The organism is Streptococcus constellatus (genome assembly GCF_902167705.1).
Classification (GTDB): Bacteria; Bacillota; Bacilli; order Lactobacillales; family Streptococcaceae; genus Streptococcus; species Streptococcus constellatus_A.
In genome coordinates, this window is sequence record NZ_CABHMZ010000022.1 from 1 (window position 1) to 53,940 (window position 53,940).

The 53,940-nt window shown below is 39.6% G+C and carries 72 protein-coding genes (1 of these 72 only partly in view); 18 read left to right on the forward strand and 54 right to left on the reverse strand.

Annotated features, from left to right (window positions below):
- The 34 genes from FQ204_RS06545 to FQ204_RS06695 form a co-directional block, all read right to left on the reverse strand.
- Positions 1–514, reverse strand: a 514-nt coding sequence (locus tag FQ204_RS06545; RefSeq protein ID WP_260843560.1) for a distal tail protein Dit, incomplete at its 3' end; no start/stop codon positions are given.
- Positions 489–3,467 (reverse strand): PblA, encoded by a 2,979-nt coding sequence (locus FQ204_RS06550; protein WP_144210054.1) that lies wholly within the window; start codon positions 3,465–3,467, stop codon positions 489–491. The genes FQ204_RS06550 and FQ204_RS06545, both read right to left, overlap by 26 nt.
- Entirely contained in the window at positions 3,467–3,841 is a 375-nt protein-coding gene (locus FQ204_RS06555) for a DUF5361 domain-containing protein (RefSeq protein WP_144210056.1), read from the reverse strand. The genes FQ204_RS06550 and FQ204_RS06555 overlap by 1 nt, the downstream gene beginning before the upstream one ends.
- Positions 3,838–4,122 (reverse strand): hypothetical protein, encoded by a 285-nt coding sequence (locus FQ204_RS06560; RefSeq protein ID WP_070811637.1) that lies wholly within the window; start codon positions 4,120–4,122, stop codon positions 3,838–3,840. Before FQ204_RS06560 ends, FQ204_RS06555 begins: the two co-directional genes overlap by 4 nt.
- A gap of 3 nt (positions 4,123–4,125) precedes the next feature.
- A complete protein-coding gene (locus FQ204_RS06565; protein WP_144210058.1) occupies positions 4,126–4,677 on the reverse strand; it encodes a phage tail protein in 552 nt (183 codons plus the stop codon).
- Positions 4,678–4,696: 19 nt separating this feature from the next.
- Positions 4,697–5,032 (reverse strand): hypothetical protein, encoded by a 336-nt coding sequence (locus FQ204_RS06570; RefSeq protein ID WP_144210060.1) that lies wholly within the window; start codon positions 5,030–5,032, stop codon positions 4,697–4,699.
- Positions 5,033–5,269 (reverse strand): hypothetical protein, encoded by a 237-nt coding sequence (locus tag FQ204_RS06575; RefSeq protein WP_144210062.1) that lies wholly within the window; start codon positions 5,267–5,269, stop codon positions 5,033–5,035.
- Positions 5,262–5,600: a hypothetical protein gene (locus FQ204_RS06580; RefSeq protein ID WP_144210064.1), complete on the reverse strand. Its 339-nt coding sequence runs from the start codon at positions 5,598–5,600 to the stop codon at positions 5,262–5,264. The genes FQ204_RS06575 and FQ204_RS06580 overlap by 8 nt, the downstream gene beginning before the upstream one ends.
- Positions 5,587–5,982, reverse strand: coding sequence for a phage Gp19/Gp15/Gp42 family protein (locus tag FQ204_RS06585; RefSeq protein WP_144210066.1), 396 nt, complete (start codon positions 5,980–5,982; stop codon positions 5,587–5,589). Before FQ204_RS06585 ends, FQ204_RS06580 begins: the two co-directional genes overlap by 14 nt.
- 3 nt (positions 5,983–5,985) lie before the next feature.
- The gene (locus tag FQ204_RS10705; RefSeq protein ID WP_260843561.1) at positions 5,986–6,108 is read right to left on the reverse strand and encodes a hypothetical protein; all 123 of its coding nucleotides are present in this window, start codon (positions 6,106–6,108) and stop codon (positions 5,986–5,988) included.
- Positions 6,109–6,111: 3 nt separating this feature from the next.
- Positions 6,112–7,002: a phage major capsid protein gene (locus FQ204_RS06590; RefSeq protein ID WP_144210068.1), complete on the reverse strand. Its 891-nt coding sequence runs from the start codon at positions 7,000–7,002 to the stop codon at positions 6,112–6,114.
- Positions 7,003–7,005: 3 nt separating this feature from the next.
- The gene (locus FQ204_RS06595; protein WP_144210070.1) at positions 7,006–7,470 is read right to left on the reverse strand and encodes a DUF4355 domain-containing protein; all 465 of its coding nucleotides are present in this window, start codon (positions 7,468–7,470) and stop codon (positions 7,006–7,008) included.
- Positions 7,471–7,544: 74 nt separating this feature from the next.
- Positions 7,545–8,960 (reverse strand): DEAD/DEAH box helicase family protein, encoded by a 1,416-nt coding sequence (locus FQ204_RS06600; RefSeq protein ID WP_144210072.1) that lies wholly within the window; start codon positions 8,958–8,960, stop codon positions 7,545–7,547.
- 202 nt (positions 8,961–9,162) lie between these two features.
- On the reverse strand, positions 9,163–10,407 hold the full coding sequence (locus tag FQ204_RS06605; protein WP_186286720.1) for a hypothetical protein: 1,245 nt from the start codon (positions 10,405–10,407) through the stop codon (positions 9,163–9,165).
- Positions 10,400–11,665 carry a phage portal protein gene (locus tag FQ204_RS06610; protein ID WP_144210076.1) on the reverse strand — a complete coding sequence of 422 codons (1,266 nt, stop codon included), beginning with the start codon at positions 11,663–11,665 and terminating at the stop codon, positions 10,400–10,402. The genes FQ204_RS06605 and FQ204_RS06610 overlap by 8 nt, the downstream gene beginning before the upstream one ends.
- Entirely contained in the window at positions 11,662–12,024 is a 363-nt protein-coding gene (locus FQ204_RS06615) for a hypothetical protein (protein ID WP_144210078.1), read from the reverse strand. The genes FQ204_RS06610 and FQ204_RS06615 overlap by 4 nt, the downstream gene beginning before the upstream one ends.
- Positions 12,025–12,102: 78 nt before the next feature.
- Positions 12,103–12,450, reverse strand: a complete 348-nt coding sequence (locus FQ204_RS06620; RefSeq protein ID WP_144210080.1) for an HNH endonuclease — start codon at positions 12,448–12,450, stop codon at positions 12,103–12,105.
- A gap of 129 nt (positions 12,451–12,579) precedes the next feature.
- Positions 12,580–12,996: a DUF1492 domain-containing protein gene (locus FQ204_RS06625; protein ID WP_144210082.1), complete on the reverse strand. Its 417-nt coding sequence runs from the start codon at positions 12,994–12,996 to the stop codon at positions 12,580–12,582.
- Between the two features lie 67 nt (positions 12,997–13,063).
- Complete coding sequence (locus FQ204_RS06630) at positions 13,064–13,312, reverse strand: hypothetical protein (protein ID WP_144210084.1); 249 nt, start codon at positions 13,310–13,312, stop codon at positions 13,064–13,066.
- Positions 13,309–13,623, reverse strand: coding sequence for a hypothetical protein (locus FQ204_RS10710; RefSeq protein ID WP_260843562.1), 315 nt, complete (start codon positions 13,621–13,623; stop codon positions 13,309–13,311). Before FQ204_RS10710 ends, FQ204_RS06630 begins: the two co-directional genes overlap by 4 nt.
- 363 nt (positions 13,624–13,986) lie before the next feature.
- The gene (locus tag FQ204_RS06640; protein ID WP_260843563.1) at positions 13,987–15,381 is read right to left on the reverse strand and encodes a virulence-associated E family protein; all 1,395 of its coding nucleotides are present in this window, start codon (positions 15,379–15,381) and stop codon (positions 13,987–13,989) included.
- A complete protein-coding gene (locus FQ204_RS06645; protein WP_144210086.1) occupies positions 15,378–16,187 on the reverse strand; it encodes a bifunctional DNA primase/polymerase in 810 nt (269 codons plus the stop codon). Before FQ204_RS06645 ends, FQ204_RS06640 begins: the two co-directional genes overlap by 4 nt.
- A gap of 13 nt (positions 16,188–16,200) precedes the next feature.
- Positions 16,201–16,578, reverse strand: coding sequence for a single-stranded DNA-binding protein (gene ssb, locus FQ204_RS06650; protein WP_144210088.1), 378 nt, complete (start codon positions 16,576–16,578; stop codon positions 16,201–16,203).
- Positions 16,579–17,262 carry an ERF family protein gene (locus tag FQ204_RS06655; RefSeq protein WP_144210090.1) on the reverse strand — a complete coding sequence of 228 codons (684 nt, stop codon included), beginning with the start codon at positions 17,260–17,262 and terminating at the stop codon, positions 16,579–16,581.
- Between the two features lie 11 nt (positions 17,263–17,273).
- On the reverse strand, positions 17,274–17,588 hold the full coding sequence (locus FQ204_RS10715; RefSeq protein WP_260843564.1) for a hypothetical protein: 315 nt from the start codon (positions 17,586–17,588) through the stop codon (positions 17,274–17,276).
- 11 nt (positions 17,589–17,599) lie between these two features.
- Positions 17,600–17,815, reverse strand: a complete 216-nt coding sequence (locus tag FQ204_RS06665; protein ID WP_144210092.1) for a hypothetical protein — start codon at positions 17,813–17,815, stop codon at positions 17,600–17,602.
- Between the two features lie 10 nt (positions 17,816–17,825).
- Positions 17,826–19,001, reverse strand: a complete 1,176-nt coding sequence (locus FQ204_RS06670; protein WP_144210094.1) for a DEAD/DEAH box helicase family protein — start codon at positions 18,999–19,001, stop codon at positions 17,826–17,828.
- A complete protein-coding gene (locus FQ204_RS06675) occupies positions 18,970–19,434 on the reverse strand; it encodes a hypothetical protein (protein ID WP_117644264.1) in 465 nt (154 codons plus the stop codon). The genes FQ204_RS06670 and FQ204_RS06675 overlap by 32 nt, the downstream gene beginning before the upstream one ends.
- A complete protein-coding gene (locus FQ204_RS06680) occupies positions 19,431–19,913 on the reverse strand; it encodes a siphovirus Gp157 family protein (protein WP_117644263.1) in 483 nt (160 codons plus the stop codon). The genes FQ204_RS06675 and FQ204_RS06680 overlap by 4 nt, the downstream gene beginning before the upstream one ends.
- Entirely contained in the window at positions 19,906–20,670 is a 765-nt protein-coding gene (locus FQ204_RS06685; protein ID WP_260843565.1) for an HNH endonuclease signature motif containing protein, read from the reverse strand. Before FQ204_RS06685 ends, FQ204_RS06680 begins: the two co-directional genes overlap by 8 nt.
- On the reverse strand, positions 20,642–20,872 hold the full coding sequence (locus FQ204_RS06690) for a hypothetical protein (RefSeq protein ID WP_125373863.1): 231 nt from the start codon (positions 20,870–20,872) through the stop codon (positions 20,642–20,644). The genes FQ204_RS06685 and FQ204_RS06690 overlap by 29 nt, the downstream gene beginning before the upstream one ends.
- Before the next feature lie 16 nt (positions 20,873–20,888).
- Positions 20,889–21,032, reverse strand: coding sequence for a hypothetical protein (locus tag FQ204_RS10500; protein WP_186286723.1), 144 nt, complete (start codon positions 21,030–21,032; stop codon positions 20,889–20,891).
- Positions 21,032–21,172, reverse strand: coding sequence for a hypothetical protein (locus FQ204_RS10505; RefSeq protein WP_186286725.1), 141 nt, complete (start codon positions 21,170–21,172; stop codon positions 21,032–21,034). Before FQ204_RS10505 ends, FQ204_RS10500 begins: the two co-directional genes overlap by 1 nt.
- A gap of 2 nt (positions 21,173–21,174) precedes the next feature.
- Positions 21,175–21,486 carry an excisionase gene (locus FQ204_RS06695; protein ID WP_117644260.1) on the reverse strand — a complete coding sequence of 104 codons (312 nt, stop codon included), beginning with the start codon at positions 21,484–21,486 and terminating at the stop codon, positions 21,175–21,177.
- Between the two features lie 113 nt (positions 21,487–21,599).
- Here FQ204_RS06695 and FQ204_RS06700 point away from each other — a divergent pair, with 113 nt between their 5' ends.
- Positions 21,600–21,764, forward strand: coding sequence for a YjzC family protein (locus tag FQ204_RS06700; protein ID WP_144210097.1), 165 nt, complete (start codon positions 21,600–21,602; stop codon positions 21,762–21,764).
- Positions 21,765–21,971: 207 nt separating this feature from the next.
- On the opposite strand, the gene FQ204_RS06705 is transcribed toward FQ204_RS06700, so the two are convergent.
- Entirely contained in the window at positions 21,972–22,160 is a 189-nt protein-coding gene (locus FQ204_RS06705; protein ID WP_081026672.1) for a helix-turn-helix domain-containing protein, read from the reverse strand.
- 64 nt (positions 22,161–22,224) lie between these two features.
- On the opposite strand from FQ204_RS06705, the gene FQ204_RS06710 reads away from it, so the two are divergent.
- Positions 22,225–22,599 carry a DUF2513 domain-containing protein gene (locus FQ204_RS06710; protein ID WP_144210099.1) on the forward strand — a complete coding sequence of 125 codons (375 nt, stop codon included), beginning with the start codon at positions 22,225–22,227 and terminating at the stop codon, positions 22,597–22,599.
- On the opposite strand, the gene FQ204_RS10510 is transcribed toward FQ204_RS06710, so the two are convergent.
- Entirely contained in the window at positions 22,579–22,719 is a 141-nt protein-coding gene (locus tag FQ204_RS10510) for a hypothetical protein (protein WP_164503725.1), read from the reverse strand. The genes FQ204_RS06710 and FQ204_RS10510 overlap by 21 nt on opposite strands.
- Positions 22,720–22,775: 56 nt before the next feature.
- Between FQ204_RS10510 and FQ204_RS06715 the strand changes: the two genes are divergently transcribed.
- Positions 22,776–23,453: a DUF4145 domain-containing protein gene (locus FQ204_RS06715; protein ID WP_144210101.1), complete on the forward strand. Its 678-nt coding sequence runs from the start codon at positions 22,776–22,778 to the stop codon at positions 23,451–23,453.
- A 92-nt stretch (positions 23,454–23,545) separates the two neighbouring features.
- Here the strand turns inward: FQ204_RS06715 and FQ204_RS06720 are convergent, their stop codons facing one another.
- The gene (locus tag FQ204_RS06720; RefSeq protein ID WP_144210103.1) at positions 23,546–23,734 is read right to left on the reverse strand and encodes a helix-turn-helix domain-containing protein; all 189 of its coding nucleotides are present in this window, start codon (positions 23,732–23,734) and stop codon (positions 23,546–23,548) included.
- Positions 23,735–23,932: 198 nt separating this feature from the next.
- On the opposite strand from FQ204_RS06720, the gene FQ204_RS06725 reads away from it, so the two are divergent.
- From FQ204_RS06725 to FQ204_RS06745, 5 genes are all read left to right on the forward strand, one after another.
- The gene (locus tag FQ204_RS06725; RefSeq protein WP_057489779.1) at positions 23,933–24,277 is read left to right on the forward strand and encodes a hypothetical protein; all 345 of its coding nucleotides are present in this window, start codon (positions 23,933–23,935) and stop codon (positions 24,275–24,277) included.
- Between the two features lie 512 nt (positions 24,278–24,789).
- A complete protein-coding gene (locus tag FQ204_RS06730) occupies positions 24,790–25,551 on the forward strand; it encodes an XRE family transcriptional regulator (RefSeq protein ID WP_144210105.1) in 762 nt (253 codons plus the stop codon).
- Positions 25,552–25,562: 11 nt separating this feature from the next.
- Positions 25,563–25,982, forward strand: a complete 420-nt coding sequence (locus FQ204_RS10720) for a zinc metallopeptidase (protein ID WP_144210107.1) — start codon at positions 25,563–25,565, stop codon at positions 25,980–25,982.
- The gene (locus tag FQ204_RS06740) at positions 25,983–26,252 is read left to right on the forward strand and encodes a DUF4177 domain-containing protein (protein WP_070811611.1); all 270 of its coding nucleotides are present in this window, start codon (positions 25,983–25,985) and stop codon (positions 26,250–26,252) included.
- 127 nt (positions 26,253–26,379) lie between these two features.
- Positions 26,380–27,522: a tyrosine-type recombinase/integrase gene (locus FQ204_RS06745; RefSeq protein WP_144210109.1), complete on the forward strand. Its 1,143-nt coding sequence runs from the start codon at positions 26,380–26,382 to the stop codon at positions 27,520–27,522.
- Between the two features lie 87 nt (positions 27,523–27,609).
- On the opposite strand, the gene FQ204_RS06750 is transcribed toward FQ204_RS06745, so the two are convergent.
- Positions 27,610–27,885: an HU family DNA-binding protein gene (locus FQ204_RS06750; protein ID WP_003036014.1), complete on the reverse strand. Its 276-nt coding sequence runs from the start codon at positions 27,883–27,885 to the stop codon at positions 27,610–27,612.
- A gap of 128 nt (positions 27,886–28,013) precedes the next feature.
- Positions 28,014–28,847, reverse strand: coding sequence for a DegV family protein (locus tag FQ204_RS06755; protein ID WP_144210111.1), 834 nt, complete (start codon positions 28,845–28,847; stop codon positions 28,014–28,016).
- Between the two features lie 230 nt (positions 28,848–29,077).
- Here FQ204_RS06755 and FQ204_RS06760 point away from each other — a divergent pair, with 230 nt between their 5' ends.
- Genes FQ204_RS06760 through FQ204_RS06775 form a run of 4 tightly spaced genes read left to right on the forward strand, consistent with a single transcriptional unit; the run spans position 29,078 to position 32,734 of the window.
- Positions 29,078–30,031: an ABC transporter permease gene (locus tag FQ204_RS06760; RefSeq protein WP_144210113.1), complete on the forward strand. Its 954-nt coding sequence runs from the start codon at positions 29,078–29,080 to the stop codon at positions 30,029–30,031.
- Positions 30,024–30,986: an iron chelate uptake ABC transporter family permease subunit gene (locus tag FQ204_RS06765; RefSeq protein ID WP_144210115.1), complete on the forward strand. Its 963-nt coding sequence runs from the start codon at positions 30,024–30,026 to the stop codon at positions 30,984–30,986. The genes FQ204_RS06760 and FQ204_RS06765 overlap by 8 nt, the downstream gene beginning before the upstream one ends.
- Before the next feature lies 1 nt (position 30,987).
- Positions 30,988–31,740: an ABC transporter ATP-binding protein gene (locus FQ204_RS06770; protein WP_144210117.1), complete on the forward strand. Its 753-nt coding sequence runs from the start codon at positions 30,988–30,990 to the stop codon at positions 31,738–31,740.
- A gap of 22 nt (positions 31,741–31,762) precedes the next feature.
- A complete protein-coding gene (locus tag FQ204_RS06775; RefSeq protein WP_144210119.1) occupies positions 31,763–32,734 on the forward strand; it encodes a siderophore ABC transporter substrate-binding protein in 972 nt (323 codons plus the stop codon).
- A gap of 76 nt (positions 32,735–32,810) precedes the next feature.
- On the opposite strand, the gene FQ204_RS06780 is transcribed toward FQ204_RS06775, so the two are convergent.
- The 10 genes from FQ204_RS06780 to FQ204_RS06830 form a co-directional block, all read right to left on the reverse strand.
- A complete protein-coding gene (locus FQ204_RS06780; protein ID WP_144210121.1) occupies positions 32,811–33,542 on the reverse strand; it encodes a metallophosphoesterase in 732 nt (243 codons plus the stop codon).
- A gap of 251 nt (positions 33,543–33,793) precedes the next feature.
- Entirely contained in the window at positions 33,794–35,452 is a 1,659-nt protein-coding gene (recN, locus tag FQ204_RS06790; RefSeq protein WP_144210123.1) for a DNA repair protein RecN, read from the reverse strand.
- Positions 35,453–35,459: 7 nt separating this feature from the next.
- Entirely contained in the window at positions 35,460–35,891 is a 432-nt protein-coding gene (locus FQ204_RS06795) for an arginine repressor (RefSeq protein ID WP_144210125.1), read from the reverse strand.
- On the reverse strand, positions 35,884–36,699 hold the full coding sequence (locus tag FQ204_RS06800; RefSeq protein WP_144210127.1) for a TlyA family RNA methyltransferase: 816 nt from the start codon (positions 36,697–36,699) through the stop codon (positions 35,884–35,886). Before FQ204_RS06800 ends, FQ204_RS06795 begins: the two co-directional genes overlap by 8 nt.
- Positions 36,665–37,567 carry a polyprenyl synthetase family protein gene (locus tag FQ204_RS06805; protein WP_144210129.1) on the reverse strand — a complete coding sequence of 301 codons (903 nt, stop codon included), beginning with the start codon at positions 37,565–37,567 and terminating at the stop codon, positions 36,665–36,667. The genes FQ204_RS06800 and FQ204_RS06805 overlap by 35 nt, the downstream gene beginning before the upstream one ends.
- Positions 37,564–37,776 carry an exodeoxyribonuclease VII small subunit gene (locus tag FQ204_RS06810; RefSeq protein ID WP_144210131.1) on the reverse strand — a complete coding sequence of 71 codons (213 nt, stop codon included), beginning with the start codon at positions 37,774–37,776 and terminating at the stop codon, positions 37,564–37,566. The genes FQ204_RS06805 and FQ204_RS06810 overlap by 4 nt, the downstream gene beginning before the upstream one ends.
- Positions 37,754–39,094, reverse strand: coding sequence for an exodeoxyribonuclease VII large subunit (gene xseA / locus FQ204_RS06815; protein ID WP_144210133.1), 1,341 nt, complete (start codon positions 39,092–39,094; stop codon positions 37,754–37,756). Before xseA ends, FQ204_RS06810 begins: the two co-directional genes overlap by 23 nt.
- A 127-nt stretch (positions 39,095–39,221) precedes the next feature.
- Positions 39,222–40,028 carry a TraX family protein gene (locus FQ204_RS06820; protein ID WP_144210135.1) on the reverse strand — a complete coding sequence of 269 codons (807 nt, stop codon included), beginning with the start codon at positions 40,026–40,028 and terminating at the stop codon, positions 39,222–39,224.
- A 302-nt stretch (positions 40,029–40,330) separates the two neighbouring features.
- Positions 40,331–41,188: an NAD(P)H-hydrate dehydratase gene (locus FQ204_RS06825; protein ID WP_144210137.1), complete on the reverse strand. Its 858-nt coding sequence runs from the start codon at positions 41,186–41,188 to the stop codon at positions 40,331–40,333.
- A gap of 92 nt (positions 41,189–41,280) precedes the next feature.
- The gene (locus FQ204_RS06830) at positions 41,281–42,135 is read right to left on the reverse strand and encodes a bifunctional methylenetetrahydrofolate dehydrogenase/methenyltetrahydrofolate cyclohydrolase (protein WP_144210139.1); all 855 of its coding nucleotides are present in this window, start codon (positions 42,133–42,135) and stop codon (positions 41,281–41,283) included.
- A 273-nt stretch (positions 42,136–42,408) separates the two neighbouring features.
- Here FQ204_RS06830 and FQ204_RS06835 point away from each other — a divergent pair, with 273 nt between their 5' ends.
- Genes FQ204_RS06835 through FQ204_RS06845 form a run of 3 tightly spaced genes read left to right on the forward strand, consistent with a single transcriptional unit; the run spans position 42,409 to position 45,775 of the window.
- On the forward strand, positions 42,409–43,701 hold the full coding sequence (locus tag FQ204_RS06835) for an ABC transporter permease (RefSeq protein WP_144210141.1): 1,293 nt from the start codon (positions 42,409–42,411) through the stop codon (positions 43,699–43,701).
- An 11-nt stretch (positions 43,702–43,712) separates the two neighbouring features.
- Complete coding sequence (locus tag FQ204_RS06840; RefSeq protein ID WP_144210143.1) at positions 43,713–44,360, forward strand: ABC transporter ATP-binding protein; 648 nt, start codon at positions 43,713–43,715, stop codon at positions 44,358–44,360.
- A gap of 23 nt (positions 44,361–44,383) precedes the next feature.
- Entirely contained in the window at positions 44,384–45,775 is a 1,392-nt protein-coding gene (locus FQ204_RS06845; protein WP_144210145.1) for an ABC transporter permease, read from the forward strand.
- Positions 45,776–46,452: 677 nt separating this feature from the next.
- On the opposite strand, the gene FQ204_RS06850 is transcribed toward FQ204_RS06845, so the two are convergent.
- From FQ204_RS06850 to FQ204_RS06870, 5 genes are all read right to left on the reverse strand, one after another.
- Positions 46,453–46,995, reverse strand: coding sequence for a ClbS/DfsB family four-helix bundle protein (locus FQ204_RS06850; protein WP_144210147.1), 543 nt, complete (start codon positions 46,993–46,995; stop codon positions 46,453–46,455).
- A 74-nt stretch (positions 46,996–47,069) separates the two neighbouring features.
- On the reverse strand, positions 47,070–47,204 hold the full coding sequence (locus FQ204_RS06855) for a FeoB-associated Cys-rich membrane protein (RefSeq protein ID WP_126467454.1): 135 nt from the start codon (positions 47,202–47,204) through the stop codon (positions 47,070–47,072).
- 8 nt (positions 47,205–47,212) lie between these two features.
- The gene (feoB, locus tag FQ204_RS06860) at positions 47,213–49,357 is read right to left on the reverse strand and encodes a ferrous iron transport protein B (RefSeq protein WP_144210149.1); all 2,145 of its coding nucleotides are present in this window, start codon (positions 49,355–49,357) and stop codon (positions 47,213–47,215) included.
- Positions 49,354–49,830 carry a ferrous iron transport protein A gene (locus tag FQ204_RS06865; RefSeq protein WP_144210151.1) on the reverse strand — a complete coding sequence of 159 codons (477 nt, stop codon included), beginning with the start codon at positions 49,828–49,830 and terminating at the stop codon, positions 49,354–49,356. Before FQ204_RS06865 ends, feoB begins: the two co-directional genes overlap by 4 nt.
- A 167-nt stretch (positions 49,831–49,997) precedes the next feature.
- The gene (locus tag FQ204_RS06870) at positions 49,998–50,228 is read right to left on the reverse strand and encodes a DUF1797 family protein (protein WP_003023686.1); all 231 of its coding nucleotides are present in this window, start codon (positions 50,226–50,228) and stop codon (positions 49,998–50,000) included.
- A 238-nt stretch (positions 50,229–50,466) separates the two neighbouring features.
- Here FQ204_RS06870 and FQ204_RS06875 point away from each other — a divergent pair, with 238 nt between their 5' ends.
- The 3 genes from FQ204_RS06875 to FQ204_RS06880 all read left to right on the forward strand — a co-directional run.
- Entirely contained in the window at positions 50,467–52,743 is a 2,277-nt protein-coding gene (locus FQ204_RS06875; RefSeq protein WP_144210153.1) for an ATP-dependent Clp protease ATP-binding subunit, read from the forward strand.
- 465 nt (positions 52,744–53,208) lie between these two features.
- Positions 53,209–53,640 carry a PTS sugar transporter subunit IIC gene (locus FQ204_RS10725; protein ID WP_260843566.1) on the forward strand — a complete coding sequence of 144 codons (432 nt, stop codon included), beginning with the start codon at positions 53,209–53,211 and terminating at the stop codon, positions 53,638–53,640.
- Positions 53,586–53,940: the 5' end (the start) of a PTS sugar transporter subunit IIC gene (locus tag FQ204_RS06880; protein ID WP_260843567.1), read on the forward strand. It continues 389 nt past the right edge of the window; 355 of the gene's 744 nt are visible here — the first part of the coding sequence; its start codon is at positions 53,586–53,588; its stop codon lies beyond the right edge, outside the window. The genes FQ204_RS10725 and FQ204_RS06880 overlap by 55 nt, the downstream gene beginning before the upstream one ends.

The following is a 53,940-nucleotide window of genomic DNA, read 5'->3' on the forward strand; positions in this document are numbered from 1 at the left end:
GTTTGAGTTTGATTCGGTAATTGACCGATATTTCTGCACTACCATTATTTATAATTTCAGCTTCTAGCACGCCTTGCGCATTCTTCTTAAACTCAAAATACTTCGGATTCTTAGCATGGGCTAGACCGTCCGAAATAACAAAAGTAATGGTACCTTTGCCATTTAATTTGATTTCTTTAAAGTCCAAATTTCCTGTTGGAATAGCATAGAAAACGCGATCCGGCGCAATACTAAATGTTAATTCTTTGGGTTCACTTACGTTGAGAACCTTCTGCAGGTCGTCATGATTGTCCATAGACTCATACTTAACATAAAAAGGTACTGGAATCTTTTTGCTTTTCTTACGAGAGTAAACATATTCAGAACCGTCTATTGTTTCGTAATCTCGGAATATCGGTTCATAGTCTGCGCCGTCAAGAAGCGTAAAGCCGTCCAAAACAGTAATCCATTTTGTTAGCTCTACACCATTAAAAGTTACTTTTACCAATTTACCACCCCAATCCATCGACAGCATTTAGAATTGCTTGTCGTTTTGCCTGTTCTTCTGCAACTGGTTCAGCGTAGATTTTAGCAATTTCTTGCTTGTCGGCTTGAACCGATACTACAGTAGGTCGATTAGCCAATTTAGCTAGAATATCCATTACGTCTTTGTAATCATAATCTTGACTAGAATTTGTATTTAATTGAGAAGCTAGTCGGTTATTTGATAAAGTTAGTTGAGCACTTGCCTTATCGATGTCAGAAAAGTTGGTATCAAATGTTACTGTTCCAAAGCTATCATAAATTTCACCAGCCATGCCGCTGATCGTCGATTGGACACTCTTGAATTGATTCTTAAGTCCTTCATTCAAACCGTTCATGATAGCTTTCCCAGCTGGAATCAAGAGACGTTTATCATACTCAATAGGCCCTTTGTGGTCACGAATCCAGCCAGCTATCCCACCAACAAAATCCGTTACACCTTGCCAAGCCGATTTTAAACCGCCGAGAAAGCCGTCTAAAATAGCTCTACCAGCATCCCACAGATTGATATTTCGCAATCCGTTAAAAATACCCGTTACTTGAGAAACCAAGTTAGAGACGCTTTGAACCATGCTATTCCAAGCATTTTGTGCACCTTGGACAATTCCGTTAATAATGGCTTGTACAGAAGATTTCAGACCATTCCATGCACTGACAGCAGTGGATGAAATAGAATTCCATAAATTAGACAAGAAATTCATAAAGCCATTCCAAATGTTTTGAGCACCCTGTACTAGTCCAGTTATCAGATTTGATATAGTCGTTTTTATCCATTCCCACGCTGCAGAACCTGCATTTTTAATAAAATCCCAGATAGCAGATAAAACATTTGAAAAGTTCTCAAATACGGATTGACCGTATCCAACAATTGCACTCACAACACCCATAAAATAGGTTTTGATACCTTCCCAAACCATACTCACAGCGTCAGAAATGCCTTGCCAAATCAATCCTAGATCTTCGCCAAGTTTTCCAAAATTGCCTGTAATAATATCAAGGACAATCAAAACAGCCCCTAATACAATAGATTTGATGAAATCCCATGCTCCTTGAAAAATCATCTTAACGCCTTCCCACATCTGAGAAAGTCCATCTTTTATGCCGTTCCAAATATTTATAAATCCGTCAATGAATGGCTGAACGATTGTCATGATAACCTGCGTTATTGCAGTCCATGCAGCACTAACGCCTGATGTGATACCAGACCAAAGATTTGAGAAGAACTCTACAATCCCATTCCATGCATTTTTAATCGTATCAACTACTGCATTCCATGTGTCAGTCACGCCATTCCAAAGGTTCTTCGCACCATCAGAAATACCAGACCAGATTCCAACAAAGAAATCAGCAATCCCTTGCCAGGCGTTTTTTATCCAGCTAACAAACCCAGCCCAAATCTTTTGACCAATTTTTGTTTGAGTAAAGAACCAAACTAAACCTGCTACAACAGCAGCAATCGCAGCTGCTATAGCACCGATTGGATTTGCTACTATAGCAGCATTAAAAGCCAAAACCGCTCCTTTAGCCGTGCTGATAGCTGCCGTAAAACCAGAAATAATCGTTTTAATCGTAGCTACAGTTTTAAAGGCTAAAAATCCCGCTAATAGTCCTGCCATCGTTGACTTAAGCACAGCCATTGCTGTTTCATTACTTTTAAGCCAAGTTGTGAAATTCTTGTTTGCCCCATGAGCTGACTTGATAAAACCTGTCATAGATTCAAATGCAGAACCAATGGCATTTACACCTTTCTTACTACCAGCTATACCTAACAAATCACTGACAAAGTCACCGACGATATCAGCTATATTTACGATAGTAGAGCCAATATTCTCAAAAGTCACACGAATGTTTTCGCCAATATTTACAATTCTAGAAGCTGTTTTTTCATCAAGCCCAAGATAGCTTTTTAAAAAGTCCTTGTTGTCTGCCTTGTCTCCTGAGCCAAAGATCATATCAGACAGTGCATTAAGAACACCGCTGACATTAGTATAGATATCATAAATTTTATCAGTGATACTTTTAGCAATTCCATCACCAAAGATTGCAGCAATTCCCTCTTTCAAAACTGTCCCGATGACAGTCGGTAAGCCCCGCAGGATATTTCCAACCATCGGAATGAAATTTTTAAATAGAAACGTTGATGTCGTCTCTGCCAGAGCTTTTAGCGATGGCATGATATCTTCACCAAGAGTCAATTTCCCCAGAACATTTTGAGCAGCAGCTTTCATGGCGGCAAATGATCCACTGAAAGTGGATGCTGCTTCTTTCGCAGTTGTGCCAGTAATATCCAGTTTCCCTTGAATCGCATGAATCGCTTGATAAACATCAGATAAGTTGTTGATGTCATATTTGACTCTGGTTAGTTTAGTAGCATCTGCCAGTAAGCGTTCCATTTCCGTTTTAGTACCACCATAACCAAGTTTAAGGTTATCTAGCATGGTATAGTTTTGTTTGGCGAATCCTTGATAGGCGTCTTGAATACGATCCATGGATGTACCCATCTTATTTGCATTATCAGACATATCCACCATGGCCATATTTGCCAAATCTGCAGCTTTTTCGGTATCTCCACCCAAAGACTGCAAGAGACTGGCAGAGAAGCCAGTTACATTTTCCATGTAGGCATTGGCGGACAGTCCGGTAGTGCGATAAGCCTCATTTGCATAGGCTTTGACCTTATCAGCTGAACCCTTGAAAAGGGTTTCGATTCCTCCAAGTGATTGCTGAAGAGCTGCCCCTTCTGATAAGGCGAAAGTAAAAGCTTTACCGATTCCAGCCGCTGTGATGACACCTGTTACAGCTTTTACAAGAGTAGAACCAAGGGTTGATCCAGCACTTTTACCTGCTGCACTAGCTTCCGGCGAAATAGCGTTTTGAATAGCTCCACTAATACCTTTAGCAGATGGCATAATCTGCACATAAGCTTGTCCTAATTCTGTTGCCACTAGTTCTCACCTCCAGTCTTGTTTAAAATTTTTGCTCTCGCTTTTTCAAATTCCTCGCCAGAAATAAAGACCATTTCTTTGCTTTCTTTTTCTACTGCGGTTAATTTCTCTGTAATAGAAACAGGTCTATTGTTCCCTTTTTGCCCATCTTTCGTTTTAAACCATGTAAGCAAAGAGAGCCTGTCTAGAATGCTGGCTTGTAGAAGAGTATCAAATGACACTCTTTGTCCAGACATCACTAACTTAATACGAGAATCTTCTCTGAGGCCATAAGAAAAAACAGCCACCTGATAAGCAGGCAACCGTCTATAATCGTATATGTTATACACCTCAGCAAGGTCGCAAATCAATGCGTCTTCATCTGCTTGTATCATTTTGGCGAGGAGGGCAATTTTTTTACCTTGTTTTGAGCTTCAAAGATTTCTTTAATAGCTTCTCCCATTTTGTCCATTGGCACAAGACCGTTTTCATCACGTACATGCTCTTTCAAAGCATCTGCTTGATCGCCTAATAAGAGTTTTAACAATTTTGGTAACACAAGAGGATTTGTGTCCACTTCTGCGATTGCTTCTACTAGTTCATAGTTGCTTAGACGTTCTTCTGAAATTTCAAACGAAAAACCTGACGTAGTTGTACCTTTAATTGATTTTGACATCTATTAAGCTCCTTTAATATATTCATAGTGCGTGTTCCCTTCTTTGTCAGGAAACGCAGTAACAGTTGTCTCATAACCTACCGTTTCACCGTCTTTATAGCCTACTTCCCCGATTTCGGTCACTTTTCCTTGAGGAATAACAATCCGTTTGATAGCTCCACCTTTGAGGATAACTTCAACTACAAGACAATGTTCCTGTAATTCTTTTGAGTTCGCTTTGACTACAATTCCAGTGCTGAGGTCTCCGTTCACATTGTCCTTGCCATAGATTTCTTTAAGGACATCTACGTTAAGAGCCTCAATAAGAGTGTACCCGAAAGTGTCTTTCTTTTCTGTTTGTGACGAGTTAACCACATCTCCGCCCCAAGCCTTAATGTCTTCCGATTCTGGGCTATTCGTGTTAGTAAGTCCGTCCTCTGAGATGTAACCCAATGATTTAAACGCTGTATTAAGAGCTGTAGTTGCATCTGTTGGAAGTTCAGTACCCAATGGAGCAGAGTAAATTGCCCCACCAACCTTTGGTTTTGCGGTTGTTACATGTGATGAATTTGACATCTTATTCTCCTTTTCAATTTTAATAATGGTTAATATCAAATACTGCTTGATACCGGTAAGATTTCGTTTCGGTATCAGTATAGTTATAATCGCTATTTAACGAGATGCCACTAATATCATCTAGTTCTATCAAGCCTTCAACAACATCTTTGACTTCTTCGTTTAATAGCGCGGCATCGTGCATAGACTTAGCGTAACTCTGAAAAGCAAAAGTTGACGACTTCAACTGATTTCTCTTGCTACTGCCCGTCTTTTCTATCACGACATATTTATCAGGCATTTTCGCTTGATGTTCAAAAAAAGACGGCACAGTTAAATGACCGTCAAAGTATTTCTTGATGATAACTTCAATCATTTAACGCACCGCCTTTAAAAGTGTATTGTTTTTGAGATTATCTTTCTTGGCTTTGCGAGTTTTAGCACTCACCATTGCATTTGCACGATTGCGTCCAATATGGATGTCCTGCTCATAACCATCGCCGCATCGGTTTTTGATGTTGCTTGCGTGTTTTGACAGAACTGTCTGCATAGCAGATGATTTCATCAACTCTGCCACCCCTGCACGATTAAGCTTAAATTTCATATTACTCATAATGTTCCACCATCACTTTCTTATTCCACTCAAGCGGAATCATTTCTTCAATACCAGCTTGAGGGATACCAACTGTCCGCCAACGTTTGCCAAAAAATCGAACCTCTTTATCCGTCCAATTGTTTGTGTCACCTTTTGGAATGGCAAGTGTGTACTCTGCCTTCTTTCCAGTCAGATTGAGCTGATTTGTGATGTCTTCAGTTGTAGACGGGCTGACCAACACATTCTCAACCGAGATTTCTGATTCTTCATAAATTGGATGCCCAAATGGGTCTGTTCCCTTTTTGGTCTTACCAATCAATATCACAGTCATGCCTTTAATCCGTGTCATAGATTTCCATCACCCCAAATCTCTGCCGTTTCAATCCCAGACGCTTCAACTCATTGTCTTTGATAAACAACCCACCGCCAGGAACCAAATAAGACCCGCTAAACGAGTAGCCCAAGGCGCTCTCCGTGACTTGGGTCATCGGTTCCTGATTAGTAGATGTCATTAAGGTACGAGCGACTACGTCAACTGTTACAGATTTGACAACTTGAGCATATGACGGACTGTCTGCGACTATCTTATCAAGGTCTTTTCCGACTTTTTTAGCTTCATTCCGCAAAGCAGCAGAGACCACTTCCAGCAGTGCCTCTGCCCTTCGTTCCTCTTCAGTTTTCAAAGTCCGCCACAGCAGAGCCAAATCGTCCTTTGTCGCAAAATCAGTCATAAGCTATTCCTCAGTAGACTTAGCTTTTTTAGCAGGTTTCTTTGTTTCTTCAACAGGTTCCCAGTTGCCGCTAAGTTGAGAGTCTACATCAATGATCACTCCTGTTTTTTTGTTAATATATTCCATAGCTTAAGCCTCCACACGAGCAAATGATTCTTCATCCAGAATACCCCAACCTACATACACTTCTGTACGCAAGCATACTTCACGGTAGCGTTTCAAGTCACGGCCTGCACCGTCTGGATCACCATATTCAATGATTTCAAGCGGAATATTTTCAGCGTAACCCCATTTGAACGCATTTTCAAAGTCACCAACAATAGCATGGTCTTTCTTAGCTCCACTAGCAACTGTGCTCAATGTCTTATTGACATCTGACTGCATTCCGTAAAATGATGCAGGATTTTGACCAAAGCGATATTCAGGATATTGTACAACCCCGTTCACTTTGATTTTTCCAAGAGCTGCTCCTGCAGCTGGTGATAAAGCAATACCAGTCACCTGTCCATCGTTTGCAGTGATTGTCGTAACAGCTGCATCGATGTTTTCGTCGATTTTTTCCGCGTCGTAAGTAACTACATTTCCTGTAATCAAACCATCAAATGAATTGGTTGCTTTAAAAGAAGCATCCGTCATTGATTTTGGTTCCAGACCGTGGAAAGATGCAATATCAACAGCTTGTGCAACTTTTTTAGCCAATCCATCAATGAATGATTTGAGATAAGACAGTTGTTTTTCTTCTGAGCAATTCACAAATTCTTGAGATACACGAGCTTGATAAGTAACCAGAACTGGCTTCACTACCTTTGGTTTCATTGTAGCATTACCAGCATTTGAAGGTTTACCTTCACCTATAATTTCAGCGTTTCCTTCAAGATTGAAAATGAATGTTTCTGTTCCAGTAAATGGAATAGGTTCTTGACTTGATAGTTTAGCGATGGTCGAATGACCTTTTACTTTGCTAAAAATATCTTGTACTGTTTCTACAGGGAACAGATCCCCTGATTGCAATGTTGCCATAGATTATTCTCCTCTCATTTTTCGCAGCATTCCTTTCAACGCTGCATCTTCGTCGTTTGAATTTCCTACATTAGGTTCATTTGATTTTGTCGGTGCTGCCGGTTTAGCTGGCTTCAAAAAGCCTGCTAGACGCTCTGCATCTGCTTTAATAGCTTCCTCATCATCGCCGACCAGGCGATCGGTCAAGTCATACGGCAAGCCATTTTGCAAAGCAATACGAGTACGCAAGCTTGCTGTCTCATAACCAGCCACTTGCTTTTTCAAATTTGCGATTTGCTTATCGTAATCTGCAGCGCTAGTCTTGCTTGCTTCAGCTGCTGACTTCAGCGCACCATTTTCTTTTTCCAAATCACTCACACGAGTTTTGAGCTGGTCATAATCTGCGTACTTTTCTTTCTCACGAGCCAAGCGCGCTTTCACGATTGTGTCAAGTTCTTCTTGTGTAGTGATTGCTGTAAAATCTGACATATAAATATCCTTTCTCCTGCTTTCCCGGCAGTTCGGTAATTTTGTGCACTAAAAAAGCACCTTGCGGCACTCATTTAGTAATAACTTTTTTGCTTTTTACGAGGCTTCGTTGTATAACAAGCCCAGTACGCCAGCAAAGCGCTGTCCATTAAACTGATGTCTCGGTCGTCATATAGCGACTTATAGCCAAAGCCACCATTTGAGCCAATGTTACGTTTATCACAGTTTGTCACAACTGCAGTCAGCGAAGGCTGGTCATTGTGACAAAGTGTTTGCTGTACGATCGACTGTTCCCAAAGCGAATTAGCCGTGATAATTTCCTTGACTGTTGGCAAGATTGGTTTCTGGATTCCAAATTCTTTCATCTCTGCTGCTAGCAGTTCCTGCCCGCTAGCACCATCAACTACAATTTTTTCAATATCTGCAGACTTTAAGAAATTGATAATCCATTGCATGCCATTTCGGACAGAGACGCAGTCAATATTTTCGACAAATATTCGTTCGTCATCTGTTCGTACAGCAATTGCCATCGCAACATTGGTCCCGTCTTGGCCGTACTTGATTCCAACAAAAAGCTTCCCCTTAAGTCCAGGCATTGGTTCAACCTTGAGGTCAATCCATTCTTTTTCTGAGATGGCTGATTTCTGATTGAAGGTCGGCCAATAGCCCAGACGCTGGATATTATGATCCAGTTCGTCATCTCCGAGTTCGACTTTAATTTTCCGTTCGTTGAGATGACAGCCCATTGACGGATTAGTCAAGTACCAAGCATCCACATCGTTGATGTCGTGGATGTTTTCGACAGACCACTCTGCCCAGCCCGAGTACTCGCTGTTGCCAGCCAGAACTTTTTTGCGGTAGGCTGCAAAGACAGTTCCTGTTGATACCATTGTTGGCGGCGTCCCGCACATGATAGTCATCGGATTCTCGCTATCTGTCACCGTGTACTTGAGAGCTGATTCCTGTTCTACAGTGTACTCTTGGGCTTCGTCGATGATAAGCAAGTCAAATCCTTCACCCAAACCACCATTTGATGTCCTGGTACGGAATTGGATAACCGCTCCAGTTTCCTTGAACTCAACACGCTCTTGCCCCTTTGCTTTGTTTGAAACAAAGTCCTCACCGTCCACATACCCCATATCCTCCAGATACTTTTTCAGTTCCTCAAATGATGAATGGGACGTGCTGATACGATGAGCAGTATGCAGGATTCTAAGTCCTTTATGCAGACCCCACAACTCCACAATATAGACATCTTCTGTCTTACCGTTTCGTCGAGGGATGGCATAACCAAACTTTTGGTGTACCCACAGACCGTCATCATTTATGGCCATAATAGCTTCAAGCAAAGATACTTGCCAAGGATAACAATCTCGGCCAGATTTCTGATAAAACTCTATGGCTTCCTGAGCCAAGCTATCAGTATAATGTAAAGTTACCGATTGAGTAGGATGCTGATTGCCAAATCTAATCTTAGTTTTAGTAACCATAACCTTTCCTTTCAATCGTCATCGCATGATAACCCTATCGCTGGGAGACATTGGATCACCTCCTAAACTAGTTGTCCAAAAGTGTAATCATTCTTTTTCTTCTCTTCTCCTTTCCTTGCTTTTTAAGCAAAATTGTTGTATACTTAACTTAAGTAAGGAAGTAATCCTGTTCCCCTTGTCCACTATGTGGTCGGAATGACGGTTACTTCCTTTTTTGTACTATATCAATCAAGCGATTGCCACGCTTCATGATAACAGTATCAACATCTCTCCTGCCGCTTCTGTAGATTATTTCCAACTGCTGTAACACTTCTTCTGTGCTAATATTAGATTTTTCTAGTTCAAGCACAAAATTATTTGCTTGTCTTTTTGATTTTCGCATATTGTTATCAACAACATTTTTACCAGCTCCCTCAATCTCTTTTAAGTCAAATCGTTCACCATTGACCAAATAATCAGGAGTCGGAACTTTTAGCGGATAATTTACTTTTGGTACAAGCTGGACTTTAACACCAAATTTCTTGGCTAGCCACTCTGCAACCTCTTTTTCTTTTTGTGAATAATCTAAAACAACATGCTTTCCGTCAACATGATACTTGACCTCCTCATGCTCCCAATAGCCCATTTCGGCAACAGAACCTTTACCTGAGTGCTTTAGCCACTCTTTTTTTACACTTAAATAAGGCTTGTCATTATCTGGCAAGCCTATTTGTTTTCTATGTTCGATTTCTGATTTTCTCTTATCCTCTGACCACTTTTTTGTCCATACGTTTTGCTTTTTTCCGTTTCCCGGATGATAATCCACTGTACACCGACAACGCTGATGCCTACGATATACATTTTTTGGTACTTTTGGATAAGTATAAGTTCCAGCTACTTCTTTGCACCAATCACAACAATTGCCACTCTCACGTCGCACGATTTTAGGAGATAATCCCGCCTTTGCGTGGAACTCTGCATTTTTTCGGATACTATCATCCACAATAGACTGCGTAAAATTAACAATCGGTTCACCTAGCAGCCAACTTACTTTGTCAAAGCTCTCCTCGCTGGACAAGCGATTGACTAATCCGTCTATTCTATCTTGGTTTAATTCCGGATGTTGCACAGCGAGCCCGATTTTGGCTTCTTGGTTCAAATTTTTCTGGATTTCACTGGCATAATCACTCACAAGCTCATAATTCCTGCCTAACGTCTCATTTAAGAGACGATTTGCGATATTGTAATACATTTTACCGTCTGGCAATGTGTCGTTGCTTAGAGAGCTTCCTAGAACTTTAGAAAGAATTCCGCCAATTTCTATAGCGTAGTCATTTGCATCTAAATAGTTTGCTTGTTTCTGTCCAAGTTTATCGAGTAGCCCTTTAATCGTTGAACTACTAAGCTGACCACGCTCGAAATCTGTCTTGATTTGCTTGAGTAGTCCAGGGACGACGTCCTCAACCATTGCCATCACCACCTACTGCGGAAACTGACCCATCTGATGCCTTAATACCCGTCAAATCACGGATAGTATCACTTCCAACGAATCCAGGAATGGCTTGATTGAGCTTAATAGCACCATCACCAATCATAGTCAATGTGGTTGCGTCTGCCTCAAAGAGTGGCTCCCATTTGACTGATGTTGCCATAAATTGGTTGCGCAAGTATGGGAACTCATCCCGCAAGCACACTGCCACATATGCCGTATTTAGCAAGCCCGATGCAAATGACCGCTGCGCTTTTCTTCCAGCCGCCCTCAAATTCTCGTGAGCAGCTTTGATGGTCTCTACTGATGATGGATTATCAGACGGAAAACCCAAGTCATCCATAGTCAAGCCTGTACCGCCTGCAAATAAAGCGGCGTACATCTTAAGCTGGTCAATGAACGGTGACATGCTAGCTGTTGTAAATTGACCAACCGTTGGACTGTCCCCGTCTTCGTCTTTGGTAAACTGTAATAAGCTTGACACAGTCGCTTTCCACTTTTCCATTGGCTCTGCTTCTTGACTAAGCCCTAACACATATTTTTGAGGAAATGAATAGAACTCTGCCGTTACTTCCGCCCGCTCTAGCGTACGTTTAGCAGCTTTTTGCTGGTACATACCAGCTTGCGTAATACGACTGCGACCAAATGGACGTACCGCATCCGGACGATGGATAATAGGGACTAATAACGGCTGCCCTGTTGGATTACTGACAAAGTATTCTTTTCCGTACTTCGGATAATACCAGGTTGCGTCTTTTGTAAAATATGCTTCAAGAGTCGGCACACCATACTCATCTTGTTCTAAGACCGCATAGCCTTCTGTCAGTAAAAAGGTTGTTGGATTTAAAATCCCAGTCGCTCGACTGGCCTCAATGATCTGCATTCTAGGTATCTCATCCTGATTGCCAGGCATGATATACACAAAGCAACAAGATGCAATCAAGGCGGACTGAATAGCTGTATCAAACAGAATATCTGGATTGTTAGCATTAAAAATTTCTGTCGCATTAAAGTCGTCATCTGCAAATTCACGGAAAATAATCCGATCGGCCAGCGCATCCACTCCGTGAGCTGTCCAGCCTAAAACCGATCTGTACATATCCCGCACTTTATCTGGCATAACGATGCTGCGAGAGGCTTCTCTATCTGCCATCGCATAATATCGATAGCGTCTTTTAACGCCCAATTGATAAAGGGCTAGTTTTCTTCTTAGGTAGCCCATGCCGTAGTAATTCATCTTGATTGCTCCTTTATTTTTTCAACTACTAATTGCTCAAAATTCTCTTCGTGAACCTCAATACCTTCAACCACTGTCCTACTAACAAAGTTAAACTTTTCCTCGTTGGCCAAAATCCGCTTTTTAAAATCTCGGTAGTATTTCAGCAAATTTTTGCTTTTTTTGCGCTTTTTAGCCATTAAAATGTTAGGATTAACTTTTTTGATTTTTTCCTGCTTCTTAGCAGCACGCTTTTTCTTCATCAGTTTGCGTTGATTCGTTCTAATCCCGTCCCTACGGCATTTGTCACTGCAATATTTTGACCGACTAGATGTAGCCGTGAACTTTTTACCACATATCGAACACTTAATTTTTTTCATTTCCTAACTCCCAAATCCTAACGCGAGAAAAAATGTACAGTGACGGCGTGAAGGGCGGCTGTTGCCAAGGGTAGGGGGTTACCCCCCTTTGTACTTCGACCAATCTTGCGTTTGAGGGAGATTGCGATTTCCAATCGTTTTCGTTTCTGCACCAGTCTCAGACTGGTTAGCATACAGCTTATCAGACTTCTGCCGATTGCATTGCCAGTGCGCCAGCTGTAGATTATCTATAGCTGACGGATGACCACCTTTGGCTATAGGAACGATGTGGTCTATCACAGGACTCATCGGGTCAGGATACTTCAATTTCTTATTGACCAGTCGTCCACAGATGCCACAGTGTGTACTTGATTTCAGCAACCGCTTCTTATTCTTCTCAAACGCAACTCTATGCGGTCCACTCTTATCAGCTCTTAGATTAGCCATGCGCACCTCTTGGAAATTAACAGGGGCGGGGTACTCAATAGCACCTCACCCCTGTTTTCTTGATGATACTATAATAGCACGTTGAAACTGTCATGCACTGTCAAATGCTGTCATTATTGTTATTTACTGTCAATCACTGTCATTTACTGTCAGATTGTTTAATTCTTTAGTGGCTATACGCAACAATCTAAAGTATGTGCTCTCACTACAATTGAGTTCGTCCATTACTTGCCACCTCGTCATCTTATCAATATAAACCAAGCTCAGTATCGCCTGACTGTCCGTGTTATCCAAAGAGTCGATCAATCCCTGCAGTTCTCTTTGTTTTCTGATAGCTTCAGCGGTCTTCTGCTCTATTTCTTCCTTTGCCGTTAGCAACTCAACATAGATATCATCCTGCTTACGCTTGATACCTCCAGACACTTTATCTGCAGAGAATTTTGCGCTAGATAAAAGTGAAGCTTCGATTTTATCTCTACGTCTAATCAAGCTCGCAATGTATAAATCTAGGTTTCTCAAATCTTTTAAAATAGCCTTTGCCTTCACTTTTAACTCCTTTGTGATATAATATAAGTATAGTTGTTACAAGGAGTCAGCCAGGCGCTGACTTTTTTTAATACTGATTTAAAATTTCTACGACTTCACTATATTCAATCGGAAGAGTAATGTTTTTTTCCTCATACAAAAACAATTTTGGTATTTTCAGGAAGATCATTGTTCGTCTTGAATCAACAGCTTTAATGGTTGAGATATGTTTAATCAATTCACGTTTTAAAGCTATGCTGCCAAATTTTATAAATCTAGGCATTTCTTTTCTGACAATCTTTATTTTCCCGCTATAAGGTCTACGTTTAGGTTTCATTCCTGTACTTCCTCTACTTCCCAGCCAAGTACATCAGCAACTTTCTGCGCTTCTTCCTTGGTATCAAATTTCTTGACATAATTCATAATCCCCGGCATTTCGTCAGCAAGTATGACAATTTCCACATCTTCTTGATATTCTTTAAAATATAGATGATTGCCATCTGTGACTACATACCGTTGCTTCTTCTGCATGCTCTCAAGCGGGTCATCTAATAGTTTCAGATCATCAATAACAATTTCAGTTTCGATTTTAGTAACACCGACATTTAATAAAGCACTATATTGTCCAATTAATTCTCTTTTATTCATTTTAAATTCCTTTTATTCATATTTTTTGCATAAAATCATAGCGTGACACTGTGACATTTACTTTCAAAACTTTTATTTTATATAAAACAAGAATTGCTCTATAATAGGCTTTGTAGCTATTCTTATTTTTATATACTCTTTTTATTTAATAATAATGTCACAGATACTATTTAATTGTCTATAAAGTCAGTCATATCAAGTGCTAGATAGTGTGACATTAACTTTTTTTAAAATTTGTGAGAAAATCGACCTCAAACCTTGATACACTTGACCTCAAAGGGTGTGACATTATAAATGTCACAGTAATGTCACATAATGTCACGGATAGCTGTTTTTGTGACATTACAAGCTGAAAGTGTGACATTAACTTTTTTGCATATTTTTACGAAAATATCCTCTAAATTGACTACCATTTGTTCTACGAACTCCATACTCCCAATCGCCATCATTATCCATCATTAACTTGATTTTCTTGGCCAACTTACTTCCTCGTGCCGTATCTACATCAAAGACATTCTTTAAAATGTCCCTAGTAGAGACTGCTTCCTGCAGCACCACTCCGTGTACTGGATTACCGACCTCATCACGATAGATTTGATTATTGAAATAAGAGTAGGTAAATTGATGCCGCTGCACCATAGACATATCCGACCAGTTGGACGGAACCAACATATCCAGATATTCATAGATTTGCTCTTCTTCCTCGTCCTTGTAAGCAAACTGCTCTTTATAGACTTTCAGCTCCTGCTCAACCTCTTCATCGAAAGTCAGACTAAAGCCTTTTTTGTATAGAGCCACAGCCTCGCCCCAAAGTTGAAGAACATCTTCTTCCGTCATATCAAATGGCCGCATAAATTGATTATCTGCATGAACCAATACTGGCAGGAATCGACGTTCACCGGTTTTGTCCCTTAGATATTCAACCTCGTTGCTGGTCCTAGCAATCACGAAGTTCTTAGGAAATTTCTCCGATCTCCGGCCGTATGCTTTCCGAAAACGCAAATCCGTTTTCGTGACAAAGGCCTTTAATTCTGCAAAGGTGGTCTTTCTTGATGCAATCATCTCGTCGTCATTAACGATTAAGGACTTAAGCATAATCTCATAATTATCCTTATCAAAGAAATCTTTAACAGAATCTGTGTACCAGTCCATTCCTATCTTTTGCAGAAAAGTTGTCTTTCCTGTTCCTTGGCCACCGACCAAGTCTAGTACGTAGTCAAATTTAACGCCAGGAGTGAAAACTTTGGCCACCGCGCCGACAAAGAACATCGTTGCGATCCTTGAAACATTAATATCGTCTTCTGCACCTAGCCAAGTTTGAAAAACCTGGTTCAATCGCTCCTTGTGGTCCCACTGCTGATAAGCACGTTCCATGTATTCAGAAACTGGATTATAGGATTTTTCTGCAAAGAATGTTGCAATCCCGTCTGATAAGGCTTGACGTTTAAAGACAACCCCAAAATGATTCTCAAGATAAACACTAAGCACCGCTTCAAAATTCCCAGGTAATTCACCTTTTGGAAGTTCGACATTATCAAGCTTGATGTCGGCCACAATCTCGTGTTCTTGAGAAAAGGAATTATGCCTTAAAAAGTCATTGAGGCGCGTGTCACTCTTGAGAGCCAGCAGCACATTTCGCGGACTGTCTGAGACGATTACATCAATTTCTTCTTTCTCGCCCTGGTCATTGACAATCTTTTTCTTCGTACGTTTAAATTGAACCATGGACATTTTTAAAATCTCACCAATGATACTCACCTCCTCATGTCTTTATTAATCATACTCATCACCGTCCGCTCAAGTTCTTTATCAGGTAGCGGATCCAGACTGTTATTGTTTGCTATCTGAGCCAACTGCAGAACAAACTCTGCTTCTACATGCCTAGACAGCAAACCGCCCGTGAATTTGGCCAAGGTATCGTTTCTGGTTCCCTCACCACCAAATCCAATCGCAATCATTTCAAATAGCTCTGTTGTTCTATTGCGTTTTCTGTTTGAATAATTTTGATAGCGTAACTGATCCAGGTCATTGACCTTGTTCTTTTTTAAGTATTCCGATTTGATAGCCATGACCAGCGCCCTGCTGGCCGTGACCATCGTGCCGCCCTCTTTTGATTTATCAATGTCCCATTCATATTTCCCTTTTTTTGTTTTCGATGGAGCGACTAATACATAGTTATTAGGATGAGCTTTGACATCAACACCAGGTAGAAAGCCAATCATTTGGCTCATGGAAACATCCGGATGTTTGAAATAGAAGATGTGCTTACCACCACTAGCAGTTCGAGCTTGCAGCGTTGGCGTTATCAAGTTCAGATGTTCCCAATTCTTTAAAGATTCAAAGCCATTATGTTTTCCATGCAAATCAATATCAATAACAAAAAATTTATCCGTCCGAACTGCAATATTAGCATCAGGATACTGCGACCAAAAATCCTCTATTTCCTGTTCTGTCAAGGCTGGCTTATCTGCAAAAGCAATCATCGGTTTCTTGCTAGTTGGACTAATAGGAATAACTGAAAATCCCTTTTTCTGATAAGCTAAGGCATGTTCTTTCATTCCCATCTAGTACCTCCTATTAGAATGGCATATCATCATCCGAGATGTCCATCGGATTGGCGTTATTATTTTGTTGATTACGACTTTCCAAAATTTGGAAATTCTCTGCTACAACTTCAGTCACATAAACCCGTTGACCTTGCTGATTTTCGTAGTTACGCGTCTGAATACGACCAGTAATTCCGATAAGAGCTCCTTTTTTGGCCCAATTTGCAAGATTTTCTGCCTGTTGCCGCCAAATAATACAATTAATGAAATCTGCTTCTCGTTCACCATTTTGACTTTTAAAATTACGATTAACCGCAAGAGTAAAGCTAGCTACTGCCGTATTACTCTGAGTCATACGCAATTCCGCATCACGGGTCATGCGACCCACAAGTACAACGTTATTTATCATTTATTCAATTCCTTTCACTTTTTTCGTTTCTTCAATCAACTGTTGAGCGGTCTTCAACTGACCAACTGGTATCTGTTCAATTTTCTCAACTCCCATCAGACCAACGAACCATTTTCCAATGGTAATAACTGGTGCATTAGTTGATTCTGCAATATATTTGATATCTTCACGTAGCTTTTTAGCCTGAGCGCCTGTGATGAATTTCTTATCATTAGTTAGCTTTTTAGCACTTTCATTTGATTTAGCCGTTGACTTATTTGCTGCTTTGTTTGTAGATTTTTGATCTGTCTGTTCAGCGTATTCATCCGTGTCAGGATCCTTGTTGTCGTCAATAGCAAATAAACCATTCAAAGCGTACTTACGCGCATAGCTGGATGCTGTACCTGTTATTTGGCTGCCATCCATCCCTTTTTTTGTTTCTTCTTCACGCGCTAATGCTTTAGATCCGATAGCCTCACCTTCAGCGTAGAGTGTGACAGAAGCCTCAACATAATGGCGCCCCTCGATATATACGATGTCATCACTCATAGTGATTGCCGCCTTATGCTTTTTTAAAATCGGTTTTAGAGCTTCTAGGATATCCTCTGCACTTCGATAATTGTATTTTCCGAAAGAGTTATATTGACCCTTTGGAGCAACCAACTCACTTTGGATTGACTGCAATACTCCAAATATTTTTCCCATGTTAACTCCTTTTAGTCAAACAACCCTCTCAAAAAATCACGAGTAAGCTTATCAGGCTGCTTTTCAATCTCTCGAACCTCGCTACCGTTTGGATAAGTTAATTCATACTCAGCTTTAACTTTGACAACTTCACAACCAAATATTTTAGCCATGTTTTTGAATTGCATTTTGTCTTCTTCGTATTTTTCGAGAGACATGAACAAAGCGTTGGCAAGATTATCCGTGTAATCTGCTTGGTAGGCTAATGTTCCGCGATCCTCAAACGATTTTAAGAAAGACCCTGTTTCTTTTCTACGCAATACAATAAGTTCTTGATTCATTTTCATTTTGATTCTCCTTAAATTTGATAACCTTCTGGGTATTTTGTAGCAAGCGGTCTGTAGTTAGATTCTGCTTTCTTTCCACATTTCTCGCATTCCATATTTGGGACCACATTATTATGATAGTTTGCGTCATCATATCCGCCACCTATTTTCGTAAAGCCACAATGTTCACACTCATATTCTGCTGTGAAATCTCTTCGGTATTGACTGATAATTTTTTTAATTCGCATTCGTTTCTCCTTAAAAATAAAACTCTATGACTCTCACGTCATGTTGTTGGCGGCTGCCTGTTACCCGCCAAAGCAGCTGTCTATAATCATCATAGCTGCCATCTGATTTATTGACCGGATCCAGCACTACGATTGTTTTAAATTTATGCTGCAGACCATCAACTCCGACACCTAACACTTGACTAGTAGCCACAACATTGGTCTGTTCAAGAGAGTCCTTCCTATCTCCTGTCCAAATACCAATTTCTGGATGACGTTCTCGAATAACCTCTACAATCTGCTTGGATTTGCTGACTATCAACATTTCTGTCTTACTAGCCAGCAGAAGATCCAATTGCAGTAGCATTGGAGTGTCTGCATTAACTGCTTTCAATTTTGGAAAGTCAACCTCAAAACCTGTCTGGATTAAATATCGTTCAAAAGTCTTTCGGCCAAATGTCTGTTTGGCCATGGCGTACTTGCCATCTTTTCCGACAATGTTCAGCTTTCTAAACTGTTCCAATTCTTCCGGATTAGCAGTCAAGCACCAGACAGGCTCAAAGATGACCTCAAAGCCATTGTTTTCTTCTGCTTCTTCAATCTCCTCAACATCTTCCCAGCGGAAAAAGTTTGGCAGATTAGCTACATAGCTTTCATAGTCTCGGAAGTCATCCCATTCTTGCTTAGAATAGCTGAATTTGGAATATTTCATCTTCCCGTGGGCTAGTTGCCAGTTTTCCTTTTGGTTTGGTTCGGCCGCTCCAAAAAATGTCTTTTCGAGCGGATAGAAGTTTTGCCCCTTCTTCCTGATGGGCGTTGCTGACAAGCCTACAGTATAGCTGCGTTTGACCTTCCGATAAGCCTTCACATTGGCATCGCTAGACATATTCTGCCACTCGTCAACAATGAACACATCGCACTCAATAGACTCACCACTTGCAAGTCTGTTCTGCAATCTGCGGTCTGTCATAGTCTCTAATTCAAAATCAGTGTTGTAGCCTAATTTTTGATAAGTGCTGTTCCATCCGTTCAGGATGGCTAGTCGATTATTGATAACCAGGACTTTTTTTGCTCCCTTGTGCTTTGCGATTTCAAAAGCACAGATGGTTTTACCACGGCCGCCGTATGCCTCAAGGAAAATACCAGGGCAGTCACGGTCACTACGTTTGACCGCTTCAGCCTGCCATTTGCGTAATTCGATTGCCAATGTCCACAATCACCTCCTCGATGTCATTCCGTTGGGCATAAAATAGCCCAAGCCTTGCAGCTGCCCTCACATCGTTGTGATGACTCTTGTCAAAGGACCACAAACCTAAAGCTTTTAATAAGTCGTTTGGTATATCGGTCTGATACCCTGCATTACGCTGCAAAACTAAGTCCGGATAGCATAGTTCTATGGCTGCAATAGTTTCCACAACCGAGTTGTCTCTTGAATAATCATTGTCCCTGACCTCAAATTTTTCAACGACCACTATATCAAACTCGAGACTCCGACCAGTTGACTTGAACCAGTTTTTGAAGTTCTGAGCGCCAAACGGAAGTACCCAGCTATCGACCAAACCAGCATTGTCCAGCAGGACAATTCCTGTTGTGCTAGTTTCAATTCGATTGCTTGACGGATCAATTGCTAAAATTCTCATTTGATCACCAACTTTTCAGTACGAATGAGTTCGGCTCCTTTGACTTTCTTGCCAGATTTCAGCAACTCTTTGAGTGTTTTTTTGTCCGGTGCGAGCGTCACTTTTTTTGTAAAATATTTTTTTGGAAGGTCATCTTCGTTGACCTTAACTGATTCTGGATTCTTAGCAACTTTTATAGTAAGAGCACCGCTCTTAACTTCGGTTTGACCCGTGACATTCATAGCTGTCATAATGTTATCCTTAACATAATCAAGCTTTTTCTGTGCCGCCTGTTTCTTGGCTTTGAAGCTATCTTCCTCAGCCTTGTACATGGCCACATCTGCCTCTAGATTCTTGATAACGTGGGCATATCCTTCCGCTTTCTGTTCGAATTGTTCTTGCCAATCGATAGCCTCAAGCGTGTCCGCTTTTGTTTCGTCATCAATATCCATCTGGTAAATTGCCAGGAACTGGCCTGTTAGCTCATATAAACTAGCCATTTTTTTCTACCTCTCTGATTTTGTTTGTTAATTTTGTAAGTCCGATTCCCGTTTTAGTTAATTCAGCATCGGACGTAAATAAATGATTTTGATTCATTCTAGCGATTTCGTTTTTAGATAAACAAGCAAGATTTGTAATATCATAGTTTGTTTTATCACCGTCCAAGAAGACAATCGAATGCCCTTTGGGTATTGGCCCGTGATGCTCAATCCAGGTCTTTCTGTGTAGCAATTCCCAGACATTTGGATCCGCTACTTTGATTTTCGGATAGCCGTCTGTCCTTTGAGCAACGGTTCCCACCGGAACATAATTTGGAGGTTTATTCCCCTTCTTAAACTGGCCGCTGTTCTTAGGCATATTCGGAAATCTCTTTCCTTTGTTCGCTGGCGTATGTCCTTTTTCAAACTGACCAGTTAAGCCGCTATTTAAACGATTGTTTCTTCGATAATTCTTGACTTGCTTGCGGGTTAATGACAAACCGAATTTTTCATTCATTTCATCCGCAAATGTTTGTGCAGTTTTTCCGACGTAGTTTTTCAAAAAATAGTCATGCTGCTCGCTTGTCAGGATTCTTTTTTGGAATACCTTCCCTACCAGCAGACCAAGTCGCTTACGCACTCCTCCGATTTGCGAAGCTGTGTAATTGGTCCCAAACTTTTCATTTAGCAGTTGGGTTACTTCCGGAGTCAGCCGTCCCGGACAAATCTCTTGCATATAATCAGTATATTCATTCTTCCAGCAAAGCGATCGGGGCATTGACATCACCTACCTTATCTTTAAATCTCTCAGCATCCAAGGCCAGTTGGCCAGCCTGCAAGATTTGGCCAGAAATCGCCACCATTTGTTTTGAACGTTGGAGTTCTACTTTCAATTCTTCTGTAGTGAGATCTCTATCATCCAGAGTCTCTAATTGAGCAAAGAGCGTGTTGGTCAAGTCTGATAATTTATTGCGTACCATTTTTGAACCTCATTCCTTATCTCATAAGCTCACTGTTTTTAAATACTACTGCTATTGAGTCAACAATCGTCTTCAGACGATAGTTTTCGGTTTGTAGCTCATTAAGTTTGTTTATTAGATCGAGGTATTCCTCAACACTGATTTCTACTGTCTCTTTCATTAAGCTTCCTCCATCCGGCTCTTAATATTCATCAAGAGACCTTTCAAGTTACGCTTCTCAGTCTCTGATAAGTTGCACTTATCAATAAATTTTGCGATAAGCTTAAAGGCTTTTTCTATTCTTTTTTCTTTGTCTAGCATTCTTACACTCCTAATTGTTTTTCACGTTTAATGTTTTCCAGCATCTCTGCCAGTGTTTCTTTTTTGGGTCTGTATCGGTTGCGAGATTTCCACTTAACAAACAGGCGAAATCCTTCGTAATTGACAAAGACGATTCTATGAGTTGGGTTGTCAATGAATTGTCGAAAGTCTGGATGTTCTCTCATTTCTGCCGCCCAGCCTTTAGCAGTTCCGACTGTCAACCCTTCCCATATTTGGCAAAGGTGTGCATAGTCACCATATGTTGCTTTTTCAGACTGATTGGCAGGCCTGTAAATTATTTCTGCTTTTGGCATAGTAAATTGTTCCTTTCTGTGTTATAATTAAATTAGTTATTTTGGTAAGCGACTGATTTTTCAGTTGCTTTTTTGTTATAATCGACTTATCAACCTAGGAAGGAGGATTGCTTATGGCAACTCCAATTAAACCTGGCACCGATAACCAACCAGCTGGTCACTATGTTGAAGTTGGTCCTCGCGGAGGGCACGTTGCCAACGGTCATACAGCTACTATTGGAAAAGGTAATCGTATACCTCCAACTTCAGCTAAAGGCAATGGTTGGAAGAAAGTCTAGCCTTATCTGCGTACAGTCGTTCAATGATTGTACGTTTTTTTGATAAACAAAAGCATTTACCAAAAATATCAATTTGGATCCATGCCTCGGCATAATCTTTCCCATCTCTAGCATAATGCGTGATGTAATGATGAATCATTTTTTCTTCTCCTTTTTTAAAATTGCTATAATTGACTTATTTTGAGTTTAATTTGTTAAACATTTATTTCAAAAAAAATCTTTTACATGTTTGTTAAAAACTCCGGCTAACTTTTGAAGTGTTCGAAGTTTAACAGTTGAAAACTGACCTGATTCTATCAAATGTATTGTTGTTCGAGAAACATTTGACTTCTCTGCGAGTTCCTCTTGAGACATTTTTTCTGCCTCACGCCATTTTTTTAAACGTTCTCCTTGCACCACTCCTCACCTCCTTTTGTAGTTATGATATGATATAATAAAAATAAAATATTCGAGGCTAAAAATGAAATTAAAACCTGATTGTATACGTGATATTCTGCTTATTGTCGAAAAATATGCTACATATTCAAATGATGTTGAACAAGAAATTGTTTTTCAAGAACTAGAGAATAAATATAATCATGAAGAAATCCTGTATCATGTTCGCCAATGTGAAGCAAGCGGACTCTTCTTAAAGGTACAACACTTTTTCGGTGGTTTCTCAATTATAGATTTATCTCCAGCCGGCCATCAATTTATTAACGATATTAGACAAGATACTAACTGGAACAAAATTAAAGAAATCGCAAAGAACGTTGGTTCTACTTCTCTTGATGTCTTAAAAGAAATATCTGTTCAGGTTATTTCAAATCTTATATCAAACCAATTTAGCAAGTAATTTGATATAAACCTCGGCATAGCCTTTCTCGGCTGTGCTTTTTATTTTAATAGCTTGCACGCCATTTATTTTTTGGTTATTTATACGAATAGAGTTTTCTCGTATAGCGATGGTATCCATATCCTCACCTCCTTTCAAATTTGGTATAATAGAATAAAAACGATTGGAGAAAATCTATGTTTGTAGAAATTCAAATAAGTAACTATGCCAGACAAGATGTTGTAATAGAGAATTCCTGCCCTAATTGCCGAAAACCAATCATCCCAGATGTTGTAAGCAAAGGGAGCAGTGAAAAATCTGTAGGAAAAAGTAATATTTTCATAACATTGCAGTGTCCAGGTTGCGAACATTTCTGGGTAGAAGAGTTTTCTGCCACTCTTGACGGCACAAACCATTACAATCTAACACATGTTGAAGTTAAACCTGAATTGCCTAGTGATATCCCAATGCCAGAAGATATTGACATCATTTCGCCTATCGGAAAAGATATTTACCTACAAGCCCTAAAAGCTGAAAACGAGAAGCTTGACCATATTGCAGGCATTGGCTATCGTAAAGCTTTAGAATTTTTTGTTAAAGATTTTGTTATTTTGACAAACATGGATGATAAAGCCAAGATTGAAAGAATGCAACTCAAGCAAGTCATAGATACATATATTGATGATGAAGAGTTGAAGACAGTTGCTCTAGCTTCAACATACATTGGCAACGACGAAGGTCACTACTTCCGAAAAAATCCAGATAAGGATATTTATGACTTAAAAAACTATTTACATGGCTTCATTTTCTACCTTGGTAAGAAACTTACTTTTCTTGATGCTCAAGAGCTTGTGAATCGCTCAAAGAAATCTTAGAATCAATTTCTTCTACTTTCCCAGCAATATACGTTACAGTCCTCAGTATTTCATTGAGGGCCGTTCTTTCTAATTCATTCATTTTCTTCTCCTTATCTAAATTCATCTAAGCTGACCTCTAATGCGTCAGCGATTTTTTTGACCGTTTCAAAATGTAGGTCTTTTACTTCTCCATCTCTTAAACGGTAGATTCCAGCTGTACCAATACCAGCTTTTAAGCAAAGTTTATAAACTGTCCAATTTCTTTCAGAAAGTTTTTCGGATATTTTTTCCCAAAGCATAGCCGTTCACTCCTTATCTAGTTTTATTTTTATATTTTTGTGCTTATATATGCTATTACACTATATATTGTGTAATATACGAATATGTACCCTATTGTTACACAATATATTGACAAACATTGCTTTTTAGCATATAATATATCTTGACTAGGACCTCTCACCGTTTTAGTCAAAATTCCAATAGAAAGGAGGAAAAATATGAGTAACAACTTGGCAAAACTTGACATTCTACTAACTCATGGGATTATCGCTGAAGATACAGATCACAAATTGATAATCCAAACAGCTGCTGGACAATACATTGGCAAACCTTACAATCCTGATAATACTGATTATCCTTACGTATCTGCTATTGCTCAAAAGATAAAAGATCTTAGATTTTCTGAATACGATGAAAATAATCCAACAGCTGTCTTCTTGGTAGACGTTGAACTTCGTACCAATTCTATTGGTGGCTCATTCAAAATGCCATACGTTTGTCTATTTTTAGATCAGATTCTGGGTGTTTCAATTGGGAATTTTGAACAACCGATTGAAGAATAGCATTTTGGTCTATTACAAAGTCTATCGCTTGATCGATAGGCTTTTTTCTTTTTCCACTATACGGATATCGTCTTGGTTTCATTCTCTCACCCCTTTCAAAAAATAAAATTCCAAATCACAATAGTGATTATTACACCAATAGCGACCAGTCCGCCGACTGTCCAAAGTTTGTTTTTGTCCATTGCTTTTTACCTTGCATTATGCTAAACTACAAATAGGTATCGGGGCAGTTGCCCCTTAACCTATCTAAATATGATTTGTAATAGTACAGCGATGAGCGCAATTACCGCTGCTATTACTGTGGCTCTTGGCTGTGTCAGCCAAGGGTCTTTTTGTTTACGCCGGCGTTTTAGCATAACGTTTTTTCCTTTCGTTTTATTTGCTTATCTCTAAGCTTGATTATAGTTTAACACGTTAAACATAATTTGTCAAGTGTGTTAAACAAAAAATATTTACTTTTTTTATTTTTAAGTGTATAATAGATTAAACAACATATAGAAAGGAGTTTTTTAATGAAATTAGGAGAATTACTAAAATCATACAGATCAGAACATAAGTTATCTATGGATGCTTTTTGCGAATTATCTGATTTAACAAAAGGGTATATTTCTATGCTTGAAAAAAATGAGCATCCGAAGTCAAAAAAACCTATTGTTCCATCTTATGAAACGATAGAAAAAATTGCTAAAGGCATGCAAATTTCTGCAGAAGATTTGATTGATATGCTTGATGACGATCAAGAAATTCAAATCAATGCTACTCCCCCTGTTCTTTCAAAATCTGAAATCCAACAAATCTACGACCAGCTTCACCAGCCACGTCAAGAAAAAGTATTGACATTTGCTGACAAGCAGCTCAAAGAGCAGAAAAGTGAAAACTCAAGTATAGCAGAGCCACTTACTGAATACCACGTATTCGAGAAATTATCTGCTGGAAATGGTTACGACTACATGGAAGACCGCAACTATGATGTCGTATTCTACAACAAAGATATTGACCACGACTTTGCTTCTTGGGTCTATGGAGATTCCATGGAACCTAAATTCCTTGACGGATCTGTCGCCCTTATTAAAGATACTGGTTGGGACTATGATGGCGCCATTTATGCCGTGGATTGGGACGGTCAAAGCTATATCAAGAAAGTCTATAAAGAAAAAGATGGCCTAAGGCTCGTCTCTATCAATGACAAATACGATGATAAATTCGCAAAATGGGAAGAAGAACCCCGTATCATCGGTAAGGTGGTTGGCAATTTTATGCCGGTAGAAAGATAAAGAAGTGTTTTATGAAAATAGGAATGAGAACTCCTAGTTTAAAAAGAAGCTTAAAAGCTAGGACTACATCAAAGTGGAAGCGCCAAATAAAAAAAGCGGTGATTCCAGGATATGGACAAAAAGGAATAGGCTGGATTAAAAAACCTAAAAAAGCAATGTATAACAAAGTATATCGCAAAACAACTTTTGGATTATCGGACATTGTAAAATCTTCAAAAGAGAAAAGTTCAGCTAAAGTTAAGAAAAAAGCTATCCGACAATCAAAAGACTACACAGCAAAAGACTATAAACAGGCTGGTATTGTAATGATTATTTTAGGTCTACTATTGATGTTTGTGATACCAGTTTTAGGGATATTCTTTTTGATTCTTGGTATCATTTCATTTGGTGTTGCCACCCTATTTTCTAAAAAATATTCAAGGAGTAAATAAATGGGATTTTTTGACAAAGCAAAAGAAGAAGGATCTTTCTCTTCCGCTTCAGGTATTGAGAATCTTCATTACGTCGTATTACAGGTAACTTTAAAAGAAAAATTTATTGGAACTGGTTCAGGAAATTTAACAGAGTTAGAAAATGTAATCAATAAACAAGCCAAAAAAGGTTATCGTCTACATACCATTGCTACTAGCAATGGCGGAAGTAAAGGACTAGGTGGTGGTGATAGAATTCAAGCTACTATGGTTTTTGAAAAAATTTATTAAATAAAAAAGCCCCACGCTCTCAAAGTTTGGCGACTCTGAGCGTGAGGCAAAAACGATTGTATAAGAAATAACCATTCAAAAGGTCGTTTTCCTATACCCATTTTACCAAATTTAAGGAGAAAACACAATGTGGGTAGAACAACACAAAAGCGGAAAAGTAAATTTTGTTGAAAGATACCGTGACCCTTATACCAACAAATGGAAAAGAACGTCTATACTCATGGAGAAAGACACCCCCAGAATACGAAAAGAAGCTCAAAAGATACTTGATACTAAGATAACTAACCTTATGAATAACCTAAAAACGTCAGAAATGCTCTTTACAGCTCTTTTAGACCAGTGGTGGGGATTTTATCAGCAAGAGATAAAACGGTCGTCTATAGCTTCGTTAAGGGGCAATATCAAAGAAATAAGAGAGTCTTTTGGACTGAATGTAAAAGTGGTCAATATTGATCCCAAATATGTCCAAACTTACCTAGACAATCTCAACTGCTCCAGAAACAAGAAAGAGCGTCACAAATCTATGCTCAACCTTGCTTTTGATTACGCTGTTGATTTGAATATTATTAAAGATAATCCGTCTCGGCGGGCCAAACTCCCGCGGATAAAGAAAACTTTAGAAGATTGGAAAAAAATTGAAGAAAAATATCTTGAAGAAGATGAAATTCAACCGCTTCTTAAAGAGTTATATCGACGCCCCAACACTTACCGTTTAGGGTTACTGTCTGAGTTTATGAGCCTAAATGGCTGCCGTATTGGTGAGGCAGTCAGTATCGAACCAACAAATTATGATTTTGAAACCAGGGCTCTACAGTTGCACGGAACCTATGACCACACAGAGGGCTACCGTAACGGCGAAAAGACAACTCCTAAAACTCTTGCTTCCTACCGGGAAACAATCATGACCAACCGTGAAATGGAAATCCTCAAAGAATTGGAGTTCATGAATGAACTGGAAAAAAACACCAATCTACGATATAGAGACATGGGCTACCTTTTCACAACTAAAAACGGAGTTCCTATTCAAACTAACTCTTTCAACCTAGCTCTTAAAGCTGCCAACGAGCGATTGGAAACGCCGATTCGGAAAAATCTTACCAGCCACATCTTCCGTCATACTCTAGTCAGCCGTCTGGCTGAAAACAATGTCCCACTTAAAGCTATTATGGATCGTGTCGGTCATGCTGATTCAAAGACGACTGTTCAAATTTACACCCACATCACCAAGAAAATGAAGTCAAATGTGGCTGACATCATGGAAAACTATTGATTTTATGCCCCAAAAATGCCCCAAAACACAAGAAAAAGCCTATTGCACAACGAGAAACGTTGATACAATAGGCTTTTTCGTACACTATTATTTAACAGCATCTTTAAGAGCTTTACCTGCTTTGAATGCTGGTACTTTAGAAGCTGCGATTGTGATTTCTTTACCAGTTTGTGGGTTGCGACCTTTACGTGCTGCACGTTCACGAACTTCAAAGTTACCAAAACCGATCAATTGAACTTTTTCACCAGCTGAAAGGAATTCAGTTACTGCTGCAAATACTGCATCAACTGCTGCTGCTGAATCTTTTTTAGTCAATTCTGTAGCTTCTGCTACTTTTGCGATTAAATCTTGTTTGTTAGCCATTTAACAAATCCTCCAAAATATTTTATGAATTAGTGGTTACTAACTCTAACAAGTATTATCATATCTAAAAAATACTGTTAGGTCAAGCACAAAACGAACTTTTTTCTATTTTTCAAAAAATATCAAACTTATTCATAGCGAACAAGGACTGCCCAAGCATTTTCCCCAGTATGCGTTTGAATGATAGAACCAGTTTCTAAAACAGGAATCGGAGCTGTCACATACTCTTGCAAGACTTGTTTCATCTCATTCGCCAATTCAGCAGTTCCAGCATACGAAATTCCAATTTCTGCCACTTTTTTATCTTTCAGGTTTCCAGCTAAATCATTGACCCATTTTTTGAAAGTTTTTACGCCCCGCCCCTTTACAATTGGCTGCAATTCATGATTTTTCATCTGCATAACCACTCGGATATTCAGAAGCGAGCTAAGAAGTCCTGTTACACGACCAATACGACCACCTTTTACAAGATTTTCAAGGGTGGAAACCCCGATATACAATTCTGTCTTTTCGCGTACTTCTTCAATTTTTGCTAAAATTTCTTCTAAATCAGCACCTGCCTTGGCTAATTTGGCAGCTTCTACCACCTGAAACTTCAAAGCTTGATCCGTAAAAGAGCTATCAATGACTGTCACATCAACATTTGCCAAAGTTGCACCTTGACGCGCAGCTTCAACCGTTCCAGACAAAGCATGAGACATGTGAATAGAAATGATTTTATCTGCAGTCTCACCAAGAGTTTCAAAGACTTCTGCAAAAACACCGACAGGTGGCTGGCTTGTTTTAGGTAGATTTTTACTTGACTGCATTAACTGAAGAAATTCTCCTTCCTTTAAATCAGCATCTGAGTAAACAACACCATCTACCATTACAGACAAAGGGACGATTGTAATCTCTAAATCCTCTACAACTTGCGGTTCAATCGTAATAGATGAATCCGTTACAATTTTGATTTTTGTCATGTTTTTCCTACTTTATAAATTTTATTCTATTTAACTTATTATATCAAAAAAATAACTTTTTGTGGAATAATTTTTCTGGATAAAATATGTAAAAGATGTGTAGAGCTTTCTATTTTTCTAAATAAACAGAATTATTAAATTTTCAGAAAATAATTGACACTCCACTATTTTTTTGTTAGCCTATTGATATATCTTATTAAAGCAGATGCTTTTAAAGAAAGGGTTGATAAATGAAACAGACAAAATTTTTGGGAATTCTTTGTCTTACACTTATTTTGATTTCCATTACAGTTAGTTCCAGCAACTTTTCATGGTGGCAGCTAATAAATTGTGATAAACACACTTGGTTGCTCTTTTGGGAATCGCGTTTTCCAAGAACGATGAGTATTCTTCTAGCAGGCTCTAGTATGAGCATTGCAGGTCTTCTTATGCAAACTATCACACAAAACCATTTTGCTGCTCCTAGCACGGTCGGAACAGTAAATGCTGCAAAATTTGGCATGCTGCTCAGTTTATTTTTCTTTCCGTCAGCTACATTGGCGCAAAAAATGCTATTTGCTTTTGTATCTGCTATTTTTTTTACGATTATTTTTATTAGATTTGTCAGAAAATTCTCATTTAAAGAAAAATGGTTGCTTCCACTTGTAGGAATTATCTATAGTGGAGTGATTAGTGCTGCTGCTGAAATTCTTGCCTATCGTTTTGATTTAGTTCAAAGTATGACTTCATGGACGCAAGGCTCCTTTTCCATGATTCAGACGCACCAATACGAATGGCTCTTCTTGAGCTTGGTTATTTTAATAGCTGTCTGGCGATTGTCTGCTACTTTTACCATTATGAATCTCGGAGAAGAAGCTAGCCACAATTTAGGCATTTCCTTTTCTCAAATAGAAGGGTTGACTCTATTTCTCATTTCCTTGACAACAAGTGTTACCATGATTACAGTTGGGTCGCTCCCATTTATCGGTGTCATTGTTCCAAATATCATTCGCAGGTTTTATGGCGACCATGTCACGCGCATCAAGGGTTTGACTGCACTAACAGGGGCTTGTCTCATCTTGATTTGTGATATTGTCGCTCGGCTGGTCATTCGGCCTTACGAAGTATCCGTCAGCTTAATCTTGGGGATTTTGGGAAGCTTGATGTTTATTTATCTCTTGTGGCGAGGTGCTGCTCATGAATAAAATGAAAAAACAAACAAGCACCTTATTACTGCTTCTGCTGATTCTAGTAAGCCTGAGCTGTTTCTTCTATTTAGCACCGATGGATTATCCTTTAACAGGCTTTATTATCAAATTACGCACCCAAAAATTACTAGCTTATTTTTTTGTTGCCCTTGCAGCAAGTTTTGCAACGATTAGCTTTCAAACTATCACAGAGAATCGTTTTTTAACACCAAGCATTCTAGGTATGGAGTCTCTTTATGTCCTGATGCAAACAGTTTATCTTTTCTTTGCGAGCAAGTTTATCGGCAGCACCAGTCATCCTTTAATGGAGTTTGTCCTTGTTTTAGTCACTCAATGCGGCTTCTTTCTTTGCTTGCAGCCTGCATTAAAAAAATTGCTCCAACAAGGATTTATCTTTATTTTATTGATTTGTATGGCGCTAGGGACGCTCTTTAGAAGTGCTAGTACGTTCTTGCAGGTACTAATGGATCCCAACGAATATGATAAACTGCAAACAAAACTCTTTCCTTCTTTCCAACGAATGAATATGGATATTTTATTCGCTGCTGTCATCGTTATCGGGCTAGCTGGATTCTATTTGCTAAAGAAGAATGCCATTTTGAATGTTTTTCATTTGGATAAAAAGACAGCGACTATTTTAGGTGTGGAAGTTGAAAAAGAGCAGAAAAAGATATTATGGGCAGTTGTTTTGTTAACTTCTACAACCACCGCTCTTGTTGGACCTATGATGTTCTTCGGCTTTATGATGTCCAATTTAGCTTATCTGTTGGTAAAAGAATATCAGCATAAGTGGCTGTTCTTGATTGCCAGTTTGCTCGGTTTTATCTTTCTAGTCAGCGGGCAATTGTTAGTCGAGCGAATTTTTCAGCTCCAAATCAATGTCAGCATGGTGATTGAATTAGTCGGCGGGCTGTTCTTCTTCTATCTTTTAGCCAAGGAGGCGAAACACTAGTATGCAATTAAAAAACATTGGCAAATCATTTGGAAATCAAGCAATTTTAGAAGATATTCAACTGAATATTTCACCGAGCAAATTCACCGCCTTTATCGGTCCAAACGGTGCTGGAAAATCAACGCTGCTTTCCATTATGAGTCGTTTGCTCAAGAAAGATCAAGGTTTTCTCAGTATCAAGGGAAAAGAAATTGAAGCTTGGAATTCAAAAGAGTTGGCCAAAGAATTAACGATTTTAAAACAAAAAATCAATTACCAATCTAAATTAACGGTTGAAGAATTGGTTTCCTTCGGTCGTTTTCCATACAGTCAAGATCGTTTGACAAAAGAAGATTTAGAAAAGGTGGAACAAGCACTTGAATATCTGGACATTCTTGATTTAAGAGACCGTTTTATTGATACGCTCTCCGGCGGTCAATTACAGCGCGTTTTTATCGCAATGGTGCTCACTCAAGATACTGAATTTATTCTTTTAGACGAACCGCTGAATAATTTAGATATTAAGCAAAGTATTTCTATGATGAAAATTTTGCGGTCTCTCGTTGACGACTTAGGAAAAACGATTATTATTGTCATTCATGATATCAATATTGCCAGTCAATATGTTGATGAAATTGTCGCCTTTAAAAACGGAAAAGTCTTTTATCAAGGCACAACCGATCAAGTCATGAGAAAAGAAATTTTAGATCCATTGTATGAAATGGACATTACCCTTGGTGAAATCAATGGTAAGAAAATCTGTGTTTATTTATAATATTAAAATTGGAGGATTTCTGATGAAACAGAATACAAAAACACTACTTTTATCTCTCTTTGCAACAGTTGCTGTTGTACTTTTAGCAGCTTGCGGTGCCAATAAACAAACTTCAAAAACAACTACTTCCTCTTCTGCTGCAAGCGAAGTTACTGTTCAAACAGCAAATGGTGAAGTTAAAGTTCCGACCAACCCTAAAAAAATTGTAACACTCGATTTAGGAGCAGCCGATACCATTCGTGCTTTGGGCAAAGAAAGCAGCATTGCCGGTATGCCAAAGAAAACTCTACCTGCTTATTTGAAAAATCTATCAAGTAAAATCAAAAATGTCGGAACGATGAAAGAACCTGATATGGAGGCTATCGCTGCCTTAAAACCAGACTTGATTATCGCTTCTGGTCGTACAACTCAATACGTCAAGAAATTCAAGGAAATTGCTCCTACTGTATTGTTCCAAACAGATAACAAAGACTACTGGGGTTCCACCAAGAAAAATATCCTATCCCTAGCAAGTATCTTCGGGGAAGAGGGAACGAAAAAAGCTAAAAGTGAATTAGCTAAATTAGACAAGGAAATTCAAAACGTTGCTACTGCAAATGAAAAATCAAATAAAAAGGCTCTTGCGATGATGTTGAATGAAGGTGCAATGTCTGCTTTCGGAGCTAAATCACGCTTTGCTTTTCTTTACAGCACTTTGAAATTCAAACCAACAGATGCTAAAATTAAGGAATCAAGACACGGACAAGAAGTCAGCTTTGAAAGTATCAAACAAATCAATCCAGACATCATCTTTGTTTTGAACCGCACTCTTGCTATCGGTGGGGACAATTCGGCTAATAAAGATTTACTGAATAACTCGCTAGTTCAAGAAACAAACGCTGCCAAAAATAAAGCAATTGTAAACCTGACATCCGATCTCTGGTACCTCAGCGGTGATGGACTTGAATCAACAAAATTGATGATTGAAGACGTTAAAAATATAGCTGGGAAATAAGCAAAAAGAGTTGAGAGAAACCTACTTAATTAAGAATTTCTTTCAACTCTTTTATTGTACAAAAATCAGCGCTAACTCAGTCATCTTCATCCACCAAATTATTATTTTTAACGAAATAATGTTTTAAGATACCTTCATCGCCAAATAAAACTCCATGGAGAACCCCGCCATAGACAGCTCCACCATCCATACCAATTTTTTGATCCTGCGTTTGCCAAAGACGACTTGTCCCAGGCATTTCAGAGAAGAGGTAAAAAGTCGGAGTATGACCAAATACGATTATCTTTCCTGTTTGATTAAGAGCTTGATGAAAAGGCTCACGTATCCAAACTTTTTGGTAATCACTTGTTTGATGCCAATCTTTCAAAGTTAAATCAATACCAGCGTGTACAAAAATATAATGTTCTGTTTCAATAAAGAAAGGCATCTGGCGAATAAAAGCCACGAGGTCTGACGCCTCTTCCAACACGCGCTTCGCGTCTTCAACTCCATCAACAGGAGTATTTAAAGGCCGTTTTAAAATGGAATTGATTGTCGTATCTCCACCATTGCGACGATAGTGATCATAGCCTCTCTTGGGATTATCCAACCAGGTTAGAAACATGTATTCGTGATTCCCAGAAATGCAAATTGCTTCTTGCTTTTCGACAAGACTTTTCACACACTCTAAAACTGCTCGGCTGTCCTCACCGCGGTCAATCAAATCTCCCAAAAAAATGAGCTGACTTTTCCCATCCCATTTTTTGAGTAATGTTTCTAGCATATCTGCTTTTCCGTGCACATCGCCAATTACAAAATAATTTGTCATGATTTTTCTCCTGATAAAAGAAGAGATTGAAACGAAAGTCTTCAGCTTCAAAGCATATTGAGTAATAAACAACTAACGCAGTGGCTAATTGCTCAAAGCACTGCTTTGAGGTTGCAAACAGATCTTGCGGAGCAAGTCACTCTTCGTTCGCTTTTCAAACTCGGAAGAAGATTCTTCGTTTCCTTCATTCACCACCTCAACAGTCTAGGAGACTAGAAACTAAGAATTTTTATTTTTGTCTCACTTCTATTTTATTTTTTCAATAGTTCTCTAGCCTGCGTAAAGGCAGATTCTGTTACATTTTCACCAGCCAACATTTTAGCAATTTCTTCAATCCGTTCATCATCTGATAACAGGCGAACAGTTGAAACGGTCGAATGCTCATCTGATATTTTTTCAATGAAAAATTGATAATCTGCGATGGCAATCACTTGAGGTAAGTGCGAGATGGCAAGGACTTGTCCGTTTGAGCCAATCCTATGAATCTTTTGGGCGATAGCTTGCGCAACACGTCCCGATACGCCCGTATCCACCTCATCAAAGACAATGCTGGTCTTGCCTTCCTTACGAGAAAAAGCAGACTTGATTGCCAGCATCAAACGAGACAATTCACCACCAGAAGCGACCTTAACGAGAGGCTTGAAATCTTCACCCGGATTGGTCGAAATGTAAAATTCAACATGCTCATTTCCCTCACGGCTGAACTTACCTTTGGTAAATTGAACCTGAAAATTTGCCTTTTCCATATAGAGGTCTTTTAACTCTTGCTGAATCTCGGCTTCTAACTGCTGTGCTAATTCATGTCTAGCTTGACTGAGATGGCCTGCTAGAGAAACCAAATCTTTTTCTAGCTTTTTCAGCTCTTTGTCCAAATCCTCTGATGAAAGATTTTTCCCAGTAAGAAGAGCGTATTCTTTAGAAATCTGCTCAAAATAAGCTAAAACATCATCTACTTGTCCACCATATTTGCGAGTAATGGCGTATATTAGATCAAGGCGACTTTCTACTTCTAAAAGACGTCCACCATCAAAATCCAAGCCTTCTAGAATATCTTCCAAACGCTTTGTTACATCTTCCAGCACATAGTAAGATTCTGAGAGATTAGCTGCAATTTCTTTGTAAGTAGCATCATATTCTTCGATAGCTTCCATATCATTCATGGCAGAGCGAACATTCGCTAAACTAGAAAATTCTTCATCATCCAGCATGGCATAGGCATTTGTCAAAGTATCCGCAATCTGCTTATGGTTGAGCAATTTATCACGTTCTTGGTTTAAAGCTAAATCTTCGCCAGCTTTTAAATTAGCCGCCTCAATCTCTGCAATCTGGTATTCCAGCATGTCAATCCGTGCTTTATTTTCTTCTTGATTCTTCTGAATCGTTACAACCTGCTTGCGCAACTGGCGATACTGGTCAAAGGTTTGTTGATAATCCGCTTTGAGTTTAAAAAACGCGTCATCTCCAAACTCATCCAACATGGCAATATGCAGCTGCGGTCGCATGAGTTCTTCCTGGTCATGCTGACCGTGAATGTCCACCAAATGCTGTCCAACTGCCCGCAAAACAGACAAATTGACCATTTGACCATTGATACGGCTAACGCTGCGTCCATTTTGAAAAATTTCCCGCCGAATAATCAACTCATCCGTCATCTCAAGACCTTGCTGCTCAAAAATTTCAGTCAAAGCCTTGCTCTGCTCAATCGCAAAAAGCCCTTCAATCTCAGCTTTAGGAGCGCCATGACGAATCACATCTGTTGTCGCGCGACTCCCCAACATCATATTCATGGCATCAATAATAATAGATTTTCCAGCGCCTGTTTCCCCCGTCAAAACAGTCATTCCCTGTTCAAAATTGAGGGAAACCTCTTCAATAATCGCAAAATTTTTAATGGAAATTTCAAGTAACATAGGCTACCTACCAATTTTTTATCTCTTCCAATACCTTATGAGCCATTTCTTCGCTACGGAAAATAAGGAGAATCGTGTCATCATCCGCTAAAATGCTAAAAATGTCATGAGAGAAGTCTTCTACAATGTGTCGCTTCACAAAAGCTGTACTTCCAGGAACAAGGTGAAGGTTGATCATATTCCCTAACAACTCAGAACCTAAAACATTGTTATCCGCTAATTTTAAGCTTGTAGTAGCTGATTTGGGTAGTTCATAGATATAGGTGTTGTCTTTCAGCGGAATTTTGACAATCCCCAACTCTTTAATATCACGCGAAACAGTTGCTTGAGTAGCTGTAATTCCTGATTGCTTCAGATATTCTACAATAGCTTCTTGGGTGCCGACCTCATATTCCGATACAAAACGTCTAATTTTTTCTAATCTTTCCTTTTTATTCATCCTTAAATTCCTTATGTGCTGCCTCGACGACAGTTGTAATGATTGTTTTTACTAGATTTTCTGGGTGAGAACTTTTTTCTAAATAGGCTAAAAATTCCACATTCCCATGCCCACCTTGAATAGGGGAGAAATCTAGACCTTTGACAGAGAATCCTGCCTCCGCCATAACGTCCGTTACGTTTTCTAAAACTGCTTGATGTACTTTTTTATCTTTTACAATCCCATTTTTGCCAATCTGCTCTCTACCTGCTTCAAACTGAGGTTTGATGAGTGCCACCACTTTCCCATTTTCAGCCAAAATCTTATGCAGAGCTGGCAAAATGAGTCGCAGCGAGATAAAGCTGACATCAATGGAGGCAAAGCGAGGTGTCTCCTCAAAATCAGCTACCTCTGCATAGCGAAAATTGAATTGCTCCATGCTGATGACGCGTTCATCTTGGCGCAATTTCCAAGCCAATTGATTGGTGCCGACATCGACCGCATAGACCTGTCGTGCCCCGTTTTGTAGCATGACGTCCGTAAAACCGCCCGTTGATGCCCCAATGTCCAACGTGACCTGATTTTCAACTGAAATTTCAAAAATCTGCAAAGCCTTTTCTAATTTTAAACCACCACGACTAACATATTTGAGCTTTTCTCCTTTGAGTTTCAACTCAATGCCTTCATCAATTTTTTCGCCAGGTTTATCAAAACGCTCACCATTGATAACGGCAACGACTAAGCCCGCCATTACACCACGTTTGGCCTGCTCTCTAGTATCAAAGAGACCTTGCTTATAAGCTAGAACATCTACTCTTTCTTTCGTCATTAAGCCTTAAACTTTCTATTATTTTTCTGATAGCAGACGCCGAAAAATCTATTTCTGTTTCTACTTCTGTCAATAAATCCTCGGCTGCACTCAACTGTTCTTTAAAGAAATCCTTGGCACCGCTCAAGCCTAAAATGGCTGGATAAGTGGCTTTCTCTGCTGCCACATCTTTCTGCGGTGTCTTGCCTATGTCTTCAAAGTTCGCTGTAATATCTAAAATATCATCTCGTACCTGAAAAGCTAGACCAAGTAATTGACCAATTTTTCGTAATTTTTCTTGCTGTGGTTCTCCTATTTCAGCAATCAAACCCGCAGCAATAAAAGGATAGGTCAGAAGTTTGCCAGTTTTGTTGGCATGAATAATCTGTAGCTCTGCCAGACTAATGTCTCGACCTTCGCCCTGCATGTCAAGCACCTGACCTCCGACCATGCCAAAAGTCCCTGCAGCTAATGATAATTCTGCAATTAAGTTTGCCTTAATTTGACTAGGCAACGCTGCTTTTGCCACCAAGACATAAGAGTCCAAGAAGAGGGAATCACCTGCTAGAATAGCCATATCCTCTCCAAATTTCTTGTGGCTAGTTAAGCGACCGCGACGATAATCATCATCGTCCATAGCCGGCAAATCATCATGAATCAAGCTGCCAGTGTGAATCATTTCAAGCGCTGCCGCCACCTGAAAATGAGTTTCTGTCAGCTCTAACCCCATACCCTCTAACAATTCCAAAAGCAAAAGAGGGCGAATACGCTTGCCACCTGCATTGACTGAGTAAAGAATCGCTTCTATCAAATCAGCGGACACCACTTTTTGAGCATAAAAAGTCTCAATAGCCTGCCCAATTCTAGCTAATTTTTCGTCTTGTTTCATTCCATTTCCGTTTCTGTGCCGTCAGCCTGCATAACCTTGACGAGTGTTTTTTCTGCTTTATCCAAGGTTGTTTGAAGTTCTTTTGAAAGCTGCATGCCCTTTTGGAACTCAGAAATCGCTTCTTCCAAAGGAACATCTCCGTTTTCTAACTTTTGTACAATGACTTCTAAGTCTGCTAAATTTTCTTCAAATTTCTTTTCTTTCGACATTTTTTACCTCAACTTCTATCTGACCATCTCGCATGACCACACTGACCTTGTCGCCCTTTTCTATATCCTTAGTGCTAGCTACTATCTTGTCGCCTTTTTGAACAATGGCATAACCACGCGCCACAATCCGGCTGGTATCTAACATGAGCAAGGCATCGGACAGCCGCTTAGCTTCTGCAACCTTGTAATCATAAATCACTGCCATATTGCTACGCAAAAGTCGTTCCAACTGAGCTGCACGCTCTTGATAAGTCTGAACCTGCCTTAAGGGAGCCAAAGCCTCCAAACGATATTGCAAAAGCCTTGTTTGTTGCATTCCTTCACTATAATATTCGCGAATTTTTTGCTTGAGCCGCAAATTTAATTGATCTAATTTTTGCAGGTAGCTATCGTATAGCCGCTCTGGTTGGCGAAAAATGACAGACTGGCTCAACTTCGCCAAGCGCTCACGATTATAAGTAAGCCGATTAGATGTAGCAGTTGCCAAACGATTCTGTTGTTGCTGCAAGTGTGCTAGGAGATCCAACTTTGTTACAGGTGTTGCTAATTCTGCAGCTGCAGTCGGTGTTGCAGCCCGCCTATCTGCAACAAAATCTGCCAAGGTCGTATCCGTTTCATGCCCTACACTAGAAATAATCGGAATGTGGGATTCAAAAATTGCACGGACAACCACTTCCTCGTTAAACGCCCAGAGGTCTTCAATCGAGCCGCCACCTCGACCGATAATGAGCACATCTAAATCATTTCGCTCATTAGCACGACGAATATTTTCTGCTACTTCAGCAGACGCTCCCTCGCCTTGCACCTTTGTCGGATAAAGAATTATCTCAACTCCCGAAAAACGACGACTGACAGTTGTGATAATATCACGAACCACTGCACCACTAGGACTGGTCACTACTCCAATTTTCTTGGGGAATTGCGGCAAGGCTTGCTTAAAACGCTCCTCAAAAAGCCCTTCTTCGCCTAGCTTTTTTTTGAGTTGCTCAAACTGAATCGCCAAAGCTCCAATACCGTCTGGCTCCGCTTTTTCAATGATAATAGAATAAGACCCACTCGGTTCATAGAGTTGAATACGACCGACGACATTGATTTTCATACCTTCTTCCAGATCAAAGCCTAGTTTTTTATAGACACCGCCCCAGATTGTCGCTTGAATAACAGCCTTTTCATCTTTGAGAGAGAAATATTGGTGATTAGGTCGCCTACGAAAATTAGAAACTTGCCCCGTCAGATAAACTCGCTCTAAATAAGGATCTTTATCAAATTTTAATTTTAAGTATTTGGTCAAGGTTGACACGGATAAATACTCAGTCATTCCTCTCCTTTCATTTCCTGTAATGCTTCTTTATTCATAATTTTTATTATACCAAACAATCTATAAAAAATCATTTCCAGCCCTCAACGAAAAAGGAAAGACTAGTTTCCCATATCTTAAGCAGAACCTAGCCCAACAAACTTGCCAAAATATACAAAAGATAGATATGCGCAGGATAGAAAATGTAGAAAAATAACTTCATACCACGACCCTTTTCACCATTGTAAAAATACATTGGAATAATCGCAAAAACCATCATCCATTGCACAGACGTTGGATCTGTCAGATACACAAATAAAGAGACTAGTGCTAATATCACCATTTGTGCTATGCGGTGTCTGCGGAAGATATAAAAGAGAAGGCCAAGGTAAACCATGACATACCCTCCTTCAACCACGAGAATGTTCGGAATAGCCATGATAAAAAAGGCAATAATTTGAACCATAAGAGGCGATATATTTTCACTAGCTAGATAACCTGATAGAAACAAAGCCGGCAGAGCCAGAAGAATCGGTAAAAGAAAAAGGCCCAATCCTTTCCAGAATGAATGAAGTTTCTTTTCTTTCACACCCTCAACCATCAAATCCCAAGCACAGATAGATATGCCTGCTAGGAAAAAGGCGCCAAAAGCATTATTCGCCAGCCCAACTTGACCATTGGTAAAAAAGTGACTGACAATTATATTTCCAATAATCATAAACCATGTCATAAATAGCAACCGTTTTAAATAAGCTTTTCGATTATGGGTATAATAAAAACTATCAGCTGCTAGAAACATAAAAAGAGGAAAAACTACGCGTCCGATCATTGTTAGCCACATCGGGGCGCCAAAAGCACCAAACATTTCGTAGATATGATCTAAAAACATAAGTAAAATAGCTAAAATTTTCAAGTTTGTTGCATTTGATATTTTCTTTAAAGATTGTAACATCATAAATTCTCCATTTCATTTTTTCAACAAGAATAATCTTACCGAAAATTTCCCGCTCTTTCCATTACATAAACTTATATTTTCAGAAAGTAAAGTGACATTTTTGTAAGACAGAAAAAATAAGGTCAAGATAAAAAATCTCAACCTCATTAGATGCAATGAATTTTCATAAGATAGTGGATATTGAAAAAGTTCATTCTCCCTTTCAACTTGTAACTAAGCCTCATGAACTAAATATTACTTTTATAAACAGATAATAAAAGTTAAACTGTTCAATTTTTTAAATGCTTTTGCAGGCTTTTTCATTATAACATATTTTCTTTTTTAGCTAGTTTCTTCATCCACTTAGGGATTTCTTTGCTGATTTCCGTTGGCAAGACTACATAGTTTTCTTTGCTTAACTCCTCTGCAATGGCTGAATGAAGATAGACAGCCGCAGTTACACGTTCTAGTAGAGGGGTCATTTTAAACTGTCCTGCAAAGCCCGCAATCATGCCTGCAAGAGTATCTCCCATACCGCCTGTGGCTTGATAAGGACCACCAATGCTCAGTTGAAAATGATTTCCATTTCCACTTTGAAAAATAGTCGTTCCATGCTTTTTCTGAACAACGATAGTTCCAGCAGGCAAGGAATTAACAGCTTCTTGGCTTTTTTCAACTGTCTGATCAGCTATCTTTAGTCCACTCAATCGCTCCCATTCTTTTTGATGCGGAGTAAAAATCGTTTGCGCTTTTGGAAACGGCAGAGTTCCTTTGCTGTAAAGAGAAATAGCTCCACCATCCATGATTAAGATTTGATGTTCACTAACAAGATCTACTATCAACTGTAAAACCTCTTTTTCAAGAGAATTTTCAGCTAAACCTGGGCCGATCAATAACACCTCTGCTTTTTGAATCTGTTCTTTCAACAATTTCTCATCCTGAATGTCAAACGCCATCGCCTCTGGTAAATGAGCATGGAGAGCTGCGATATTTTCCCTATCCGTCGCAACTGTCACAAGACCAGCTCCGCTGTGAACTGCCGCCAACGCCGCCATGATAATTGCTCCACCAAAAGGATAAGTGCCGCCAATCAGCAACAAGCGACCGTAGTCCCCTTTGTGACTATTGAGAGAACGTGGCTGAATAACCTTTTCCAATACCGTACGATCGACCACTTTCATTGTTTTCTCCTTTTATATGATATAGCCCCTTATTTATCTTTATTTTACCATAAAAAAGACATGCCCCCAAAAATTGACGACATATCCCATTTCTATTTCTTCAAACTCCGTTTGCACGCTCGATAAGTTTGCTCCATGAGCATGGTAATGGTCATCGGACCAACCCCTCTCGGTACAGGAGTGATGAGACTAGCGATTTCCGATACTTCGTCAAATTTCACGTCGCCAATCAATTTACCTTTCTCGTCACGATTCATACCGACATCAATCACGACCGCGCCTTCTTTGACAAAATCTTTGGTCACAAAATGCCCGCGCCCAATAGCTACAACTAAAATATCAGCCTTTTTTGTTATTTCTGATAAATGGTGTGTTCGTGAATGCGTCAGAGTCACTGTAGCATTTTTAGCAAGTAAAAGTTGTGCCATGGGCTTTCCTACAATGTTACTTCGGCCAATGACCACCGCACGTTTCCCTTCTAATTCCACACCGTACTCATGAAACATTTCCATAATACCAGCAGGTGTTGAGGGAATCATGACAGGATGACCGCTCCAAAGACGTCCCATATTCATTGGGTGGAAACCATCCACATCCTTATCCGGATCAATTGCTAGCAGCACCGCTTCTTCATCAATGTGTTTGGGAAGAGGCAACTGTACTAAAATACCATGCCAATCTGGATCTTGATTGTACTTTTCAATCAAAATCAGCAGCTCTTCTTGAGTTGTTGTTTCTGGCAGGCGCACCACTTCACTCCGAAGTCCCGCAGCCAAGGCAGAACGCTCTTTATTTCGCACATAGACCTGACTAGCTGGGTTATTGCCCACTAAAATCACTACAAGCCCCGGTACCAAGCCGGTCTTTTCTTTTAACTTTTTGACTTTTTCTGCTAACTGTGTTTGTAACTTTTCCGCCAAAGCCTTGCCATCAATTATCTTTGCCATATCCATCTCATTTCTAATTTCTTCATTCTATTATAACAAAAAAATAGCGACTTGCCTTATAGACTTTTTTTATAAAAAGTTATAAGCCAAAACATCGTAAAATTCCCTTTTTCTTTGTATTTTTTACCATTTTATGAAAATTTACATAAAAAATAGAGAAAAATCAGCCAAAAAACTTAAAGTAATCTTAAACCTTAAAGCTAGTTTAAGGTAACTTTTATAGCATAGAAGTCGGTACCAATAGTTTAAAAATATAAAGAAGGGAAGAATACAATGCAAGTAGTGACGCGAGTTTTGCATTACATCAGTCGAAAAAAAGTCAAAACCATTCTTATCTTTCTGATATTGACCTTGATTTCTACTGCTCTATCCAGTAGCCTTTCGATTATGAAAACAACGGACAATATCGAAAAGAGGATTTATGTCGCTTCCAATACTGGTTTTACAATCTCAAGCAAAACAATTGAAAATTCAATTTCACTAAAAACAGCAGAAAAATTACTTGAGAATAAAGAAATTTCAAACTACAACTTAAAGTATGACACTTTAGCGACTTTGACAAATCAAACAATTGTCAAGAAAAAGCAAGGTGTCATACGAGACAATCAAAATCCCACTCTCAACAATCTCGTTGCAGCATTGGGAACAAGAGATTCTCAGTTGGAAACGACATTTGCAAGTGGCGTCTTTAAGTTAGAAAAAGGCAAACATCTTCAAAAAAGCGACCATTCAAAGGTATTGATTCATGAAAAATTGGCAGCGCAAAATCATCTTAAAGTGGGGGACAAACTCAAACTACGAGGTGTGTCTCTTCAAGACGGCGATGCTAAAACAGGCAATGAATTAGAGCTAGAAATTGCAGGAATTTTTTCCGGTAAAAAAGAAGAAAAGCAAACTGGGTTGAGTTCTGATGCAACGGAAAATACCTTCTATTTGGATTACAAGACCAGTCAGCAATTAGCTGGCTACAAGTCAACGGACTACCAAGTGACATCAGTAGTTTATTATATTGCAAATCCCAAAAACATCAATCAAGTGGTGAAAGCTGTTAAAAAAGTGCCAATTGACTGGAGCAAATTAGACCTTGTAAAAAATACGAAAGCATTTGAGGCAGTTTCTTCGTCTATTACCAACTTTAAACAAATTGTTCGCGTGCTAACCTTCAGTATCATCATCGGAAGTATCATCATTCTGGCGCTGATTCTCATGTTCTGGCTGCGAGAGCGAGTCTATGAAATCGGGGTGCTCCTGTCACTAGGAATTTCAAAAACGATGATTATGTCTCAATTTGTGCTGGAGTTGATTCTTATCTCCGTGTTTAGCATGGTTCTATCTACAATCAGCGGCTCCTATCTCGCTGCTCTGGTCTTTCAAGGCTTTGTCAAAGAAGGACAGGGCGGAGCTGATTCAGCGGCACTCTTTGAAAATGTGGTGCCACACCTAGATTTTGCAACAATTGGTGTGACCTATGGCATTTTGCTCATCATTATCTTATTTGCCGTAGTGGGCTCATCCTCTATTATTTTACATAAAAAACCGAAGGAAATTTTAACAGATATTAGTTAAGGAGACAAAAAATGACGATTTTAAAAATAGATACTGTTAGTTATCAGTACAACACTTTACAAGAAAATGTATTGCAACAAATCACGACTTCATTTGAAAAAGGAAAATTTTACTCCATCATCGGGAAATCTGGTGCTGGAAAATCCACCTTGCTTTCTCTTTTAGCGGGGCTTGACACTCCCACAAAAGGGAAAATCCTCTTTGAAAATCAAGACATTGCTGAGAAAGGCTACAATCATCACAGAAGCAAACAAATCTCTTTGGTCTTTCAAAATTATAATCTAATTGACTATCTCACTCCTCTTGAAAATGTCCGCTTGGTCAATCCACATGCAGATAAAGAAATCTTATTACGGTTAGGCTTGAGCGAGAAAGAGATTCACCGCAATGTCATGCGCCTCTCTGGCGGTCAACAGCAACGTGTGGCTATTGCACGTGCTTTGGCATCAGAAGCCCCGATTATCTTAGCCGATGAACCAACAGGGAATCTAGACGCTGCTACTGCTATGGACATTATTGACATTCTTATCACCTCTGCCAAAGAAAAAAATAAATGCGTCATTGTGGTGACACACAGCAAAGAGTTGGCTGATCAAGCAGATGTTGTCCTCGAATTAAAAAATAAAAACTTAGTGGAAGTCACTAAGAAATCGAAATGATACCTCCAAGGAGAAGAAATGATATGTTACCAATAAAAAATGCTTTGGCTTATGTCTGGCGCAAGAAAATCAAAAGTTTGATTATCTTTTTCATCTTGCTAGCCATCTCTACCTTAACCTTAGGCAGCATCGCTGTCAAAAATGCGACTGACGCTGCTTCAAAAGAAACATTTAAAAATATTACCAGCAGTTTTTCCATGCAGATCAATCGTGAGGTCAATCCAGGAACACCACGCGGTGCTGGAAATCTCAAAGGCGAAGACATTGATACGATTAGCAAAGTCGCCGGTATTTCTGGCTATGTCAAACGTATGAACATTGTAGCGGATCTGGTAGATCATCAACTCGTTGAAATGCCAGACGGCGATCAACAATTAAGTGAAGACCGCAAGCAAAAATTCGGTCGTGCCATTATGGCGACAGGAATCAATGACTCCTCGAAGGATGATAAATTTACTGCGGGAACTTTTAAGCTCATCGAAGGGCGACACATCACCAAAGATGATAAAAATGCGACCTTAGTTCACAAGGATTTTGCACAGAAAAATAACCTCAAGGTTGGCGATACCATTACCTTGAAATCCAATACCTTTGACCATGACAATGTTCACAAGGCAAATAAAACCGTTCAAGTGAAAATCGTTGGTTTATTTGAAGGGAAAAATAAAACTGGTGTAACCATTCCGCAAGAACTGTACGAAAATACGTTTGTGACTGATTTGGACACGACGAAAACCTTGTATGGTTATACAGATAAAAATGCCATTTACCAAGATGCTACTTTCTTTGTCAAAGGAAATCAAGACATTGATAAGGTTATCGAAAAGGTCAAAGGAGAATCATCTATTGACTGGGAGTCTTACATGCTTGTGAAGAGCACCAGCAACTTCCCAGCTCTGCAATCTTCTATCAACGGCATTTACAGCGTCACCAACAGTCTTCTCATTGGAACCTTGATTTTCGGTGCTATTGTATTGACCCTTGTCCTCTTTCTATGGATCAACGGCCGAAGAAAAGAAATGGGAATCCTCTTGTCACTCGGTATCAGCAAAGTCAAAATCTTCTTCCAATTTATGACAGAAGTCTTGTTTGTCAGCGTCTTTAGCTTTATCGGTGCCTATTTTGCTGGTAGCATTGTCAGCAAAGCTATGGGAAATAGCATCTTAAAACAAGTTACAAGTGGTATTGCTGAACAGCTTGCTAAAGAAGGTAGAAGCGCCAATCTTGGAGGCGGGGCTGAAATTGACGGCTTTAATAAGACCCTCACCAGTCTCAATGTGCATGTGTCTCCTGATGATATGACCAAAGTGGTCATCTTTGGACTTGGGATTATTATCGTTTCTGTCCTTATCGCTTCAATCACGCTCCTTAGCAAGCAACCAAAAGACTTGCTAATGGGAGATAATAGCAAATAAAAAAGAGAGTGGGACAGAAATCAGTAGTTTCGTAGAAACTTGATTTCATCGTCCCACCTCCGCAAGGGTGATTAGGTGCTCTTCTGAGCTTGAAAAGCGAATGAAGAGCCCAATCACCTACTGCGTTATTCGTTTATTACTAAATCTGATAGAAGCTGAGTACTTTTGTCTCAGCTTCTGTTTTGCTTGGTAGATTGTTTCTGTTGACTTCGGACGGAATAACTTTTAATTGGCTCCGTCGACCCGGTCGAAAAGATGAAGCATTTTTGGTTGGCTCCGTCGACTCGGTCGAAAAGATGAAACTCTTTTGATTTGCTCCGTCGACCCGGTCGAAAAGATGAAACTCTTTTGGTTTGCTCCGTCGACTCGGTCGAAAAGATGAAACACTTTTGATTGGCTTCGTCGACTCGGTCGAAAAGATGAAACTCTTTGGAGTTACTCTATCAGCCCGACGGACGAGATGAAACTCTTTTGGTTTACTCTGTCAGCCCGGCGGACGAGGTGAAACTATTTTGATTTGCTCCGTCAGCCCGGCGGACGAGGTGAAACTATTTTGGTTTATTCCGTCAGCCCGGCGGACGAGATGAAGCACTTTTGATTTGCTCCGTCAGCCCGGCGGACGAGGTGAAGCACGTTGGATGTGGCTCACTTGACCATTGTTGCTTTTTTGCTGCCAGTTATACTTTTTTACAGTTCTTTTGATGTGCTTTCAGCTTCTTCATAGCCCAGTCGTAGTGACTCGATGTGCAACTGACAAAGTAGGAGCCAAGGGTACTCCCACCAACCCATTTATAGACGCCCTTTGAAAACAGTTCTTCGTTTGTAAAGATTTCAGCTAGGGCTAGCACTTTTTCCTGTGATTGATGAAGCAACTTGGTTGCTTCTTCTAGCGATGTTTGTTGATGTTTTTGCCAAAATGCCACATTCATCTCACCATAGCTTCTCCAATTATAAGCTGCTGGCAAAAACGATTTTTCGACACCATTTTGATTGGAAGGCACCCAATCCAAAAGCAATTGCTGCCACTCATAAAGATGAATGAGAACACCTCTGAGGTTTTTATCCCTCTTCCAATGCGCCTCTTTCTTTTTTTCATCTTTTGAAAAATCAAATGGAGTCTTTAACTCTTCTTCTGTTAATTGGGAAATCAATGACTGCAGCTTTGCATATTGCTGCGTCGCTGCACTGATCAACTCAGTCTTGCTAGTAGGTCTTACCATGTTATGTTCTCCTTCTTTTTAATAAATCATACAACAATGACCTGACAACCTCTGTCATGTTTTTAGTTCTCTCTTTATTTTTGTCTCATTTTTTCTTTGATTTCACATTGGCAGTCGCAATCGCCACAGTTTCCTTTTCCCTTAATGATATGGTGCATCGCTGCACCTGCTAAAACTAAAATGATGATAAATACAATAATCGTTGACATGGTTTCTCCTATACTGTTTGATGTGCCAGACTATCTAAAGTGATAACCTCTACTTTTTCTTTGCGCGGTTTTCTAAAGATGAAATAGAGACCCGCTGCTACAACGAGCAGGGCAAAGACAGTCACAGGAGATATTCCTTTTCCGTACAGCAAAACTTGACCAAATTGGTAAATCACAAGACTGACATTATAAGCCAGTAGGGTTTGAAATGAAATAGCAATCCACGTCCACTTGGCATTGCCCATTTCCCGATGAATAGCACCAATCGCTGCAAAACAAGGAGCGCAGAGCAGGTTAAAGACAAGGAATGAGTAGGCGGAAAGTGCTGTATAATGCTGTTGAAGATTGGTCCACAACTCTTTGGTGGTCTCTGTCGCATCTGTCACTTTATACAAAATCCCAAAAGTGGAAATCACCGTTTCCTTAGCCAATAAGCCGGTAATAGCCGCAACCGTTGCTCGCCAATTGCCAAAGCCAAGAGGGCTAAAGATCCAAGCTAGTCCTTTTCCTAATGCCGCTAGGATACTATCTTCTGTTTCAACCGCCTGCAAACTAAAGTTGTAGGAGCTAGCAAACCAGATGAAAATATTGGTCACAAAGATAATCGTTCCAGCCCGTTTGATGAAACTCAAAGCCTTCTGCCCTGCATAGCGCAAAACCGTTTTGACTTGTGGCAAATGATAGCTAGGCAGCTCCATGATAAAGGGTGCAACAGCACCACCGAGGATTGCTGTCTTTTTCAGAGCAATTCCCGATAAGACAATGGCTCCCATTCCGACGAAATAAGCGCTTGGTGCAATCCAAGGATTGCTAGGAAAGAATGCCCCAGCAATCAAGGAAATAATCGGCAACTTGGCAGAACAAGGCATAAAGGTCGTTGTCATAATAGTGATTCTGCGGTCACGTTCATTTTCAATGGTCCTACTCGCCATGACTCCAGGAACACCACACCCTGTAGAAATCAACATAGGGATAAAAGATTTCCCAGATAAACCAAACCGCCGAAAGATTCGATCCATCACAAAGGCAATCCGACTCATATAGCCGATGTCTTCCAAGATACCCAAGCAGATAAATAAGACGAAAATCTGAGGAACAAAGCCTAAGACAGCTCCGCAGCCGGCAATAATCCCGTCGATAATCAAGGATTGAAGCCAATCGGCTACTGCTAACTGCTCCAATAAAGACTTGATTCCATTTGGAATCCACTCCCCAAACAGAACATCATTTGCCCAATCCGTTGCCATTTGCCCAATCGTCTGAATGGAGAAGAAATAGACCAGCCACATAACAACTGCAAAAATTGGCAACGCTAAATAACGATTGGTCACAATACGGTCAATCTTATCCGACAAACTTAATTGATTAACATCGGCTTGCAGAGCCATTTTAACTGCTGATTCAATAAACTCATAACGCGCATTGACAACAATACTTTCTGCGTCCTCTGTGTAGATTTCCTCCGTAATCCGAATCGCATCTTCAATCTCCGCTTTTTGGAAATCAGACAATGCCAACTGTTCAGATAATTCTTTATCGCGTTCAAAAAGCTTAATGGCATAAAAACGGGCTTGTTTTTGAGGCACTGCATTTCCCAAAATGCGGATAATTTCTGACAAAGCCGCTTCAAAATGGCTGTCGTAAACAGGGTAGAGCGTTTCATCCGTGCGCTCCATTTCTCGCAAGACCTGTTGCATGACTTGGTCAATCCCAGTCTTTTTCAAAGCACTGGTCGCAACGACTGGCACCCCTAGCTGATAGCTTAATTTAGTCGTATCAATCCATTTACCTTGTTTTTCAACGACATCGCTCATATTTAAAGCCAACACAACCGGAATCCCCGTCTCAATCAACTGCAAGCTCAAGTACAGATTCCGTTCCAAGTTGGTCGCGTCAACCACATCCAAAATAGCATCCGCATTGCCACTTAACAGATAGTTTCTACTGACCATTTCCTCAGAAGTATAAGGAGACAATGAGTAAATTCCTGGTAGGTCTTGAATAACGATTTCTTTATTTTTGCGAAACAGACCACTTTTCTTTTCGACAGTAACTCCAGGCCAATTTCCCACATGTTGGCTACTACCGGTTAGAATGTTAAATAAACTGGTCTTTCCACTATTCGGATTTCCCGCAAGCGCTAATTCTTTCATTCTTTTGTTTCCTTTTCACTTTTCACCACACTAATCAAGCTAGCCTCCGACTTTCTTAACGTCAAGTCATAGCCCCTCAACTTAATCTCAAGCGGGTCACCCAAGGGCGCAACTTTTTGCAATTGAACTTTTGTGTTTTTGGTCAAACCCATGTCCATCAGCCGCCGTTTTAAAGCACCATCCGCATGAATTGCTTCGATGTATGCCACGTCTCCAACAGCTAACTCAGATAAAGGAAGAGAAGATTTGCTACTGTCTTTTGGCACAACATCCAGCTTTTCCAAAATAGAATTGTCCAAAGCAATCCTCGCAGCTCGAACTAAGAGAATCGCTGTATCATTTGTTTTTGAAATGATTTGAATAAAACTTCCTATCTTAATCCCTAAATCAGCTAAATGACGGACGCTCGCTTCCTCTAGATCGATTCCGACAATTTCATATTCTGTTACTAATTTCATTTGAGATAAATCCATACTCTCTCCTTTTCACTTTGTCAAGAAATATGCTTACTATCACTATTAGTATACCACTTTTTCCTAAGAATTTCTGACAATTCTAAGATAAATAGGCAAAAATTATCGCAAAATAAATATCCCCTAAACAAATGCCTAGAGGATATATTTATTAGAGACTAACAAGTTTAATACAACAATTCATAAATTTCCATTGCAATCAAATCAATGCTATCAAAAGTATATGTTTCACGCGCTGCAACATCTCGCAAAGTGAATACTGAGCCATTTTCTTCGTCATAGCTATAAGCTACTTCTGCTACAACAACTCCGTCACGTTCAAAATTGCGTTTCAAATTGCCGCCATCTTTTGTCATAGCATCTAAACGATTGATAATTCTTACTAAATGTGATTCCATTTTCCTTCTCCTATTCATTTATACGTTACTATTTTACCACAAATGAAAGATGAAATACCAGTAAAAGACCTATTTTTGTTAAATTTAACACAAAATGAAATGCTCAAATATAAAATTCTGTCTTTTAACACTTTATTCTTGCAATGTTTTAGAATACTGATATAATGAAACTAAGAAGTTTGACTATTATTGACCAATTGGTCTCAGTCAAGCAAATTTTAAAAGAAAGAGGTAGCACATGCTTTGTCAAAATTGTAAAATAAATGAATCTACTATTCACCTTTACACAAATGTGAATGGAAAACAACACCAAGTTGACCTCTGTCAAAATTGTTATCAAATCATGAAAACAGACCCAAACAATGCCTTGCTTCGTGGCATGAACAATCAAAATAATTTAGACCCATTTGATGACTTCTTTAGAAATCTAGGGAATTTTCAAAATCATCAAGAACCCCAAACCCCTCCTACTCAATCAGGTGGAGGGTATGGTAATGGAGGCTATGGTTCCAATCAAGGCGGCAGCACGCGCCAACAAGCACCACAACAACCTAAAGGTCTCCTAGAAGAATTTGGTATCAATGTAACCGAATTTGCTCGGCGCGGCGAAATCGACCCTGTGATTGGTCGTGACGAAGAGATCGTTCGTGTCATCGAAATCCTCAACCGCAGAACAAAGAACAATCCAGTCCTCATAGGAGAACCAGGTGTTGGGAAAACAGCTGTTGTAGAGGGCTTGGCACAGAAAATTGTAGACGGTGATGTTCCACATAAACTCCAAGGCAAAGAAGTCATCCGCCTAGATGTCGTTAGTTTGGTGCAAGGGACTGGTATCCGTGGTCAATTTGAAGAACGCATGCAAAAACTCATGGACGAGATCCGCTCTCGTCAGGATGTGATTTTATTCATTGATGAAATTCACGAAATTGTTGGAGCGGGTTCTGCTGGCGACGGAAATATGGATGCTGGAAATATCTTAAAACCTGCTCTTGCTCGTGGTGAGCTCCAATTAGTCGGCGCCACAACTCTCAATGAGTATCGGATTATTGAAAAAGATGCTGCGCTGGAACGCCGTATGCAGCCTGTAAAAGTGGATGAACCAACGGTTGAAGAAACGATTACTATTCTAAAAGGCATTCAAAAGAAGTACGAAGACTATCACCACGTTAAATATACAGATGATGCCATTGAAGCGGCAGCTGTCTTATCCAATCGCTATATCCAAGATCGTTTCTTGCCAGATAAGGCTATTGACTTGCTGGACGAAGCAGGTTCTAAGATGAATTTGACACTTAATTTTGTCGATCCCAAAGTTATTGATCAACGCTTGATAGAAGCTGAAAATCTCAAGGCACAAGCTACTCGTGATGAAGATTTTGAAAAAGCTGCCTATTTCCGTGACCAAATTGCCAAATACAAAGAAATGCAGCAAAATAAAATGGCAGACCAAGATACGCCTATCATCAGTGAAAAAACCATTGAGCATATCATTGAGCAAAAGACAAATATCCCAGTTGGCGACTTAAAAGAAAAGGAACAATCGCAACTGATTAGTCTGGCTGATGATTTGAAGGCACACGTCATCGGTCAAGATGATGCCGTTGATAAAATTGCAAAGGCCATTCGCCGCAATCGTGTCGGACTTGGCACACCAAATCGACCAATCGGCTCTTTCCTTTTCGTTGGACCAACCGGTGTCGGTAAAACAGAACTTTCTAAACAATTAGCGATTGAGCTCTTTGGTTCAGCTGACAGCATGATTCGCTTTGATATGAGCGAATATATGGAAAAACACAGTGTAGCCAAACTCGTCGGAGCACCTCCAGGCTATGTTGGCTACGAAGAAGCCGGGCAATTAACAGAACGTGTACGCCGTAATCCTTACTCTCTTATTCTGCTTGACGAAGTAGAAAAAGCTCACCCAGATGTCATGCATATGTTCCTGCAAGTACTTGATGATGGACGTCTGACAGACGGACAAGGACGGACTGTTAGTTTCAAGGATACGATTATCATTATGACTTCAAACGCTGGTACTGGCAAAGTCGAAGCAAATGTCGGCTTTGGAGCAGCGCGCGAAGGACGAACCAATTCCGTTCTCGGTGAATTGGGCAACTTCTTCAGCCCAGAATTTATGAACCGTTTCGATGGCATCATTGAATTCCAATCTCTAAGCAAAGAAAATCTCTTACAAATTGTAGATTTGATGCTTGAAGATGTAAATAATCGCTTAGCTGTAAATGATATTCACCTGGATGTGACAGACAAAGTTAAGGAAAAATTAGTTGACTTGGGTTACGATCCGAAAATGGGAGCTCGACCTCTGCGTCGGACAATCCAAGATCATATCGAAGATGCCATTACAGACTACTATCTTGAACACCCAAATGAAAAAGAACTCAAAGCTATCATGACAAGCAACAGCAAGATTGTCATCAAATCAGCTTCAGCTAAAAAATCTGAAAACGAAACTGACAAAGAAATCAAAACAACTGCAGATGACAATGCTGATTAGATATGAAACACACTCCTTAGAGGTTTCTCTAGGGAGTGTTTCTTCGTTACTGAACCCTGTATCTCAACATTGTCTTCACATTATACAAAGTTTTCTCCATTCATATTTCATTAGTTCGTCCCTTTTATTTTTCTATCCTAAGTATAACAGAGGAAACTTGTCACCTGATGTCGACTTTTATATTTTTGTAAAATGGTTATTTTTATCTTGTTTTTTCAAAATAATCAGAAAATTTCAATTTTTCTATTGTTTTTTTGAAATAAGATGTTATAATAGACAACAAGAAAAATAAAAGGAGTTACGTTATGTTGATGATGGCTATTATTATCATTATTATTTATAGTATCTTATCTAGGCGTAGCTACCGTTTTAAAATGGGATAATCATCTTCATTTTTACATGACTCCGCCTTATTCTCATTTGGGATAGGGCGGATTTTATTTTTCAAAAATAAAGGAGTTTTTTATGACAAAAGAAAACACAACCGCATCACTCACCCCTAAATCATTTTTGCATAAAGTTTTAAACGGAACCGCAATCGGTGTTATTGTAGCTTTGCTGCCTAACTGTATCTTTGCCATTATTTTCTCTTTGGACTTTTTCAAAAATAATGCCTTCTTTGCTACTTGGAATGTAGCCAATGTTCTTTTCCAAGCGACTTTATCTGCTGTGATTGGAACGTTAGTTGCTTTGGAATTTAATTTCAAAGGAATGAAAGCAGCGCTTCTAACAGCCATTGCTTTTGTTAGTTCTGGTGCTTCTAGCAAACTAGCTGGAGCAACGGAGTTATTAACATATGTCCAAAAGCAAAAAGCTCCTGCTGAAAGGCAACTGCAAACAGAATGGTTGCTGGTTTTTACACAACTGGTACAGGGGACATTATCAATGTCATGCTGATTTGTGCCCTCAGCGTTCTTGTATTACTTTGGCTAGAAGGAAAATTTGAATCTTTTAATTTTGTTCTTCTTCCTATTGTCGGATCACTTCTTGCGACGGTGGGGCTATTCACGCTTCCTTATGTCAAAATGATCTCTAGCTTAATCGGGCAAGGAATCATCTACTTTACGGAGCTTCAACCTTACTTGATGAGTGTTCTCATCTGTGTTACTTTTGCCATTTTAATCGTGGCACCAATCTCAACCGTTGCAATCGGTCTTGCCATTGGGCTAAATGGGCTAGCTGCCGGTGCTTCTGCTA

What these genes read in the sequence shown, in the direction of transcription:
- FQ204_RS06555 (WP_144210056.1), bottom strand. Translation starts at nt 3,841, where the DNA reads ATGATACAAGCAGATGAAGACGCATTGATTTGCGACCTTGCTGAGGTG.
- FQ204_RS06560 (WP_070811637.1), bottom strand. Translation starts at nt 4,122, where the DNA reads ATGTCAAAATCAATTAAAGGTACAACTACGTCAGGTTTTTCGTTTGAA.
- FQ204_RS06565 (WP_144210058.1), bottom strand. Translation starts at nt 4,677, where the DNA reads ATGTCAAATTCATCACATGTAACAACCGCAAAACCAAAGGTTGGTGGG.
- FQ204_RS06570 (WP_144210060.1), bottom strand. Translation starts at nt 5,032, where the DNA reads ATGATTGAAGTTATCATCAAGAAATACTTTGACGGTCATTTAACTGTG.
- FQ204_RS06575 (WP_144210062.1), bottom strand. Translation starts at nt 5,269, where the DNA reads ATGAGTAATATGAAATTTAAGCTTAATCGTGCAGGGGTGGCAGAGTTG.
- FQ204_RS06580 (WP_144210064.1), bottom strand. Translation starts at nt 5,600, where the DNA reads ATGACACGGATTAAAGGCATGACTGTGATATTGATTGGTAAGACCAAA.
- FQ204_RS06585 (WP_144210066.1), bottom strand. Translation starts at nt 5,982, where the DNA reads ATGACTGATTTTGCGACAAAGGACGATTTGGCTCTGCTGTGGCGGACT.
- FQ204_RS10705 (WP_260843561.1), bottom strand. Translation starts at nt 6,108, where the DNA reads ATGGAATATATTAACAAAAAAACAGGAGTGATCATTGATGTAGACTCT.
- FQ204_RS06590 (WP_144210068.1), bottom strand. Translation starts at nt 7,002, where the DNA reads ATGGCAACATTGCAATCAGGGGATCTGTTCCCTGTAGAAACAGTACAA.
- FQ204_RS06595 (WP_144210070.1), bottom strand. Translation starts at nt 7,470, where the DNA reads ATGTCAGATTTTACAGCAATCACTACACAAGAAGAACTTGACACAATC.
- FQ204_RS06600 (WP_144210072.1), bottom strand. Translation starts at nt 8,960, where the DNA reads ATGGTTACTAAAACTAAGATTAGATTTGGCAATCAGCATCCTACTCAA.
- FQ204_RS06605 (WP_186286720.1), bottom strand. Translation starts at nt 10,407, where the DNA reads ATGGTTGAGGACGTCGTCCCTGGACTACTCAAGCAAATCAAGACAGAT.
- FQ204_RS06610 (WP_144210076.1), bottom strand. Translation starts at nt 11,665, where the DNA reads ATGAATTACTACGGCATGGGCTACCTAAGAAGAAAACTAGCCCTTTAT.
- FQ204_RS06615 (WP_144210078.1), bottom strand. Translation starts at nt 12,024, where the DNA reads ATGAAAAAAATTAAGTGTTCGATATGTGGTAAAAAGTTCACGGCTACA.
- FQ204_RS06620 (WP_144210080.1), bottom strand. Translation starts at nt 12,450, where the DNA reads ATGGCTAATCTAAGAGCTGATAAGAGTGGACCGCATAGAGTTGCGTTT.
- FQ204_RS06630 (WP_144210084.1), bottom strand. Translation starts at nt 13,312, where the DNA reads ATGAAACCTAAACGTAGACCTTATAGCGGGAAAATAAAGATTGTCAGA.
- FQ204_RS10710 (WP_260843562.1), bottom strand. Translation starts at nt 13,623, where the DNA reads ATGAATAAAAGAGAATTAATTGGACAATATAGTGCTTTATTAAATGTC.
- FQ204_RS06645 (WP_144210086.1), bottom strand. Translation starts at nt 16,187, where the DNA reads ATGGGAATGAAAGAACATGCCTTAGCTTATCAGAAAAAGGGATTTTCA.
- ssb (WP_144210088.1), bottom strand. Translation starts at nt 16,578, where the DNA reads ATGATAAATAACGTTGTACTTGTGGGTCGCATGACCCGTGATGCGGAA.
- FQ204_RS06655 (WP_144210090.1), bottom strand. Translation starts at nt 17,262, where the DNA reads ATGGGAAAAATATTTGGAGTATTGCAGTCAATCCAAAGTGAGTTGGTT.
- FQ204_RS10715 (WP_260843564.1), bottom strand. Translation starts at nt 17,588, where the DNA reads ATGAAAATGAATCAAGAACTTATTGTATTGCGTAGAAAAGAAACAGGG.
- FQ204_RS06665 (WP_144210092.1), bottom strand. Translation starts at nt 17,815, where the DNA reads ATGCGAATTAAAAAAATTATCAGTCAATACCGAAGAGATTTCACAGCA.
- FQ204_RS06675 (WP_117644264.1), bottom strand. Translation starts at nt 19,434, where the DNA reads ATGAGAATTTTAGCAATTGATCCGTCAAGCAATCGAATTGAAACTAGC.
- FQ204_RS06680 (WP_117644263.1), bottom strand. Translation starts at nt 19,913, where the DNA reads ATGGCTAGTTTATATGAGCTAACAGGCCAGTTCCTGGCAATTTACCAG.
- FQ204_RS06685 (WP_260843565.1), bottom strand. Translation starts at nt 20,670, where the DNA reads ATGCCCCGATCGCTTTGCTGGAAGAATGAATATACTGATTATATGCAA.
- FQ204_RS06690 (WP_125373863.1), bottom strand. Translation starts at nt 20,872, where the DNA reads ATGGTACGCAATAAATTATCAGACTTGACCAACACGCTCTTTGCTCAA.
- FQ204_RS10500 (WP_186286723.1), bottom strand. Translation starts at nt 21,032, where the DNA reads ATGAAAGAGACAGTAGAAATCAGTGTTGAGGAATACCTCGATCTAATA.
- FQ204_RS10505 (WP_186286725.1), bottom strand. Translation starts at nt 21,172, where the DNA reads ATGCTAGACAAAGAAAAAAGAATAGAAAAAGCCTTTAAGCTTATCGCA.
- FQ204_RS06695 (WP_117644260.1), bottom strand. Translation starts at nt 21,486, where the DNA reads ATGCCAAAAGCAGAAATAATTTACAGGCCTGCCAATCAGTCTGAAAAA.
- FQ204_RS06700 (WP_144210097.1), top strand. Translation starts at nt 21,600, where the DNA reads ATGGCAACTCCAATTAAACCTGGCACCGATAACCAACCAGCTGGTCAC.
- FQ204_RS06710 (WP_144210099.1), top strand. Translation starts at nt 22,225, where the DNA reads ATGAAATTAAAACCTGATTGTATACGTGATATTCTGCTTATTGTCGAA.
- FQ204_RS10510 (WP_164503725.1), bottom strand. Translation starts at nt 22,719, where the DNA reads ATGGATACCATCGCTATACGAGAAAACTCTATTCGTATAAATAACCAA.
- FQ204_RS06715 (WP_144210101.1), top strand. Translation starts at nt 22,776, where the DNA reads ATGTTTGTAGAAATTCAAATAAGTAACTATGCCAGACAAGATGTTGTA.
- FQ204_RS06720 (WP_144210103.1), bottom strand. Translation starts at nt 23,734, where the DNA reads ATGCTTTGGGAAAAAATATCCGAAAAACTTTCTGAAAGAAATTGGACA.
- FQ204_RS06725 (WP_057489779.1), top strand. Translation starts at nt 23,933, where the DNA reads ATGAGTAACAACTTGGCAAAACTTGACATTCTACTAACTCATGGGATT.
- FQ204_RS06730 (WP_144210105.1), top strand. Translation starts at nt 24,790, where the DNA reads ATGAAATTAGGAGAATTACTAAAATCATACAGATCAGAACATAAGTTA.
- FQ204_RS10720 (WP_144210107.1), top strand. Translation starts at nt 25,563, where the DNA reads ATGAAAATAGGAATGAGAACTCCTAGTTTAAAAAGAAGCTTAAAAGCT.
- FQ204_RS06740 (WP_070811611.1), top strand. Translation starts at nt 25,983, where the DNA reads ATGGGATTTTTTGACAAAGCAAAAGAAGAAGGATCTTTCTCTTCCGCT.
- FQ204_RS06745 (WP_144210109.1), top strand. Translation starts at nt 26,380, where the DNA reads ATGTGGGTAGAACAACACAAAAGCGGAAAAGTAAATTTTGTTGAAAGA.
- FQ204_RS06750 (WP_003036014.1), bottom strand. Translation starts at nt 27,885, where the DNA reads ATGGCTAACAAACAAGATTTAATCGCAAAAGTAGCAGAAGCTACAGAA.
- FQ204_RS06755 (WP_144210111.1), bottom strand. Translation starts at nt 28,847, where the DNA reads ATGACAAAAATCAAAATTGTAACGGATTCATCTATTACGATTGAACCG.
- FQ204_RS06760 (WP_144210113.1), top strand. Translation starts at nt 29,078, where the DNA reads ATGAAACAGACAAAATTTTTGGGAATTCTTTGTCTTACACTTATTTTG.
- FQ204_RS06765 (WP_144210115.1), top strand. Translation starts at nt 30,024, where the DNA reads ATGAATAAAATGAAAAAACAAACAAGCACCTTATTACTGCTTCTGCTG.
- FQ204_RS06770 (WP_144210117.1), top strand. Translation starts at nt 30,988, where the DNA reads ATGCAATTAAAAAACATTGGCAAATCATTTGGAAATCAAGCAATTTTA.
- FQ204_RS06775 (WP_144210119.1), top strand. Translation starts at nt 31,763, where the DNA reads ATGAAACAGAATACAAAAACACTACTTTTATCTCTCTTTGCAACAGTT.
- FQ204_RS06780 (WP_144210121.1), bottom strand. Translation starts at nt 33,542, where the DNA reads ATGACAAATTATTTTGTAATTGGCGATGTGCACGGAAAAGCAGATATG.
- recN (WP_144210123.1), bottom strand. Translation starts at nt 35,452, where the DNA reads ATGTTACTTGAAATTTCCATTAAAAATTTTGCGATTATTGAAGAGGTT.
- FQ204_RS06795 (WP_144210125.1), bottom strand. Translation starts at nt 35,891, where the DNA reads ATGAATAAAAAGGAAAGATTAGAAAAAATTAGACGTTTTGTATCGGAA.
- FQ204_RS06800 (WP_144210127.1), bottom strand. Translation starts at nt 36,699, where the DNA reads ATGACGAAAGAAAGAGTAGATGTTCTAGCTTATAAGCAAGGTCTCTTT.
- FQ204_RS06805 (WP_144210129.1), bottom strand. Translation starts at nt 37,567, where the DNA reads ATGAAACAAGACGAAAAATTAGCTAGAATTGGGCAGGCTATTGAGACT.
- FQ204_RS06810 (WP_144210131.1), bottom strand. Translation starts at nt 37,776, where the DNA reads ATGTCGAAAGAAAAGAAATTTGAAGAAAATTTAGCAGACTTAGAAGTC.
- xseA (WP_144210133.1), bottom strand. Translation starts at nt 39,094, where the DNA reads ATGACTGAGTATTTATCCGTGTCAACCTTGACCAAATACTTAAAATTA.
- FQ204_RS06820 (WP_144210135.1), bottom strand. Translation starts at nt 40,028, where the DNA reads ATGATGTTACAATCTTTAAAGAAAATATCAAATGCAACAAACTTGAAA.
- FQ204_RS06825 (WP_144210137.1), bottom strand. Translation starts at nt 41,188, where the DNA reads ATGAAAGTGGTCGATCGTACGGTATTGGAAAAGGTTATTCAGCCACGT.
- FQ204_RS06830 (WP_144210139.1), bottom strand. Translation starts at nt 42,135, where the DNA reads ATGGCAAAGATAATTGATGGCAAGGCTTTGGCGGAAAAGTTACAAACA.
- FQ204_RS06835 (WP_144210141.1), top strand. Translation starts at nt 42,409, where the DNA reads ATGCAAGTAGTGACGCGAGTTTTGCATTACATCAGTCGAAAAAAAGTC.
- FQ204_RS06840 (WP_144210143.1), top strand. Translation starts at nt 43,713, where the DNA reads ATGACGATTTTAAAAATAGATACTGTTAGTTATCAGTACAACACTTTA.
- FQ204_RS06845 (WP_144210145.1), top strand. Translation starts at nt 44,384, where the DNA reads ATGTTACCAATAAAAAATGCTTTGGCTTATGTCTGGCGCAAGAAAATC.
- FQ204_RS06850 (WP_144210147.1), bottom strand. Translation starts at nt 46,995, where the DNA reads ATGGTAAGACCTACTAGCAAGACTGAGTTGATCAGTGCAGCGACGCAG.
- FQ204_RS06855 (WP_126467454.1), bottom strand. Translation starts at nt 47,204, where the DNA reads ATGTCAACGATTATTGTATTTATCATCATTTTAGTTTTAGCAGGTGCA.
- feoB (WP_144210149.1), bottom strand. Translation starts at nt 49,357, where the DNA reads ATGAAAGAATTAGCGCTTGCGGGAAATCCGAATAGTGGAAAGACCAGT.
- FQ204_RS06865 (WP_144210151.1), bottom strand. Translation starts at nt 49,830, where the DNA reads ATGGATTTATCTCAAATGAAATTAGTAACAGAATATGAAATTGTCGGA.
- FQ204_RS06870 (WP_003023686.1), bottom strand. Translation starts at nt 50,228, where the DNA reads ATGGAATCACATTTAGTAAGAATTATCAATCGTTTAGATGCTATGACA.
- FQ204_RS06875 (WP_144210153.1), top strand. Translation starts at nt 50,467, where the DNA reads ATGCTTTGTCAAAATTGTAAAATAAATGAATCTACTATTCACCTTTAC.
- FQ204_RS10725 (WP_260843566.1), top strand. Translation starts at nt 53,209, where the DNA reads ATGACAAAAGAAAACACAACCGCATCACTCACCCCTAAATCATTTTTG.